Consider the following 57,671-nt stretch of genomic DNA (forward strand, 5'->3'; position numbering starts at 1 on the left):
GCTCACTTTTGAACAGCGCAAAAGTAAGCAAAACGCTCTTGCCCCACCACTCGGCACCTCGCTTGGGCTCGGTGTGCCCTCACTCCGGCTTTGGACCGTGGGCCGCCGCGATGGGCCATCCTTGGCCCAGCGCGGCTAACCCGGCGTCCTGCCGGGTTACCCACGCTCCAAAGCCTGCGTTCGGCCAGCGTGGTTTAACGGGGCGCCTAAGATCAAGATCAAAAGCAGATCAAGGGCACAGCGGCCTACCGGCCGGCTTGAGTGTGGTGAAGCAACAGCAACAGCAAAACCAGAAGCGGGCACGGTCCAAATGTGGGAGCGGGCTTGCTCGCGAAGGTCGTTAACGATGACGCTTGCATCCTGATTCAACGCGGCGCCCTCAGGTTTTTCGCGAGCAGGCCCGCTCCCACAGAAAAGCAGCTCTGCTTTCGCTCTGGATCTTGCCTCTGCTTCTAACACTCAAGCCGGCCTGTAGGCCGCTGTGCTCTTGCTTTTGATCTGCTTTTGATCTTGATCTGCGGGCCCCGTCAACCACGATGGCCGCAAGTAGGCGCGGTGGAGCGGGTAAATCGGCAGGGAAGCCGATTTAGCCGCGCCGGAGTGCGGGCATGCCGAGCCTAGGCGAGGCACCGAGTGGTGGGGCAAAGACCTTTTGGTTACTTTTGGCTGGGCCGGCATTCCGGGCGTTTGCCAAAAGTGACCCGCTGTAAGAGCCAGCCCTTTCAAGGTCTTTGGAAAAAGCCTAAAAACATGATCATTTTTTGACCAAAAGAGATGCTGACTGAACCAAATTCAACTCGTTTTTTTCTTAATTTCAGCCTGGAATAGGCGTAGGACGCGATTTAGGCAAAGACCTTGAAAGGGCTGGCTGTAAGAGCGGAACCCTAAGCCGCCGTTACCTAAATAACGGATATACACCCAAACCCCCAGCCATCTATCACCTTCATAGGTGGAGTCAAACCGCCCTACCCCCTAGAATCCCCCCACGATTAAAGGAGACGACTTCATGCTGACGGTGATTTCCCCCGCCAAAACCCTCGATTTCGAGTCAAAGCCGGTCACCCCGCGCTTCACCCAACCGCAATACCTAGACCACTCCCAGGAGCTGATCGAACAACTGCGCGAACTGAGCCCGGCGCAAATCAGCGAATTGATGCACGTCTCCGACAAAATCGGCGGCCTCAACGCCGCACGCTTCGGCAGCTGGACCCCAGCCTTCACCCCCGCCAACGCCAAGCAAGCCCTGCTGGCCTTCAAGGGCGACGTCTACACCGGCCTCAACGCCGAAACCTTCAAGGACGCCGACTTCACCTACGCCCAGGATCACCTGCGCATGCTCTCCGGCCTCTACGGCCTGCTGCGCCCACTGGACCTGATGATGCCGTACCGCCTCGAGATGGGCACCAAACTGCCCAACGCCCGTGGCAAGGACCTGTACGCGTTCTGGGGCACCCGCATCAGCGAGTGGCTCAACGAAGCCCTGGCCGAACAAGGTGATGACGTGTTGCTCAACCTGGCCTCCAACGAGTACTTCTCGGCAGTCAAACGCCCGGCACTGAACGCGCGGATCATCAACACCGAGTTCAAGGACCTGAAAAACGGCCAGTACAAGATCATCAGCTTTTACGCCAAAAAGGCCCGGGGCATGATGAGCCGTTTTGTGATTGAAGAACGCATCAACGACCCGGCCAAACTCAAGGAGTTTGACGTGCAGGGGTATCGCTTCAATGCGGAGCAGTCGAAGCCGGATAACCTGGTGTTTCTGCGGGATCACGCACCGGAATAACTCAGCCTTTCTGAAACCGGAAACCCGTGGCGAGGGAGCTTGCTCCCGCTGGGCTGCGCAGCGGCCCCAAAAAAGCCAGGGCCGCTTCGCGCCCCAGCGGGAGCAAGCTCCCTCGCCACAACAATTTCCTCGAATAAACCCCTCTTCAGCTCGAATAATCGTCATTTATTTGGCGTCAAAAATAATTCTTCAGAATCCCTAACATTTATTTCACTCGACATTCGTCAATTTTTTTCGTAGTGGCACCACTTTTTTCAAGGAGTAGTGGCACAAAACTATTTAACCCTCGCAACTCCCCGCAACTACTGGCCCAAATAGCAAGTGCTATCACAATAGTACTAGTGCCATCTTTTCTAATATTTCAAGAAATTTCCGGAAACAGGATGAGTGGACAGGAACTATGTCCTAAAGCACCGCTCATACCACCGGTAACGATTATCTCTGCAGATGTAAGAGATGACTTACGTGGCGACCAACGGAAGTAGCAAAGTTGTCATACAGCTTTGACTCAATGGTCAAATCATCAACTGATTAGTTGAAGGCGGACGAAAAGTTTTCACTACTTTCTCCGACAAGGCCAAGGCTGAGCTCACCTGTATGGGTCAGTGAGACAACCCAAGTTGTTGATATATAAGGGCTAAAAACCACTATCAACGCCTTGCGGCACTGGCGCCAGGCCCTTCCCCAGGAAGGCTGGCTGCATTTCAGGGCAAGCCCCAACAATAAGGCCACGTTGCGCACAACTTGAGTGCATTAGTTAGTCACTCGACTTTTAGTATGCCTGCACTGGATATACCGACGTTTACTCGTCGCACTTTCCAGTGCCTGAGTGACGCTTCAAAACATGAACTCCGGCCATCTAGTGGCACGATTAACAATGAGGTAAATGCGATGCGCATCAGCATATTTGGTTTGGGTTACGTCGGCGCGGTATGTGCCGGTTGCCTGTCTGCACGGGGCCATGAGGTCATTGGCGTAGACATCTCCAAGGACAAGATCGACCTGATCAACGCGGGCAAATCGCCCATCGTTGAACCGGGTCTGGGCGAACTGTTGAGCCAGGGTATCCAGACCGGCCGACTGCGCGGCACTACCAATTTCGCCGACGCTATCCGTGATACCGACCTGTCGATGATTTGCGTCGGCACGCCGAGCAAGAAAAACGGCGACCTGGAACTCAACTACATCGAATCGGTGTGCCGCGAAATCGGGTTTGTCCTGCGTGACAAGACCACCCGCCACACCATCGTGGTCCGCAGCACTGTGCTGCCAGGCACCGTGGCGAACGTGGTGATCCCGATTCTCGAAGACTGCTCCGGCAAGAAAGCCGGCGTCGACTTCGGCGTTGCGGTAAACCCTGAGTTCCTGCGTGAAAGCACTGCCATTGCCGACTACGATCTGCCGCCAATGACCGTCATCGGCGAATTCGACACCGCTTCCGGCGATGTCCTGCAGTCGCTGTACGAAGAACTCGACGCGCCGATCATCCGCAAGGACATCGCTGTCGCCGAGATGATCAAGTACACCTGCAACGTCTGGCATGCGACCAAAGTGACCTTCGCCAACGAGATCGGCAACATCGCCAAGGCGGTAGGTGTCGACGGTCGCGAAGTGATGGAAGTGGTCTGCCAGGACAAGACTCTCAACCTGTCCCAGTACTACATGCGCCCAGGCTTTGCCTTCGGCGGCTCCTGCCTGCCCAAGGACGTGCGCGCCCTGACGTACCGCGCCGGCTCCCTCGACGTGGATGCGCCGCTGCTCAACTCGCTGATGCGCAGCAACGAGTCCCAAGTGCAAAACGCCTTCGACATCGTCTCCAGCCATGACAAACGCAAAGTCGCCCTGCTGGGCCTGAGCTTCAAGGCCGGCACCGATGACCTGCGCGAAAGCCCGCTGGTGGAACTGGCAGAGATGCTGATCGGCAAGGGTTTCGACCTGAGCATCTACGACAGTAACGTCGAATACGCTCGCGTCCACGGCGCCAACAAGGACTACATCGAAGGCAAGATCCCTCACGTGTCGTCCCTGCTCAACTCGGACTTCGACGAAGTGATCAACAACTCCGACGTGATCATCCTGGGCAACCGCGATGAGAAGTTCCGTGCCCTGGCGCATAACGCACCCCACGGCAAGCAAGTGGTCGACCTGGTGGGCTTCATGTCCAAGGCCACCAGCGTAAGCGGTCGTACCGAAGGCATTTGCTGGTAACAGCAACGGCAAGTTTCCAGCGGCAAGCGTCCTGATCCCCGGCGCTTGTCGCTCGAAGCCTCCTTCACCTGCGGAATGACGCCTATGTCCAAGTTAAAACACGTACTCCTCCAATCCGCCGGCTGGCTGTTTTTCCTGAGCCTGCTGATGGGTCTCGCCCTGCTGTTGCCGGCGAGTACGTTCGACTCCGAGTCGAAGAATTTTATTTTCCTGATTGGTGCCGTCGGTATCTGGCGCTACTCGATGGGTGCTACGCATTTCTTTCGCGGCATGCTGTTCCTGTACGTGGTCTACCCGCACCTGCGGCGCAAAGTGCGCAAGCTGGGCAAAGCGGCAGACCCGTCCCACGTATTCCTGATGGTCACCAGCTTCAGAATCGATGCGCTGACCACTGCCCAGGTCTACAGCTCGGTGATTCGCGAGGCCATCGAATGTGGCTTCCCTACCACCGTGGTCTGCTCCCTGGTGGAAATGTCAGATGAGCTGCTGGTCAAGAGCCTGTGGGCCAAGATGAACCCGCCGGACCACGTCAAGCTGGACTTCGTGCGTATCGCCGGTACCGGCAAGCGTGACGGCCTGGCCTTCGGTTTTCGCGCCATCTCCCGCCACCTGCCGGACGACCGCGCCGTGGTGGCCGTGATCGATGGCGACACCGTGCTCGCCGAGGGCGTCGTGCGCAAGACCGTGCCGTGGTTCCAGCTGTTCGGCAATGTCGGCGGCCTGACCACCAACGAGTTCTGCGAAGTCCGCGGCGGCTACATCATGAGCGAGTGGCACAAGCTGCGCTTCGCCCAGCGCCACATCAACATGTGCTCCATGGCCCTGTCCAAACGCGTGCTGACCATGACCGGTCGCATGTCAGTGTTCCGCGCCAACGTCGTCACCGACCCTGGCTTTATCGCCGACGTGGAAAGCGACTCGCTGCAACACTGGCGCCTGGGCCGCTTCAAGTTTTTGACCGGTGACGACAAGTCCAGCTGGTTCAGCCTGATGCGCCTGGGCTACGACACCTTCTACGTGCCGGATGCCGCGATTCACACCGTGGAACACCCGCCGGAAAAGAGCTTCATCAAGGCCAGCCGCAAACTGATGTTCCGCTGGTACGGCAACAACCTGCGCCAGAACTCACGTGCCTTGGGCCTGGGGATGCGTCGCCTCGGCCTGTTCACCAGCATCGTGCTGTTCGATCAACGCGTGTCGATGTGGACCTCCCTGCTGGGGCTGACCGTGGCGATCATCGCCACCTTCAAGTACGGCGGCGCGTTCATCCTCGCCTACCTGCTGTGGATCGGCATCACCCGCCTGATTCTGACCCTGCTGCTTTCGTGCTCCGGTCACCGGATCGGCCCGGCTTACCCGGTGATTCTCTATTACAACCAGATCATGGGCGCGCTGGTGAAGATCTACGTGTTCTTCCGCCTTGATCAACAGTCCTGGACACGCCAGGACACCAAACTGACCCGCGATTTGGCCAGCTTTCAACGTTGGTTCAACACCTGGTCGTCTCGGACCATGACCTTCTCCGCCGGCAGCATTTTCGTCGCCGTGTTGCTGATGATGGTTTGACCCTGCCAAGCCTGAATTAACTAGGAACTAAACACCATGAATAGCCAAGTAAACGCCAACGTTGTCCACGAATCCGAAGCCCAGCGCCAGCACGCCCGGGTAAAAATCCCGGCCAAGCTGCGCTTCTTCGGCGCCGACCAAACGCCAATGGAAGTGCGGGTCATCGACCTCTCCGCTGGCGGCCTGGCGTTCAACGCCCCGCAGCAGCCGCTGAAAGTCGGCGATGTGCACAAGGGTCGCCTGCAGTTCGTGATCGATAACTTGGGCCTGGCGATGGACGTCGAGCTGCAGATTCGCTCCTACGACCGCCAGACCGGCCGCACCGGTTGCCAGTTCCAGAACCTCGATGCACAAGACATCTCCACCCTGCGCCACCTGATCACCTCGCACTTGTCCGGCGACATCGTGACCATGGGCGACGTGCTGGCGACCCTGCAACGCGACAACTTCACCAAGGCGCGCAAGGTCAAGGACAGCGGCAGCAACATGAGCGTCGGCGGCCGCCTGCGGGCCGTGACCTTCAGCCTCGGGATCTTCGTGGTGGGCCTGGCGGCATTCGGCTTCGTGGTCAAATCGGTGTACGGCATGTACTTCGTCAGCCACGCCACTTCCGGCCTGGTGAGCGTCCCGGGCATGAACGTGACCATGCCTCGCGACGGCACCGTGCAGAGCCTGATCAAAGGTGACGCGGTCGCTGCCAAGGGCGCGCCATTGGCGACGTTCAGCACCAGCATGCTCGATGTGCTCAAGGGCCATCTGGACGAAGACCAACTGCAACCGGCCAAGGTTGAAGAGCTGTTCGGCAAACAAATGACCGGCACCCTCACCTCCCCGTGCGACTGCGTCGTGGCCCAGCAATTGGTCGCCGACGGTCAGTACGCCAGCAAGGGCGATGTGATCTTCCAACTGGTACCGCGCGGCAGCCAGGCCAACGTTGATGCACGCTTCTCCTATCGCCAGTTTGCCGACGTTCGCCCGGGTACCCGCGTGAACTTCCAGGTGGCGGATGAAGAGCAGGTGCGTACCGGCACCATCGTCAGCAGCACCAGCCTCAACAGCAGCGAAATGTCTTCCGACATTCGCGTGCAGATCAAACCCGATGCCCCGCTGGACAGCACCTACGCCGGCCGCCCGGTTGAAGTGACCAGCGACCGCGGCCCATCCCTGAATTGGCTGATCGACAAAGCCATGGCCAACGGTCTGTAAGCAGAGGACATGCCTGTGATGACTCTCTCAAAAACACCGCAATCCCTGTGGGAGCGGGCTTGCTCGCGAAAGCAGTGTGTCAGCCAACACATGCATCAACTGACAGGGCCCCTTCGCGAGCAAGCCCGCTCCCACATGGGAACTGCGGCGTTGCTGGCTGTTGCGGTCAGCCTCGCCGGTTGCGCCGGCCTGCCCGACCAACGCCTGGCCAATGAAGCCCTCAAGCGTGGTGACACGGTCACCGCGCAGCAGAACTACCAGCAACTGGCAGACCTGGGCTACAGCGAGGCCCAGGTGGGCCTGGCGGATATCCAGGTCGGCACCCGCGACCCCGAGCAAATCAAGCAGGCCGAAGCGACCTACCGCGCGGCCGCCGATACCTCGCCCCGTGCCCAGGCACGCCTGGGTCGCCTGCTGGTGGCCAAGCCGGGCGCCACTGAAGCCGAGCACCACGAAGCCGAAGGCCTGTTAAAAAAAGCCTTTGCCAATGGCGAAGGCAACACCCTGATCCCGCTGGCAATGCTGTACCTGCAATACCCGCATGATTTCCCGAACATCAACGCCCAGCAGCAAATCAGCAAATGGCGCGCCTCGGGCTACCCGGAAGCTGGCCTGGCCCAGGTGCTGCTGTATCGCACCCAGGACACCTACGACCAGCATCTGGATGAAGTGGAAAGCATCTGCAAGGCCGCGCTGAACACCACCGATATCTGCTACGTCGAGTTGGCCACGGTCTACCAGGAAAAAGCCGAGCCGGAAAAACAGGCCGAACTGCTCAAGCAGATGGAAGCCGGCTACAGCCGTGGCGCCGTCACCGCCCAGCGGGTCGACAGCGTCGCTCGCGTGCTGGGTGATGCAAGCCTGGGCAAGACTGACGAAAAAACCGCCCAAGCGCTGCTGGAAAAAATCGCCCCTGCTTACCCGGCCTCCTGGGTCAGCCTGGCGCAACTGCTCTACGACTTCCCGGAACTGGGTGACGTCGACCAGATGATGAAGTACCTGGACAACGGCCGCGCCGCCGACCAGCCCCGCGCCGAACTGTTGCTGGGCAAGCTCTACTACGAAGGCAAGTGGGTCCCGGCTGACGCCAAGGCCGCCGAAGAACACTTCCAGAAAGCCGTCGGCCGCGAAGTGGCTGCCGATTACTACCTCGGCCAGATTTACCGCCGTGGCTACCTGGGCAAGGTCTACTCGCAAAAGGCCCTGGACCATCTGCTGACCGCTGCGCGCAACGGCCAGAACAGCGCCGACTTCGCGATTGCCCAACTGTTTTCCCAAGGCAAGGGCACCAAGCCCGACCCGCTTAACGCCTATGTCTTCAGCCAGTTGGCCAAGGCCCAGGACACGCCGGAAGCCAACGACCTGGCGACCCAGCTCGAAGCTCCGCTGACCCCGGAACAACGCGCCGAAGGCCAACGCCTGGTGCAACAGGAACTGGCCGTGCGCGGCACCCTGGCCCAAAGCACGCTGCAATTGCACGCCCTGCAAGAAGAAGACGGCGAGGAATCCCTATGAAGCTCAATCCATTCGTCAAGGCCGGCATCGGCCTGACCTTCGCCCTGCTGTGGTCGTGCCCGACCCTGGCCGCGCTGACCGAAGCCAAGAACTTCGGCCTGGAAGTCAAAGTCACCGGCCAGTCCGAAGATGACCGCGACCTGGGCACCCAGAAAGGCGGCGACGTCAACGGCATCGGCCTTGACCTGCGCCCCTGGATCTACGGTGAGAGCGGCAACTGGAGCGCCTACGCCATGGGCCAGGCCGTGACCTCCAGCGACATCATCGAGACCGACACCCTGCAACAGTCCTCGGATGACGCCACCCAACAGACCAGCAATGACGACCGCAAGAGCAAGAAGAATTACCTGGCGATGCGCGAGTTCTGGGTCGCCTACGGCGGCTTCACGCCCTACCCCGGCGAGATCCTCAAGCTCGGTCGCCAACGCCTGCGCAACGACGACGGCCAATGGCGCGACACCAATATCGAAGCGCTGAACTGGACCTTCGACACCACCTTGCTCAAGGCCAATGTCGGCGTCGCCGAGCGTTTCAGCGAATACCGCACCGACCTCAAGGAACTGTCGCCCAAGGACAAGGACCGTCAGCACCTTTACGCCGACGCCGCCTATCAGTGGACGCCAGGCCAGTGGATCGGCCTGCGCGCTCACCACACCCATGACGACGGCAAGCTCGACTTCCCGGAACCGGGCGTGGCCACCGATTCGCTGGACAAGCGCGAGAACGGCGACCTGACCTGGCTCGGCATCGAAGCCAACAGTGACGCCTACAACTGGCGCAACACCAACACCGTCAACTACTGGGCGAGCGTCACCGGCATGCAGGGCGACCGCGACACGGTCAACGCCTTGAACGCCGACGGCACCCGCCCCACCAATGCCAAGCGCAGCGATGACGTGAATGGCTGGGCCACCGATTTGGGTGTGCGCCTGCGCCTCGACCCGCAGTGGCAAGTGGGCGCCGCCTACTCCCGCGCCAGCGCCGAATACGAGCAGAACGGCCTGCAAAGCAACCGTTCGAACTGGACCGGTACCCAGTCCCGCGTCCACCGTTTCGGCGAAGCGTTTCGCGGCGAGATGAACAACATGCAGTCCATGAGCCTGTTCGGTTCGTGGCAGCTGCGCGAGGACTATGACGCCAGCCTGGTGTACCACAAGTTCTGGCGCGTCGACGGCAACAAGCCGGTGGGCAGCAACGGCATCGACGCCGTGCAGAACAACACCGATGACGTGACCGGCGCGATCCTGTCCAGCACGTCCCTGCCGCTTGAAGATGGCAAGAAAGACCTGGGCCAGGAGATGGACCTGGTGGTCACCAAGTACTTCAAGAAAGGCCTGCTGCCGGCCGGGCTCAGCCAGTCGATCGACGAACCGTCGGCTCTGGTGCGCTTCCGTGCAGGCGTGTTCAAACCGGGCGACGCCTACGGCAGCCAAGTCGACTCGTACATGCATCGCGCCTTTGTCGACGTGATCTGGAAGTTCTGATGGGAGCCTGCGCAATGAACCCTCAAGCCCTCAAAGGCTCGGTCAGCCTGCTGGTCGCAGCGATGCTGCTGGCCAGCACTTCGGCCTTCGCCGATGTCGCGCAGCAGGTCAAGGCGCCGACCATCGCCAAAGAGCTGCAACAGGCCAAGACCTACACCATCTCCAGCCCGCCGACCGCGCCGCTGGAGATGGCCAAGCCTGCGCTGCCGGACGTGTCCGGCTACACCGCGGCCAATATCGCCAAGAAAATTGTGCGCACCAAACCTGGCAAAGTCAGCATTCGCCGGATGATGCAGGAAGACGCCCTGAAGGACTTCATCGGCGGCGACAACAAGATGGCCGAATGGGTAGTGCGCCAGCACGGTATTCCCCAGGCGATCTTTGTCGACGACGGCTACATGAACCTCAAGGACCTGCTGAAGAAAGTGCCCAAGCAGTACTTGAGCGAAACCTCGCCGGGTGTGTTCCTGGCCAAGTTGCCGATCGTGGTGGGCCGTAAAGGCATCCTCGAAATCGACAAGCAGACTCAAGAGCTGCGCCTGTCCCAGGAAGCCGGTTCGTTCCTGATCAACGACGGCCAACTGTTCGTACGTGACACCAAAATCACCGGCTGGCGCGAGAAGACCAACGGCCCGGCGACTTTCCAGTCGCCCAAGGAATTTCGTCCATTCCTGCTGGCCTGGGGCGGCACCGAGACCTACATCGCCAACAGCAAGATGGCCAGCTTCGGCTACGCCAACAGTAAGTCGTATGGCGTGAGTATTTCCCAGTACACGCCGAACATGGCCAAGGTGCTCAAGCGTCCTGAACCGACGGGCTGGATCGTCGACTCCGAGTTCTCGGACATGTGGTACGGCTTCTACTGCTACGAAACCACCGGCTTTGTGCTCAAGGGCAATACCTACAAGGACAACATCGTCTACGGCATTGACCCCCACGACCGTTCACACGGCCTGATCATCACCGACAACACCGTCTACGGCACGAAGAAGAAGCACGGCATCATCATTTCCCGGGAAGTGAACGACAGCTTCATCTTCAACAACCGCAGCTTCGACAACAAGCTCTCGGGCCTGGTGATCGACCGTAACAGCGTCAACAACCTGATCGCCGACAACGAGATCTACCGCAACCACACCGACGGCATCACCCTCTATGAGAGCGGCGATAACCTGCTGTGGGGCAACAAGGTGATCAGCAACCGTCGCCACGGCATCCGCGTGCGTAACAGCGTGAACATTCGCCTGTACGAGAACATTGCCATGGCCAACGGGCTGACCGGCGTGTACGGCCACATCAAGGATTTGACCGACACCGACCGCGACATCGCCCTCGACCCGTTCGACACCAAGGTCTCGCTGATCGTGGTCGGCGGTGAACTGGCCGCCAACGGCAGCGGGCCGCTGTCCATCGACTCGCCGTTGAGCGTCGAGCTGTACCGCGTATCAATGCTTGCGCCGACCAAATCCAGTGGCATCAGCTTCTCGGGCGTTCTTGGCGATCGCCAGGAAGAGATCCTCGACTTGCTGGTACGCCAGAAGAAAGCCGTGCTGATCGACCCTGTCGAACGCCAGACCGAAATGCAGGACTGAGGATGACCTTTATGCACCCACACATGATCAAACTGCTCAGCCTTTCGGGTTTGACCCTCGGCCTGCTCGCGGCCAGCCAGGGCGTGCGCGCCGACGAAATCAAGGCGCCAACCTTCACCGCCGAACCGTGCTGCAGCCTGTGCCCGGCCGCCCACGACGCGAAGAACTACACCACGCGCTACCAGCAGAACTTCACCACCCTGGTGCAAGCCCAGGGCGATTGGCTGTTCCGGACCCAGGAAGACCTGCGCACCGAATTCGACACCAGCCCCGCCGGCTACAAACGCATGCAGCAGCTGCACGATGCGTTCAAGAGCAAGGGCGTGGAACTGGTGGTGGTCTACCAGCCGACCCGTGGCTTGGTGAACCGCAACAAGCTCAACCCTGAAGAGAAAGCCAGGTTCGATTTCGACAAGGCCCTGGGCAATTACAAGACCATGCTCGGGCGCTTCGCCAAGATGGGCTACGTCGTACCGGACCTGTCGCCGCTGACCAACGAGCAACTGCCGGATGAATTGCCGGCCCACGATTTCTACTTCCGCGGCGACCAACACTGGACGCCATACGGCGCCCAGCGCACCGCCAAAATCGTCGGCGCGAAAGTGCGGGCGATGCCTGAATTTGCCGGTATCCCGCAGCGCGAATTCGAGACCAAACGGTCCGGGCGCATGGGCAAGACCGGCACCCTGCACAACATGGCCGGGCAACTGTGCGGCACCAGCTACGCGATCCAGTACATGGACCAGTTCACCACCGAGCCCAAGGGCGAAGCGGCAGACGGCGACCTGTTCGGTGATTCCGGCAACCCGCAGATCACCCTCGTGGGTACCAGCCACAGTGGCAAGAACTACAATTTCGCCGGCTTCCTGGAACAGGAAATCGGTGCCGACATCCTTAACGTCGCCTTCCCCGGTGGTGGCCTGGAAGGCTCGATGATCCAGTACCTGGGCAGCGAAGAATTCCAGAAGACCCCGCCGAAGATCCTGATCTGGGAATTCTCGCCGCTGTATCGCCTGGACCAGGAGACCATCTACCGCCAGATGATGTCGCTGCTGGACAACGGCTGTGAAGGCAAGACCGCCCAGATGAGCGCCAGCACCACGCTGAAACCCGGCAAGAACGAATTGCTGGTGAACAGTTCGAACAAAGACCTGCGCAACAGCAGTCACCAGGTCGACATCCGCTTCGCCGACCCATCGGTGAAAACCCTGCAAGCCACCCTCTGGTACATGAACGGGCGCCACGAGGACATCAAGATCGAGAAACCCGAAACATCCGATACAGACGGGCGTTTCGCCTTTGAACTGCGCACCGATGAAGACTGGGCCACGCAAAACCTGCTGGCCGTGGAAGTGCAGGGCCCTGAAGCGGGCCAGGCCGCGCAGAAAGTCGAAGCGAAAATTTGCACACGCAACGTATTCCCCGCCGGTGGTCAACAGACTGCTTCAACGGGGCAATGAGGTTACTTATGCAGAAGTTATTGATTCCAACATTACTGGGCATGGCGATCTTCGCCGGATCAGTCAATGCCGCCGCGCCACTGCGTCCACCCCAGGGTTATTTCGCCCCGGTGGAAGCATTCAAGACCGGCGACTTCAAGAATGACTGCGACACCATGCCGGCGCCGTACACCGGTTCGCTGCAGTTTCGCAGCAAGTACGAAGGTTCGGACAAGGCTCGCTCCACGTTGAACGTGCAGTCCGAAAAAGCCTTTCGCGACAGCACCGCCGACATCACCAAGCTGGAAAAAGACACCAGCAAACGCGTGATGCAATTCATGCGCGACGGTCGCCCGGAGCAGCTGGAATGTACGCTGAACTGGCTGACGAGTTGGGCCAAGGCGGATGCGTTGATGTCCAAGGATTTCAACCACACCGGCAAGTCCATGCGCAAATGGGCGTTGGGCAGCATGGCCTCGGCCTATGTACGCCTGAAGTTCTCCGACTCCCACCCGCTGGCCAACCACCAGCAGGAGTCGCAGTTGATCGAGGCCTGGTTCAGCAAAATGGCCGACCAGGTGGTGAGCGACTGGGACAACCTGCCGCTGGATAAAACCAACAACCACTCCTACTGGGCCGCCTGGTCGGTGATGGCGACCTCCATCGCCACCAACCGTCGCGACCTGTTTGATTGGGCCGTGAAGGAATACAAGGTCGGCGCCAATCAGGTCGATGCGCAGGGCTTCCTGCCGAACGAATTGAAGCGTCAGCAACGGGCTTTGTCGTACCACAACTATGCCCTGCCGCCGCTGGCGATGATCGCCAGTTTTGCCCTGGTCAACGGTGTTGACCTGCGCCAGGAAAACAACGGCGCCTTGAAACGCCTGGGCGACAACGTGCTGGCCGGGGTGAAAGACCCGGAGATCTTCGAGAAGAAGAACGGCAAGGAACAAGACATGAAGGACCTCAAGGAAGACATGAAATTTGCCTGGCTTGAGCCCTTCTGCACCCTCTACACCTGCGCGCCGGATGTGATCGAGCGCAAGCACGGGATGCAGCCGTTCAAGACGTTCCGTCTCGGGGGTGACCTGACCAAGGTCTTCGACCCGGCGCACGAGAAAGGCAACAAAGGCTCCTGACGAAACGCAATTCAAATGTGGGAGCGGGCTTGCTCGCGAAGGCGGTGTAACAGTCGCCGTCTGTGTTGAATGACACACCGCATTCGCGAGCAAGCCCGCTCCCACATTTTGAGCCGGTTTCGTCAGTGGGAATGTAATACCGCCCCTCTCCGTTTTCGGTGGGGGGTTTGGGGGGGGCCGTTGGCCCTTGACTGTTGGTTAAACATGGAGAGATCGGGATGGTTTTCTCGTCCAATGTGTTCCTGTTTTTGTTCTTGCCGATCTTCCTCGGCTTGTACTATTTGAGCGGGCAACGCTATCGCAATCTGCTGCTGCTGGTTGCCAGCTATGTGTTCTACGCCTGGTGGCGAGTGGACTTCCTGGCGCTGTTCGCCGCCGTGACGCTGTGGAACTACTGGATCGGCCTCAAGGTCGGTGCGGCAGGCGTGCGCACCAAGCCGGCCCAGCGCTGGCTGCTGTTGGGCGTGGCGGTCGACCTGTGCATCCTCGGCTACTTCAAGTACGCCAACTTCGGCGTAGACAGCATCAACCTGATGATGAAGTCGGCGGGGCTTGAGCCTTTCATCCTGACCCACGTGCTGTTGCCGATCGGTATCTCGTTCTACATCTTTGAGTCCATCAGCTACATCATCGACGTGTACCGCGGCGACACCCCGGCCACCCGCAATCTGATCGACTTTGCGGCGTTCGTGGCGATCTTCCCGCACCTGATTGCCGGCCCCGTGTTGCGCTTTCGCGACCTGGCCGACCAGTTCAACAACCGCACCCACACCCTCGATAAATTCTCCGAGGGCTGCACGCGGTTCATGCAGGGTTTCATCAAGAAGGTGTTCATCGCCGACACCCTGGCGGTGGTCGCCGACCATTGCTTCGCCCTGCAAAACCCCACCACCGGCGACGCGTGGCTCGGCGCGCTGGCGTACACCGCGCAGCTGTACTTCGACTTCTCCGGCTACAGCGACATGGCCATCGGTTTGGGCTTGATGATGGGTTTCCGCTTCATGGAAAACTTCAAGCAACCGTACATCAGCCAGTCGATCACCGAGTTCTGGCGGCGCTGGCACATCAGCCTGTCCACCTGGCTGCGTGACTACCTCTACATCACCCTGGGCGGCAACCGTAAAGGCACGCTGACCACCTACCGCAACCTGTTCCTGACCATGCTGCTCGGTGGCCTGTGGCACGGTGCAAACATCACCTACATCGTGTGGGGCGCCTGGCACGGCATGTGGCTGGCGATTGAAAAAGCCATCGGCCTCAACACCGCACCGCGCAGTTTCAACGTCGTGCGCTGGGCCTTCACCTTCCTGCTGGTGGTAATGGGCTGGGTGATCTTCCGCTCGGAAAACCTGCACGTCGCCGGCCGTATGTACGGCGCGATGTTCAGCTTCGGCGAGTGGTCACTCTCGGAACTCAATCGCGCCAGCCTCACCGGCCTGCAAGTGGCAACCCTGGTGGTGGCATACGCAACCCTGGCGTTTTTCGGCCTGCGAGACTTCTACAACAACCGCCCACCGGAAAAAACCAAGCCTGCGGTCAACACCCAGGCCGATGGCCCGGCGACTGCACAACCTGGCTTGATCAAGGCCGTACCGGGCGACACCCCGGGCAGCATCCATGAGCCCGGCTACACCGTTGGCACCGAGGCCACCGTGCAACCGGCCTACTGGACCGCCACCTGGCCACGCTACGCCATGCGCGCCGCAGTACTGCTGCTGTTCGTGGCGTCGATTCTCAAACTTTCGGCGCAGAGCTTCTCGCCGTTCCTTTACTTCCAGTTCTGAGGGAGCCGACCATGACCCGTTCATTACGCGTCCTCTATATCGCCTTGTTCATGGCCGTGCTGCTGGCGTTGGGCGCCTGGTCGATGCGCAGTTTCTTCGGTTTCAGCACCAACGCCGACGCTACCGTGCTCAACGGTCGCTGGACCAAGGCCGTCGAGACCCATTACGACGACCAGTTCCCGATCAAGCGCCTGGGCACCAACCTCTGGGCAGCCCTGGACTACAAGCTGTTCAATGAAGGCCGCCCTGGCGTGGTGATTGGCCGCGATCACTGGCTCTACAGCGACGAGGAATTCAACCCCATCGTCAACGAAGACCAGAACCTGCAAGGCAACTACGCCCTGGTGGAAGGCGTGCGCCAGAAGCTCAAGGCCCAAGGCATCCAACTGGTGATGGCGATCGTGCCGGCCAAGGTGCGCCTGTACCCGGAACACCTGGGTGAAGTGCAGCCGGCGAGTATCCACGCAGGTCTGTACCAGGACTTCCATGCCCGCATGGCCGCCGACAAGATCGTCGCTCCCGACCTGATGGGCCCGCTGCAACAGGCCAAGCTGCACGGCCAGCAAGTGTTCCTGCGCACCGACACCCACTGGACACCGGACGGCGCTGAAGTGGCGGCCAAAGAACTGGCCAAGACAATTGCCAACAAAACGCCCCTGAGCGGCGAACCTCAACGCTTCGTCACCGAAGCCGAGAAGACCGAGCCACACAAGGGCGACCTGCGTCTGTTCCTGCCCCTGGACCCGCTGTTCGAAAACCTGATGCCACCCAAGGAGCCGCTGCAAAAACGCGTGACTCACCTGGCTGAAACCAAAGGCGACGACGCCCTGTTCACCGACAGCGAAACCCCGGTGGCCCTGGTGGGCACCAGCTACAGCGCCAACCCGAACTGGAACTTTGTCGGCGCACTGAAGCAAGCCCTGGGCAGCGACGTCATCAACTACTCCGAAGACGGCCACGGCCCGATCCTGCCGATGCTCAGCTACCTGAAAAGCGACGACTTCAAGAACAGCCCGCCACAGGTGCTGATCTGGGAGTTTCCTGAACGTTATCTGCCTGTGAACAACGAAATCGGCGATGCCGACCCGCAGTGGGTTGCGCAGCTCAAACAAGCCGGTGCGCGCCAACAGAACATGGCTATCAACACCCCCGCCGTTAAAAACATGAACTCCGAGACGCCCAACCGGGCGCAAAACTGAAAGAGAGGTAACTCACATGACTTTCACTACTACTCCGCGCCGTCTCGCAAAAACCTTTGCCTTCGTTGCAGGCATGAGCGTTATTTCGATGTCCGCATTTGCCGGTGGCGACGCCGCCCTCTACGGCCCCGTCGCGCCAAAAGGCTCGAGCTTTGTGCGGGTGTACAACGCCAGCAACCAGGAAGTCAGCGCCACCGTCGGCAGCACCAACCTCAACGAGGTTGCACCGCTGGCCAGCAGTGACTTCAGCTTCATGCCGGGCGGTGACTACAGCGCCAAGGTCGGCAGCCAGACCCTGCCGGTCAAGCTCGCCTCCGATCACTACTACACCTTGGTCAGCAGCGGCAGCGGCCAGCCACAACTGATCGAAGAACCGCCGTTCAAGAACAAGCAGAAATCCCTGGTGCGCGTGCAGAACCTCAGTGACAAGTCGCTGACCCTGAAAACCGCCGACGGCAAGACCGACGTGGTCCAGGCCGTGGCCGCCAAGGGCCGTGGCGAGCGCGAAATCAACCCGGTGAAGGTCAGCCTGGCCTTGTACGAAGGCGACAAGAAAGTCGGCGACGTGAAGCCGGTAGCCCTGGAGCGTGGTGAGGCCGCAGTGCTGTACGTCACCGGCAGCGGCGCCAACCTGTCGCCAGTGTGGGTCAAGCGCCCCGTGTCGACCCGCTAACTATTTACCGGACGGACCGCACCCCCTGTAGGAGCGAGCTTGCTCGCGAAGAACGCTAACGATGACGCAGCGCCCCCGGTTTATCCCGGCGCTCTCTGGTTTTTCGCGAGCAAGCTCGCTCCTACAGGATTAAGCGGCCAGCCCGGACCGAGACAAAAACAAGAGTGAAACGACAGAACGCAGTAGCTCTAACCCATATTGATTCAAGGAGAAACACATGATCCCAGTAATCCTTTCCGGTGGTAGCGGCTCACGTCTTTGGCCGCTTTCGCGTAAACAGTTTCCCAAGCAGTTCCTGGCCCTGACCGGCGAGCACACTTTGTTCCAGCAAACCCTGGAGCGCCTGGTGTTCGACGGCATGGATGCACCCATCGTGGTCTGCAACAAAGACCACCGCTTTATCGTCAACGAGCAACTGGCCGCCCGCAAACTGGAAACCCAGCGAATCCTGATGGAACCGTTCGGCCGCAACACCGCGCCGGCCGTGGCCCTGACGGCAATGATGCTGGTCAACGAAGGCCGTGACGAGCTGATGCTGGTGCTGCCGGCCGACCACGTGCTGGACGACCAGAAAGCCCTGCAACGTGCCCTGGCCCTGGCCACTGTGGCCGCTGAGCGTGGTGAAATGGTGCTGTTCGGCGTGCCGGCCACCCGTCCGGAAACCGGCTACGGCTACATCAAGTCGACCAACGATTCGCTGCTGCCCGAAGGCGTCAGCCGCGTGCAACAGTTCGTTGAAAAACCCGATGAAAAACGCGCCACCGAGTTCGTCAAAAGCGGTGGTTACTTCTGGAACAGCGGCATGTTCCTGTTCCGCGCCAGCCGCTTCCTGGAAGAGCTGAAAAAGCACGATCCGGACATCTACGACACCTGCCTGCTGACCCTGGAACGCAGCAACCACAGCGCCGACACCATCGACATCGACGAAGCCACTTTCGCCTGCTGCCCGGATAACTCCATCGACTACGCCGTGATGGAAAAAACCCAGCTGGCCTGCGTGGTGCCATTGACCGCTGGCTGGAGCGACGTGGGTTGCTGGGCATCGCTGTGGGACGTGAATGAAAAAGACGCCAACGGCAACGTCAGCAAAGGCGACGTGGTGATCCAGGACAGCAAGAACTGCATGATCCACGGCAACGGCAAGCTGGTGTCGGTTATCGGTCTGGAAAACATCGTGGTGGTAGAAACCAAGGACGCGATGATGATTGCCCACAAGGACAAGGTCCAGGGCGTCAAGCAGATGGTCAACACTCTCAACGAACAGGGCCGCAGCGAAACCCAGAACCACTGCGAGGTCTACCGTCCGTGGGGCTCGTATGACTCGGTGGACATGGGCGGCCGCTTCCAGGTCAAGCACATCTCGGTCAAGCCGGGCGCGTGCCTGTCGTTGCAGATGCACCACCACCGCGCCGAACACTGGATCGTGGTCAGCGGCACTGCCGAAGTCACCTGTGACGAGAACGTGTTCCTGCTCACCGAAAACCAGTCCACCTACATTCCGATCGCCTCGGTGCACCGCTTGCGCAACCCGGGCAAGATTCCATTGGAGATTATTGAGGTGCAGTCCGGCAGCTACCTGGGTGAAGACGATATCGAGCGTTTTGAAGATATCTACGGTCGGTCTACGCCGATCGAGCGTGGCGTGTCGGTGAAAACCATCGCGCAGTAAAAGAGCGGCACAAGAAGCCCCCGTCCTACCGACTGCGTCCCCTATCCGCAGCCGGTGGGTCGGGGGCTTTTTCAGATCAATGCCCCAGCGCTTTCAAACGCGCTCAACCGAAATAGTCGGGAAACTGATTCGGCCCCAAATACAGGAAGTTCGACTCAGTCAGCTTGATTTCTTTGTTCATCTTCAGCTCAACGAACGGGCTGCCCGCCGTGATGGAACCCAGATCCTGCGGAACCTGATCCGTGCTGAATATCACCATGTAGTCGCCCCTGCCCACATAGCGTTCGTTCCCCAGGAACAACAGGTTTTCGACGTTTTCACCATTAAATTGCTGGCCGGGGGGGTTAACGTACACGCCGCCCTTCGAACCCGCGCGCGTTTCACCGCGTGCCAGATCGTTAATACCTTGCCCTTGAGCAATCGCTTCGGCGCCTTCCTTGCTGGTGTAGTGGATATAAACGGGTTGCGCGTTGTGCGTGCCCGAATCCACTGCCGACTGCCAATCTGGATGATTGACCAATTGCTTATTCGTTGCAGAGAGTGGAGCAGAGCTGCCTGGCTGGCCCAGCAGCTTTTGCGCCTGAGGCTTGCCAGTCTTCTTTGGACCTAATCCTGATTTGACGCCACCCGGCAACCGGTTCAATCGCCATTCGCCGTCGCCCGCCGGCTGCAGGAATGCCACGGTCTTTTTGGTCTGCGGGTCAATGACCCGTACATATCCACCCTCGACCTTGTACACGGAGCTGATTTCGTACGGTTTGCTGACGCCGCTGCCATCGGTGTAACGCACATAAAACTGCTCGCCGACTTGATAAGTGCCATCGCCCCGCATCGTACGGCCGCTGAGCAGGCTGTCAGGCACGGAATGGGCGCTGATGTCTGGCAATGCGCGGACTGAGACGCCCCCTGCCGGTACCTGGTGTGCCGCCGGTGTGGTCGTCAGCGGCACGACGACTCTACTTGCCGGCGCCGGGTTAAGGACCGGGCGCATAATTGGGCTGGCCTTGCTACCCGCGGCCATGCCGCTGCCGTCGCCATACCGGGCATAGATCATGGCAAGGCGGTTGGGTTTGTTGAGTACGTTGACGATGGATTGTCCCGGTGCCCGGATGACACGCAGCCCCGCCTTGGTCAGGCGGGTCGCGGTCGAAACGCCCTTTCCGACAATGGGCAGCAGGTCCATGAACATCGTGGCGACCTCGATGCCAAACAGGGTCTTGTTGTATCTCGATTCTTTAGCTACTTCATCTGAGCTGACAGATCCGACGTCCGCCTTATCGATCAGTATTTCCGTCAGTTGTTTGTACAGAGTGTCCTGTAAATTGCCCTGGATAGGCGTGAGGTAGGCGTTGCTACCCAACTCATTCACCCGTCCCAGCCGCCCCACATTTTCAACAATGCTCCTCTGGACGATTGCACTCAAACCGTCCGGATTGAGCGGCGATGTTTTGCTACTTGCGTAGGTTCGCCATCCCGGTTCTTTGAAAAGCGCACTGAGCGCCGCCTGATTGGCGACTTCCCGAAAGGAGATCCCGTCGGGCGCATCCGGGCTATACAGCACAAGCGGCCCGTCCTGGCCGTTGCCAATGGCGACCACACCCTGAAGCTCCTGACCGTAGTGGCTGACGGTGTTTGCGACAACGGTCTTTCCATCCACTTGGGGCCGCGTGGCAGCGTCCGGAAAATCGAGCACGGCCCGGACCCATTCAGGTCCCGAGGAGCCTTGTGGATAAGCCTGCGGATTCAACTGCCCCAGAAACGCCTGCTTCTGCATGACATCCGACAGGTTGGCTTTCCATGCCGAGCGGAGTTTCCCCGGTGCTCCCGTCTGGGCGTCAGGCGCCATTCGTTCCTTGAGCAGGGTGATGTAGTTACCGCCCACATCCAGCTCATTCACCAGAGTCTTGAGTTCCTCGGTTCCCAACACCACAGGCTTTCCATCTGCCCCGAGCACCGGCTTGCCTGAAACATCGGTCAGCGTTGCGGCGAATTTCACCTCAACATGCTGGTGGCTTTCTGCGGCGGGCCATGCAGTAGGGTTTTTCAGGGCAAGCTCAATCAATGAGCTGTGCTGCCTGCTGACATTGCGCGCAACGTAAGCGCCTTGCCGACCGGTATGAGTTCTGGATTGTGTGGTGGTGGTGACCACGATCTTGTCCGGGTCGATATTTACCGTGGGGTATTTTTTCCTGAGCGCTGTCGCCAATTTGTCATGGGCAAAGCCCTGCAGTGAAGGAATCGCTTCCAGCAACGGCACCAGTGACTGGAGGGATTGCTGCTCGCTCGCCTCCAGAGACTTGTATTCGCCCTCGTTCATGCGCGACAGGTTTTTCAGCCACTGCGGCTGTTGTTTGTCTTCAAGCCTTTCTCCCCGGGCAAGTATTGCGTTGCTGCCGTCCAGTTGAGTAGACCAATTGGCGGCGTTGTTCATGGCCAAGGCGATTTGTGGGCCGTTCATGTCGCTGGTGTCTGAGTGAGTCAGTGCATTCAGTTCGGCTTTTTGTCGCTCCAGAAGCTGAGGAATCGCTTCAGCAATCACGTCCCCTGAGGTGGGAGCGAAACTGAGCATCAGGTCTTCGCCGCGTAAAGGCTTGCGCAGGTTTTCCGCCGACAAGGGCAAGCTCTGTGACAGCAGCTCTGCGCGAACGCCGCCTTTGTCAATTCGTTGCATCAGCGTCGACTGCAATTGGGCAGGGGTCGCGAACTCCTCAAAGCCCTCACCGGGGGTGTAGAGCACCACAGGTCCGTTGTCTTGGTTGGCAAGCATGTTTTTGTTGCCGTTGGGCCAGTGAGGCTGGGTTTGCAGGGAGCCATCGGAGGCGGTAATCATGAAGGCCCCGGCCAGGCGCGCGCCGTTCAGCGTCGTGTCATCAACCGTGAGCGGATATACACCGGGCCGCGCACCGTTGGGGAAAGCGCTTCCCCGGGACGCCAGGGTCGGATAACGGAACGTTTTGTCGATCAGCGCTTTGCTCGCCGGGCTCAGGGTACCGTCCTCCACGCGCAGGGCCGCTTGAGTGGAGAGCATTTGGCGGTGCAGGTTGATCAGTTGGTCTTGAGGCGGGCTGGGGTCTGTTTCGGTGGGGCGGGGAGACGTCCAGAATCGAGTGACGGCGTTGGCAAACAGCTCACCAATTTGCCCTACGGCGCCAGGCGTCTTGGCAACGTACTCCTGATACTCCTGCACAAATTGCTCATAGGTGGGCTGCTGGCTGATCAACCGGTTGATTTGAATGTTGAGTGAATTGTGCTGGCTGAAATAACCCTGTTGAGCAGAGGCGGGTCTACCAAAAGCATACTCGGCGACAGTGGCCGGACGAATGCTCCGAACGACCGGCATAGCAGGTGCACCAGGGAAGGCCTGGCCAGAAAATGACGCCGCGCTACTGAGCTGAGGCGTCTGGTTTTCAGCGGCTCGCTGGCCGTTTAAAGCTGAAGGAGGGGCAAGATCAGGCTGATACTCGGTATGACGTTTAACAATCATTGAATGGACCCTGTGCAAAAGGGAGTTAGTCCATTGTTACCCTTGTAAAAGAGATATCACTCCAGTGATGAATCAATCCGTGGTGTAAGAGCGCCAGCGGGTTCCGGTGGGTAAAGTGCAATGCATTACCGCAAGTGATTAGGCTTGGCCCCCGGGCTCAGCTACGATGAATGCTCATGGCAAGCGAGGGTTTTATCGTGTTCATCGGCGTTCTACTGATCATCACCTGGTTGATCCTCCTGCTGCGCTATCCGGCCAAGGCGTTGCCGGTTTCCCTTGCGGCCGCCATCGGCCTGGGTTTGGTCGCGGTAGGCGTAGTGTGGCTGGACAAGCGTGAGGCCCAACAATTGGCACGCCTGGAATTACGCACCGTCTACGCGCCTCAAGAATGCCCGGCAGACCGGCCACTCAAACTCACTCTGAACAACGGCAACGATGTGCCACTGACCGAACTGCGCTGGCGCGTCGCAGCTTATGCACCAGGCGACACCGTCAACCTGGCCGACAACGTCTACGCTGCCCCACGCTATCGCGGCCCGGCGAACTGCAAGCCGGCGCCACCTGGGAAGACTGCCTGCCGGTACCGCCACTGCGCCCCGGCTATCGCCCGCAAACCCTGGAATTTCGCGCCGAGCATTTGCAAGGCAGCTTCTCCGACTAACAACAAAGGACTGATCCATGCCCAACGTACTCATCACCGGGTGTTCCAGTGGTATTGGCCGTGCCCTGGCGGATGCCTTCAAGCAAGCCGGTTTTGACGTGTGGGCCAGCGCCCGGCGCACTGATGATGTGACGGCACTTCGCGCCGCCGGCTTCAACGCCGTGCAACTGGACGTCAACGACAGCGCCGCGCTCGCTCAATTGGCCGGCCAGATCGGCGAGCTGGATGTGCTGATCAACAACGCCGGCTACGGCGCCATGGGCCCGCTGCTCGACGGCGGCACTCAGGCGATGCAGCAGCAATTCGAGACGAACGTGTTTTCAGTGGTCGGGGTGACCCAGGCGCTGTTCCCGGCCCTGCGTCGTCGTAAAGGGTTAGTGGTGAATATCGGCAGCGTGTCCGGCGTGCTGGTCACACCGTTTGCCGGTGCGTATTGCGCCTCGAAAGCGGCAGTGCACGCCTTGAGTGATGCGTTGCGCATGGAACTCGCGCCCTTCGGCGTACGGGTGATGGAGGTACAGCCGGGCGCCATCGATACAAGTTTTGCGAAAAACGCCGGCACCCAGGCCGAGCTGTTGATCAATGAAAAATCGCCTTGGTGGCCGCTGCGCGAAAGCATCCGCGCCCGGGCCAAGGCCTCACAGGATCGGCCTACGCCCGCCCGCGATTTTGCCGCAGATGTATTGAAGGCCGTGCAACAGACAACACCGCCGCGCCTGTTACGCTCGGGAAATGGCTGCCGGGCATTGCCGTTGATGGCGGCGTTGCTGCCCAAGGGTTTGCTGGAGATCGTGTTGAAAAAACGCTTTGGCCTAAGCGGCCAGCTGTAAGAGCCCCCCGCCACACCCGTGGCGAGGGAGCTTGCTCCCGCTGGGCTGCGCAGCAGCCCCAAAACCATCCGCCCGAGTATTCCTGAAAGAATGCGCTGACCTTTTCAGGGGTGCTTCGCACCCCAGCGGGAGCAAGCTCCCTCGCCACACGGTTTCTCGACTGATCAGCCTTTCATGAAATCAATGAAGGCCCGCACTTTCAGCGGCAAATGCCGAGTATCCGGGTACAACGCATACACCCCCTGTGGCGCAAATCGATGACCCGGCAGCAGACGAACCAAACGCCCGGCCTCCAGGTCTTCCTGCACCAGCCACTGGGGCAGGATCGCCACACCATGCCCGCGCACGGCGAAGGCCTGGAGAATGGCGGCGCTGTCCGCAACCAATGAAGCCTTGCCAGGCCCCGGGCGATACAGGCGCTCGAGACCAGCCGGATCAACCACCGCCAACTCCGTCAGCCGCCCATGGCCCAGCTTGGGCAATTGCTCCAATTCATCCAGCGTGGCGACCCCGGCAAACTCCGGCGCGGCCACGGCAAAAATCTCGTAGCTCGACAGCTGCACCGCCCGGTGATTGGAGTCGAGCATCCGTCCCAATCGAATGGCCACATCAAACCGCTCGGAGATCAGGTCAGCGTGGCTGGAGGATGTGGATAACTGGACGTTCAATTCCGGGTGCAGGCCGCGAAAAGTTTCCAGTGCCGGCACCACCACGGCCAATCCGTATTCGACGGTGGTGGTGATACGCAATGTGCCTTTGAGCTGGCTGTGTTCCGAACGGGCTTCCTCGACCGCCAGGCGCGCCTCTTCCAGCATCCGCGTGCAGCGCAGGTAAAAGCGTTCACCGGCATCGGTCAGTGCCAGTTGCCGAGTACTGCGGGTCAGCAGGGTGACACCCAGTTCGGCCTCCAGGCGCTTGAGGTTGAAGCTCACCACCGCCCGCGTTTGCCCGAGGAAGTCAGCGGCTGCGGTCAATGAGCCAGCCTCGACAACGGCCTTGAAGGTGTCGAATCGATCCAGGCTGACCATTGGCCACGCCCTCCTTTGTCAAAATATTTTTGACAAACTAACAGTCAAACCGCTGTTTCCCAAGAGCCCGCACCCGCCTACCCTGCCGCCATCCACTGCAGGAACAGCGCAATGACCTACCGCTCGAAAGTCACCTGGATCTTTCTACTGGGCTTCGCCCTCGACCTGGTGAACATGTTTGTCGCCACCATCGCCTACCCGGATATCGCCCGGGAGTTGCACGCCTCGATCACGCAACTGGCGTGGATCGGCAACGCCTATATGCTCGGCCTGACCGTGGTGATTCCCCTGAGCGTGTGGCTGGCGGCCCTGTTGGGCGAACGACGCTTAATTGCCGTAAGCCTGCTGCTGTTCGGTGTGGCCTCCGTGCTGGTGGGCCAGGCCGCGTCGATTGAAGCGCTGATCGGCTGGCGCCTGCTGCAAGGCCTGGGCGGTGGCTTGTTGATTCCTGTGGGACAAGCCTTGGCGTATCGGCATTTTGCGCCGGCAGAACGCAGCCAACTGACGGCCAAAGTCATGCTGGTGGCGCTGCTGATACCGGCGCTGTCGCCGGCGTTGGGTGGCTTGGTGGTGGACAGTGTGTCGTGGCGCTGGATCTTTTTCGCCAACCTGCCGCTGGCGCTGATCACCATGATGTTGGCGTTGAGCTGGTTGGAGGCGGACACGCCCGCTGCCACCCGCCCAACTCTGGATCTCGGCGCGGTGCTCGCGCAGATTCGCCGGCCAATGCTACGGGTCGCGATGTTGGTCTACCTGTTCATTCCGGGCGTGTTTATCGGCACCAGCCTGGTGGCGATTCTTTATCTGCACGGCCTCAGGTTTAGCGCCAGCCACATCGGCGCGCTGATGCTGCCTTGGGCGCTGGCCTCGGGGCTGGCGATTGCCTTGAGCAAAAAACTGTTCAATCGCTGCGGGCCTCGGCCGTTGCTGTTGGCGGGCATGCTGCTGCAATCCATCGGCATCCTGTTGCTGATCGAGCCACACCCGATAGTCGTGGTGCTCGCCTACATCCTGATGGGCCTGGGCGGCAGCCTGTGCAGCAGCACCGCGCAAACCCTGGCCTTTCTCGACATTCCCGCCGAGCGCATGGGGCATGCCAGCGCCTTGTGGAATATCAATCGGCAATTGAGTTTTTGCCTCGGTGCCGCCGTGCTCAGCGGGGTGCTGGCTGCGCTGGACTCCTTCACCGCGACCTTCGCGATTGCCGCAGCGTTGACCCTCATCCCCTTATTTGCAGTACTGTGCCTGGATGCATCCAAAGTACGGACACTGCTTCACCCTGCCAGCGAGCCCACACAATGATTGATTACCGTGATTTTTTTGATGAAGTGATCCAGACCCATGTCGAGATCGAACAATGGTTCGCAGGCGTTGCGCCCGAGGGAACACTGAACACCTTGTTGGCGCGTTTCTCCCCCGACTTCAGCATGATTGCGCCGTCCACCGGGACTCGGATGAACGCGGCCGGGGTCAATTACCTGTTCACCCGCCTGGGTGGCCAGCGTCCGGGGCTGAAGATAACCTTGAGCGAACTGACTGGCATTGACCGTCATGCACGTGGCGCGACCGTGACGTATCGCGAGCATCAGATCGATGACAGCGGCACCCAGACCGACCGCCGCGCCACCGTGGTATTCGAAAAACTGGCCAGCGGCGCCCTGCTGTGGCGGCACTTGCACGAGACCTACTGCCAGGCCTGACTTCCCAACCAACAGAAATCAACTGTGGGGCTGCCTGCGATGCACCTCGATACACCTGAAAGCACTGAATCAAAATGTGGGAGCGGGCTTGCTCGTTCCCACATTGATCCGGTTCCTGCCAGGGAATTGAGGGTGTATCAAAGGTCGTCGTTAACGATCACGGTGCAGGTAATCCCCGCCGCCAACAGCACGCCCTCCGGCACTTCATCAATGTGGATCCGCACCGGCACACGCTGGGCCAGGCGCACCCAGTTGAAGGTCGGGTTCACATCGGCGATCAGCTCGCGGCTCTCCGGGTTGTCCCGGTCGTAGATCCCGCGCGAGATGCTTTCCACGTGGCCCTTGAGGGTCTCGCCGCTCATCAACTGCATGTCGGCTTTATCGCCGACTTTGACGTGGGGCAGCTTGGTTTCTTCGAAGAAGCCGTACACCCAGAACGAGTTCATATCCACCACCGCCATCTTCGCCTCGCCAATACGCGCGTAGTCGCCACGGTGCACGTTGAGGTTGGTGACGTAGCCGTCCACCGCCGCCACAACCTGGGTGCGCTTGAGGTTCAGTTCGGCTGCTTCGAGTTGCGCCAACGCGTGCTGGTAATCCGCCAGGGCCGAGTCGGCGATGTTGCTGGCGTCGTCGCGGTTTTCCTTGGAGATCACCAAGGCGTCGAGGTCGGCGCGACGGTGGGCGTTGACCTTGCGCATCTCCCAGGTGGCCTTGCGGGAAGCCACCAGCGATTGCGCCTGCTTGACGGCAATCTGGTAGTGCTCGGGGTCGATCTGCATCAGCAGGTCGCCCTTTTTCACCAACTGGTTGTCACGCACCGGGACATTGACCACCTCGCCCGTAACGTCGGCAGCGACGTTAATGATGTCGGCGCGCACGCGGCCATCGCGGGTCCACGGGGTTTCCATGTACTGCACCCACAGCGTACGGCCAATCCAGATCGCCAGGGCCAGTACCAGCAAGGTCGCGAGCAGGCTGAAAAATTTTTTCATCGGGGCATTCTCAACGGTAGACGGTCAGCGCCAGGGCGCCGAACAAGCAAGCGAACAGGCTCAGACGCAGCAGCGCCGGGTGCCAGAAAAAACGGTACAGGTCAAAGCCGGCCAGAAACCGGTCGAGGGCCCAGGCCACGCCCGCCGCGATAAAGAACATCAGGGTCATGGTGGGCATATAGACGCCGTGGAAGGCGATTTCACGAGGCATGAGTGGGTCCTTCGGACTTGAGTGCAGCCAGGGGTGATTGCGGGTCCAGCAATGAGGTGCGGATAAAGTGCAGGTAGCTTTTCACCCGGCGCAGGGCCGAGGTGTCGAAGTGCGGGGCGAAGGGTTCGTCGGTGGCCTGCACCCGGCTGATCGCATGGTCCACGGCGATCAGACTGCGCTCCAGGTTGCTGGCGCTGGGTTGCAGGAACAGCCGCACCAACGAGCGGCCCATCACCCGGATCGCCTGGCGCCACGGCTGGGATTCGGCATACGCCGGGTGTACCGGCAAGATCGCCTGTTCCTTGCGCAATTCGATGATCGCGTGGCCGACTTCCAGCACCACGAACATCCAGCGCAGCAGGTTGCGTTGCACCTGGGGTTGCCCGGCAGCGAAGCCGTAGGCCTGGTGCAGCAGGTCGCGGGTGCGGCTTTCGAAACCTGACGCCAGGCCCTTGAGCTTGCCGCTGATGGCGAACACCACTTGCTCGCGCAGGTCCTGCTCCAGCCGGCGCCACAACCAGCGGCTGTTGGGCGGTAGGATGATCGCGCCCGCCGCCGCACACACCAGCATGCCGATGACCATCGCGATGTAGTCGTTGATGAAGGTGTAGGGGTTATAGATCGTGAGGTTGTCCGGCACCGAGCCGGTACTGAAGAAAATCAGCAACCCCACGCCAACCCCGGCGTACTGCGGGCGTGAAGCCAGGAACGAACCGAAGATGATCACCGGGGCGAGCATCACGCACAGCAGCGGGAAACCGTCGATCCAGGGGAACACGAAGAACATTTCGACAAAGCCCACCAGCGCCCCGATCAAGGTGCCGCAGGCCATTTGAAACGCCATGCGCTTGGGATTGGGCGTGGCGGCCGACAAGCCCACCGTGGCCGCGGCGATCAGGGTCATGGTGGCGCCGCTGGGCCAGGCCGTGGCCACCCAGTAACTGCCGAGGACGATCAGGATAAATGAAGCGCGAATCCCCGAGGCGGCGCAGGCCAGCCAGTTGGTTTTCGGGGTATAGGGCTCGTCCCAGTGTTCGCGTTCATGGCTGTGATCCGCGAGGGACGCGTGGGTCTGGGCGTAGTTGTGCAAGTCGTCGACGAAACGGTACAGCAGCTCATAGGCAGTGTGGAAATCCAGCTGCTCGGCGTCACTGGGCTGACTTTCCTGGAAGCTCGTGCGCAGGCTGCGCACCTTGGCGGGCAGGCCTTCCTTATAGGTATTCAACTGATTGGCCAGGCGCGCCGCATCGGGGCTGGTGAGGGCGCGGCCGGAAAAACCGTCGAGCAATTCCGCGAGGTCTTGCAGGCCGGGCTTGATAGCGGCCACCACGTGATCGGCCTCTTGGCTGCGCAGGCGTTCGAGCAACTGGTGCAAGGCGTTGAAGCGAGTGGTGATGCTCATGAACTCACTGTTCAAGCGCGTCAGCCGGCCATTGCGCCGGCGCATGTGCGGGTCTTCGAACACGGTGATGCTACGCAGGCCTTCCAGGCCCACGGCTTCAGCGATGAAGCGCACGTTGCTGCGTTCAAACCCTTCACGCTCACTGCGACCGCGCAGGCCATCGGTGACGAACAACGCAAACACACCGAAGCGCTGGTACAAGGCGTTGCGCATGGCGGCGCTGGCGGTTTGCGGCAGGATCGCTGCGCTGACCAGCGTGGAGCAGACAATCCCCAGGGAAATTTCCAGGACCCGCCACACCGCCGCCATGAACGCGCCGTCGGGATGAGCCAAGGCTGGCAAGCCGACCATCGCGGCGGTGTAGCCGGCCAGCACAAAACCATAGGCGCGAAAGTTGCGATTGCGGGTAGCGCCAGCAGTGCAGATGCCGACCCAGATCGCCAACGAACCGAGGAACAGTTCAGTGTTCTGCGCGAACAACGCGATCAGAAACACCATCACCGCCGAGCCCGCCAGGGTGCCAAGGAAGCGGTAAAAACTCTTCGCGAATACCTGGCCGCTCTGCGGCTGCATCACGATAAATACCGTGATCATCGCGGTGCGCGGCTGCGGCAGTTCCAGGCGCATGGCCAGCCACAGCGTCAGGAACGCCGCGATCAGCACCTTGAAGATATAGACCCAGGTCACGCCGTCACTGCGTACCCAATCGAAAAAACCACGGCGCCACTCGAGGGAGTGCAACCAGCGCAGCGGTGCAGGCAAGGGAGTCATTGCATCCTACTCAGTGATCAAACACGGCGAGGGCCGCCGGGGTTTTGCTCGGAAGAGTCTTGCTGTCCAAGGGTACGTCGCTGCCGGCACCGAGGCCGCCGCCCAATGCGGTCACCAGTTCGGCATGGGCACTCAGGCGCGCGGCCTGCACCTGTTGCTGCACCTGCTGCTGGCGGAACAACAGGCTCTGGGCATTCAGTACGTTGAGGTAATCGGTGAGGCCGCGCTGGTAGGCGATCATCGCGATGTCGTAGGTCTTCTGCGCGGAAGCCACGGATTCGGCGGCGAAGGCCTGCTGCTTGTCCATCGACTCGCGGCGGATCAACTGGTCGCTGATGCCCTTGAGTGCATTGACCAGGGTCTGGTTGTAATGCGCGACGGCAATGTCGTAGCCGGCGCTGGCTTCACCCAACTGCGAGCGCAGGCGGCCGCCGTCGAAGATCGGCAGGCTGATGGCCGGGCCGGCGCTGTAGTTGAGCTTTTTACCCGTGAGGAAACTGAGCATCCCGCCGCCGGTGGCGACGTAGCCGAGGCTGCCCACCAGGTCGACGTTGGGGTAGAAACCGGCGTGAGCCACATCAATGCCACGGGCCTGGGCTGCCACTTGCCAGCGACTGGCAACCACGTCCGGGCGCTGGCCGAGCAGTTCGACGGGCAAGGTCGACGGCAATTTCAGCGGTGCACCAAGGGACAGCGTGGGCCGCTGCAACTGCGCGCCCTCCCCCGGCCCCTTGCCCGCCAACGCAGCCAGTTGATTACGGCTCAGGGCGATGGCCTCATCCAAAGCATCCAGTTGCCGATGGGTTTCCGGCAGTGGCGTCTCGGCCTGGCTGACTTCAAAGTGGGTGCCGATCCCGCCATTCAGGCGCTTTTGCGCCAGGTCGAGAATCTGTTGTTGCTGGGCCAGGGTGGCGGCCACGATATCGCGCTGGGCGAAGTGCAACGACAGCTGGATATACGCGCGCACCACGTTGTTCTGTAATTCGAGCTGAGCCTGGCGCGCTTCGGCGGCGCTCATGTGAGCCATGTCCACGGCACGCTCGGTGGCATTGCTTTCGCGGCCCCAAAGATCGAGGGCATAGCTCAAGCCCAGGGAAGCGTTGTTGTCCCAGGTGGTGGAATTGTCCAGCGCGCCCGGGCCGTAGAATTGGTCGCTCGGCCAGTTGTGGCGCTTGAGCGTGGCGTCACCATTGACCTGCAACGACTCGGCCGACTCGGCGATCCCGGCCATGGCCCGGGCTTCGCGCACACGAGCGGCGGCCATGGCCATGTTCGGGCTGCCTTGCACGGCGAGGTCGATCCAGTGGTTGAGTTGCGGGTCGCCGTAGGCTTGCCACCATTGCGCGGTGGGCCAGTGGGCGTCCTGGGCGGCGGTTTTGATCGCTTCGTCGGTGGCCAATGAATTGGCGACGAGTGACTGGCCTTGAGGGGCAATTCCTCCGGTTCCGATGCAGCCGCTGATTGCTAACGATAAGGCCCAAACACTGAGAGTCTTCAGCTCTCTGCTGATGCGACGCGGCACTGCTGCGAATTCCTGAGAGGGTGTTGCGGGGAAGGTGGCGCAATTCTAAGGGCCGGGCCGGATGGCGATAAGGTGGGATTCTTGTGAATCTTTGTTACCGTTCAGGCGATAATCCGTTCGTAGGTTCATTATTCGCTCTGCAAAAAAAAGAAACTTCGTGTCACAATTTGCCATCTCCCAGAGAGCACCCCATGGACACTTTGCAAAACATGCGCGCCTTCAGTTGTGTGGCCGAAGCCGGCAGCTTTACCGCCGCCGCCGTGCAACTGGACACCACCACGGCCAACGTCTCGCGCGCGGTCTCTAACCTTGAGGCCCATCTGCAAACCCGTTTGCTCAACCGCACCACCCGCCGCATCGCCCTGACCGAGGCCGGCAAGCGCTATTTGCTGCGTTGCGAGCAGATCCTGGCGTACGTCGAGGAAGCCGAGGCCGAAGCCAGCGACGCCCACGCCCGCCCGGCCGGGCAACTGAAAGTGCACACCATGACCGGCATCGGCCAGCACTTCGTGATCGATGCGATTGCCCGCTACCGCCGCACCCACCCGGACGTGACCTTTGACCTGACCATGGCCAACCGCGTGCCGGACCTGCTGGACGAGGGCTACGACGTGTCCATCGTGCTCGCCAGCGAACTGCCGGATTCGGGTTTTGTTTCGCAACGCCTGGGGATAACTTACAGCATCGCTTGTGCGTCGCCGGCTTACGTCAAGGCCAATGGCTGTGCACAACGGCCCAGCGACCTGCTTAACCACGCTTGCTTGCGCCTGGTCAGCCCGGTGATTCAGCTGGATAAATGGTCATTCAACGGCCCTGAAGGCCAGGAAAGTGTCGCCATCAACAGCTCACCGTTCCTGGTGAACTCCGCGGATGCGATGAAGACCGCCATCACCAGCGGCATGGGCGTTGGCCTGTTGCCGGTGTATGCGGCAATTGAAGGGTTGCGCAACGGCACCCTGGTGCGGGTGATGCCCAACTACCGCTCTCAGGAACTGAACCTGTACGCCATCTACCCGTCGCGCCAATACCTGGATGCGAAGATCAAGACGTGGGTGGAATACCTGCGCAGTTCCCTGCCGGAGATCATGGCCGCGCATCAGGCGGAATTGGCGGCCTATGAGCTAAGTGGCAGTCTGGGCGGGGTACGGCTGAGTAACTGAGGGTGATCAGCCGCTATACCGGCAGCGTAATGCCAAAGGTATTGGCGCCGCCCTCGCTGCGCACAAACACATCCCCGCCGTGCATCAGCGCGATCGCCTTGACGATCGCCAGCCCCAAGCCGTGATTCGCCCCGCTGTTGCTGCGGGACGCATCCACCCGATAGAACCGCTCGAACAACCGGGGCAGGTGCTCACTGGCAATCTCATCACCCGGGTTGGTCACCCCGATCGCCACGTGCTCCTCCAGCACTTCGATCTTCACCTCGATCACCTGCCCAGGCAGTGTGTGCTGCACCGCATTGCTCAACAGGTTGATCAACGCCCGGCGCAAATGCGCCTTCTCTATCTGCACCTGGGCATCGCCGCTCACGCGTACCTGCACCTGGGCGTCTTCGAGGATGAAGTCCAGGTAGTCCAGGGTGGTCGCCACTTCGTCCGCCAGTGAACTGCTGATCAACTTGGTGGCCTTGCTGCCCTGGTCGGCGCTGGCCAAAAACAGCATGTCATTGATGATCGAACGCAGCCGTTCCAGCTCTTCGAGGTTCGATTGCAGCACCTCGAAGTAATGCTCGGCCGAACGCCCACGGGTCAGTGCCACTTGGGTCTGGCCAATCAGGTTGGTCAACGGTGAGCGCAGTTCATGGGCCACATCGGCGTTGAACGACTCCAGGCGCGAATAGGCTTGCTCCACCCGGTCGAGGGTCGAGTTGAAGGAATTGACGAACTGCTTCAGCTCCGGCGGCAACGGCGACAGTTGCAGGCGCCCGGAGAGTTTCGGCGGCGCGAGTTTCTGCGCCTCATCCGACAGTTTGATCAGCGGCTTGAGGCCGATACGTGCGACCCAAAACCCCAGCAGCGACGCCAACACCACGCCGACAAACGCCAGGCTGATCAGCGCCACCAGCAGTTGATGCTGGGTGGCGCGGAAGTTCTCGGTGTCGACGGCGATCATGAAGCGCAACGGCGGACGCTGGTCCTTGGCCGGGAACTGGCTGACCAGCACTTTGAACGGATGATGATGGCCCGGCAGCTGCAAATCGCGCTTGCCGGTCGGGCCTTCGGCGAAGGCACGAATCTGCGCGTCCGGGTTGCCGTATTCGTAGGTCGGATCGCTGCTCACAACCCAGAAGCGGATGCGCTTGTCTTCCTCACCCAACAGCTTGAGCTTGGCGGTGATCTTCGCCCAGTGATCCGGCGTACCAAAGCGATTCACCGAAGACTCCAGCACGCTGTAACGCGCATCCAGCTCGGCACCGGGCAACAGGCCCAGGCCTTTGTCCACCTGCTGGTACAGCGCGCCGCCGATCAACAGGAAGATCAGCAGCGCCACCAAGGTGAACATGCCGCTCAGGCGCAGGGCGATGGAATTAGCCGACACTGCGGTTCTCCAGCACATAACCCATGCCGCGGATGGTGTGCAGCAGCTTCTGTTCGAACGGCCCGTCGAGCTTGGCCCGCAGACGTTTGATCGCCACTTCCACCACGTTGGCGTCGCTGTCGAAATTGATGTCCCAGACCATTTCCGCAATCGAGGTCTTGGACAGGATTTCACCCTGGCGCCGAGCCAATACGCTGAGCAGCGAGAACTCCTTGGCGGTCAGGTCCAGGCGAACGCCGTTGCGGCTGGCCTTGCGACTGATCAGGTCAATCCACAGGTCGGCGATGGTCACCTGCACCGGCTCATGCCCGCCGCTGCGACGGGTCAGGGCCTGCAGGCGCGCCACCAGCTCGAGGAACGAGAATGGCTTGCCGAGGTAATCGTCCGCCCCTTCGCGCAGGCCGCGAATGCGGTCTTCCACGCGCTCGCGGGCGGTCAGCATGATCACCGGCGTCTGCTTGCGCGCCCGCAGTGCACGCAACACGCCAAAGCCATCCAGGCCGGGCAGCATCACGTCGAGCACGATCACCGCGTAATCGTTCTCCAGGGCAAGGTGCAAACCCTCGACGCCTTCACGGGCGACGTCGACGGTATAGCCTTGCTCCGTCAGGCCGCGATGCAGGTAGTCGGCGGTTTTTTCTTCGTCTTCAATAATCAGTACACGCATGAGCCTTTTGTTCCAGGACGGGGCCTCAGCCTCAGAGTGTGGTTGCCAGCTGGGGAGCTGGTTTGGGTCGATGGAAAAACTTCTCAAGGTACAAGTATATGACCGGCGTGGTGAACAGCGTCAGCGCCTGGCTCACCAGCAACCCGCCCACCACCGCGATACCGAGTGGCTGGCGCATTTCTGCACCGGGGCCGGAGCCCAGCATCAACGGTACCGCACCCAGCAACGCGGCGAGGGTGGTCATGATGATCGGCCGGAACCGCGTGACACAGGCTTCATAAATCGCCTCTTCAGGCGGCAAGCCGCGTACACGCTGGGCATCCAGGGCAAAGTCGATCATCAGGATGCCGTTCTTCTTCACGATCCCGATCAGCAGCACCAGGCCGATCAGGGCCATGATCGAAAAGTCCTGGCCCATCAGGGACAGCATGATCAACGCGCCCAAACCCGCCGACGGCAAGGTGGAGATGATCGTCAGCGGGTGCACGAAGCTCTCGTACAGCACACCCAGGATAATGTAGACCGCCACCAGTGCCGCGAGGATCAGCCAGGGCTGGCTGGCCAACGAACTCTGGAACGCCTGGGCCGCGCCCTGGAAGTTACCGATGATGGTAGTCGGCATGCCGATTTCGTTCTTGGCCTGGTTGAGCATGATCACCGCATCCCCCAACGCGACGCCCGGCGCCAGGTTGAACGACAGGTTGGCCGCCGGGAACATGCCGTCATGGCTGATGGACAATGGCCCGACGGTGGGCGGGTCGACCTTGGCCACCGCCGACAGCGGCACCATCTCGTTGGTCAGCGGCGAGCGCAGGTAGAAGTAGTTCAGGCTTTCCGCCTTGCCGCGTTGCTGGGTGTCCAGCTCCAGCACCACCTGGTACTGGTTGATCTCGGTCTGGAACTCGTTGATCTGGCGCTGGCCGAAGGCGTCGTACAGCGCCTGGTCCACATCGGTGGCGGTGAGACCAAAACGCGCAGCGGCCTGACGGTCAATGCTGATGTGGGTGATGCTGCCACCCAGCTGCAAGTCGTTGGACAGGTCGCGGAACGCCGGGTTGGCCCGCAGTTTTTCGGTGAGACGCTGGGTCCAGGTATTCAGGGTCGGACCGTCATTGCTCTTGAGCACATACTGATACTGGGCGCGGCTGGGGCCGGAGCTTAAGTTGATGTCCTGGCCGGCACGCAGGTACAGCACGATGCCCGGCACTTTCGCCAGTTTCGGCCGGATCCGGTCGATAAACTGGCTGGCCGACACGTCGCGATCTCCGCGATCTTTTAAAGCGATCCAAAACCGGCCGTTGGCGATGGTCTGGTTGCTGCCGGTCACGCCCACCGAATGGGAAAACGCTTCCACCGCCGGGTCATCCTTGACGATCTCGGCGATCGCCTTGTGCTTGGCGACCATGTCCGGGAAGGACACGTCGGCCGCCGCTTCGCTGGTACCGAGGACGAAGCCGGTGTCTTGTACCGGGAAGAACCCCTTGGGGATAAACACGTAGCCGACCACGGCCAGGGCCAAGGTCACCATGAAGATTGCGGCCATGGTGCGTTGATGGGCCAACGCGCGGCGCAGATTGCGCGCATAGCCTGCAAGCAGGCGTTCGCTGAAGCCGGGTTTGTCGTGGGCGTGATGGGTCGGGGCGCGCATGAATAACGCGGCCAGGGTGGGCGCCAGCGTCAGTGAGACCACCACCGAAATCAGGATGGTGGAGGTGGCCGTCAGTGCAAACTCCTTGAACAACCGCCCGACCACACCGCCCATGAACAGCAGCGGAATAAACGCCGCCACCAGCGAGAAGCTGATGGACACCACGGTAAAGCCGATTTCCCCCGCGCCCTTGATCGCCGCTTCGCGCTTGTCGAGGCCCGCCTCCAGATGGCGGTGAATGTTTTCCACCACCACGATGGCATCGTCCACCACAAACCCCACGGAGATCACGATCGCCACCAGGGTCAGGTTGTTCAGGCTGAAGCCCATCAGGTACATCAGCGCAAAACTGGCGACCAGCGACACACCGAGCACGCTGGACACAATCAACGTGGCCGACAACTGGCGCAGGAACAGCGCCATCACCGCCACCACCAGCAGGATGGCGATCAGCAGGGTCACTTCCACTTCATGCAAGGACGCGCGGATGGTCTTGGTACGGTCGGTCAATACGCTGACCTGCACCGAGGCCGGCAACATGGCTTGCAGGCGTGGCAGCTCGGATTGAATGCGGTCCACGGTCTCGACGATATTCGCCCCGGGCTGGCGGGAGATCACCAGGTTGACCCCTGGCGTGTCGCCGGACCAGGCCTGCACGTAGGCGTTTTCCGAACCGTTGACGACTTTGGCGATATCCCGCAGTTGCACGGGCGCCCCGTCCTTGTAGGACACGATCAGTTGGGCGTAATCCTCGGGATGGAACAACTGGTCGTTGGTCGACAAGGTCGACACGCTGTTTTCGCCGTAGATCGCGCCCTTGGCCAGGTTCAGGCTCGATTGCTGGATCGCCAGGCGCACGTCCGCCAGGGTCAGGCCGATGGCCGCGAGTTTATCGGCTGACGCCTGCACCCGGATGGCCGGGCGTTGCTGGCCGGTGATGTTGATTTGGCCTACGCCGTCGATCTGGCTGATCTGACGGGCCAGCAGGGTTTCCACGTAGTCGCTCAGTTCGGTACTGGGCATGCTGTCGGAGCTGACGCTGAGAATCAGCACCGGGCTGTCCGCCGGGTTGACCTTCTTCCAGGTCGGCAGGCTTGGCATATCGCTGGGCAGTTTGCCGGACGCGGTGTTGATCGCCGCCTGCACTTCTTGCGCGGCGGTGTCGATGCTCTTGGTGAGGGTGAATTGCAGGGTCAGGAGGCTGGAGCCCAAGGCGCTGCTGGAGGTCATCTGGGTCATGCCGGGGATGGCGCTGAATTGCACTTCCAGCGGCGTGGCCACGGAGGACGCCATGGTGTCCGGGCTGGCGCCGGGCAGCGTGGCGCTGACCTGGATCGTCGGAAATTCCGCTTCCGGCAGTGGGGCGATGGCCAGTCGTGGGAAGGCAATCATCCCGAGTAACACCAGGGCGAAGGTCAGCAGCAAAGTGGCGACCGGATGGTCGACGCACCAGGCCGACGGCGAACGACTGCCACTCATGGCTGCACCTTGGCATCAACGGTCTGGATCACCTGCGGCGGCTCCTTGAGCACGTCGACCTGAGCGCCTGCCTTGAGCCGTGACTGGCCGTCGCTGACCAGCACGTCGCCGGCCTGCACGCCCTGGAGGATGTTCATGTCGCTGTTCTGATACAGCACCTGCACCGGCACCACCTCTACCTTGTCACCCTTGAGCCGGTACACGAAGTGCGAATCCAGCCCGCGTTGCACGACGGTGGGCGGTACCACCAGGGCGTTCTTGTGCAGGGCGGTCTGGATCCGGATTGTCACCAGTTGCCCCGGCCAGAGTTTTTGCGCGCCGTTGCTGAACTCGGCCTTGGCGCGGATGGTGCCGGTGGTGCCGCTGATCTGGTTGTCGATCAGGCTCAGGCGACCTTCGCCCAGCAGGTCGCCGGTCTGGCCGTCGGTGTCGGCGCCCATGTAGGCGTTGACGTCGGCGGGCAGTTGCGCGGCGATCAGGCGTTGCAGGGTCGGCAGCATTTGTTGCGGCAGGGAAAACTCGACGGCAATCGGGTCGATCTGGGTCACGGAGAACAAGCCCTGGGTGTCGCTCATGCGCAGGAAGTTGCCTTCATCCACCGTGCGAATCCCGACGCGACCGGTGACCGGAGAGCGAATCTGGGTGTAGGAAAGCTGCACCTGGGCCGAGTCAATGGCCGCCTGGTTGCCTTGGGCCGTGGCCTTGAGCTGGTTGACCAGGGCTTGTTGCTGGTCATAGGTCTGCTTGGACACGCCGTCGTCGATGCTCAGTTCCTTGTAGCGCTTTAGGTTGACCAGCGCGACTTGCAGTTGCGCCTGGCTTTCCCCGAGTTGCGCCTTGGCCTGGTCCAGGCTGGCGCGGATCGAGCGGTCATCAATGGTCGCCAGAAGGTCACCGGTCTTCACCAGTTGACCTTCCTTGACCAGCAATTTGGTGAGGATGCCGTCGATTTGCGGGCGGATCACCACGCTGTGCAACGACAGCACCGAACCAATGCCGCTGACAAAACCCGGAATGTCTTGCTGTTTGACGCTGATCACACGCACCGGAATCGCTGCCGACGCGGTCAGTTTGGTCTTGGCCGGGCGGGTCACCACCCAGGCAACCACGGCCAGTACCACAAGGACGCCCACGATCAAGGCCGTTTTTCGTTGAATGTGCATGGGGTGAGGCGCCAGGGCAAAGGATCGGAAGAATGAAGGTTCTTTATAGCCCGCCAACCCGGTCAGCAAAGTGACTGCTAACTGACAGCGCCGTCAGTAAAGTCCGACCATTCGTACGAGCAGTGGTTAAAGATCCGAGGCACGCAGGTATACTGCCCGACGGTGTGGCCTGCAAGTCAGGCCCGCGTCATTTTCAGTACTCCCCGGAGCTTCCATGAATTCCCCGACACAACCCGCTGTTGAAGCGGTCGACATCGACCAACAGGCCAATCCTGACAGCGTCGAAGGCGAAACCAAGGCCGAGATCCCGGCATTCAAGTTTCCGTTCAAGCCGGGCGAACTGGCCGGGGCAAAAAACGCCAGCCAGCCGTGGTACAAAAACGGCGCGAAGAACGGCCACACCAAGAGCCCGGGCATGGCACCGCCCGGCACCCGTCGCTCGATGGGCAAGCGCTGACCGGTAATAAATCCTTCGCAATGGAGATTTATGCCTACAAGAGTTACTGACGTTTCGCCTTGTAGGCCTGCGGCCAATTCTTGAAAGCTTGCACGCACCCGCCAGCCCCGACTTTTTCGCTCTGGGCTGGACGTGGTGCAGCTGGTTTTCCGGAATAGGACGTCCCTGTGGTTCTTATACGCACCTGTGTTGTGCTGGGCTTGTCGCTGATAGACGGTGTCGTCTCCATCGCTGCGGCCGGTGATCAACCACGCAGCGAAATTCGTTTTGCCGTGGCCGCGCAGTTCCCGCCCTTTCAAAGCCGCAATCAACAAGGCCAACTTGTAGGTCTGAACATCGAATTGGGTAACGCCCTGTGCATACAGCTCAATATGCGATGTACCTGGGTCGATCAGATCCTGGTGGAAAATTTCACCGCCCTTGAAGCCAGGCAATTCGACGCAATCATGGGCATCGCCCCTACGTCGAAACGGCACCGGCGAGTGAATTTCACCGATGACCTCTATCCGATGACCACGCGCCTGGTGGCCCGCAAGACATCAGGCCTGATGCCGACCCCTCGCTCGCTGAAGGGCAAGCGCGTGGGCGTGCTGGTGGGCAGCAACCGCGAGGCGTTTGCCCTGGCGAAGTGGGCGCCGAAGGGCGTGATCGTCAAGGGTTTCTGGCGCAATGACGAATTGGTCCGCAGCCTGTTGGCCGGCGACATCGATGCGACGCTGCAAGGCACGGTGGAAATCCGTGAGGCGCTGCTCGACACCGCCGACGGCCAGATTTTCGACTTCCTCGGCCCCGCTGTCTCCACCGATCTGCTGGGTAACGGCGTGGCAATTGCCCTGCGCAAACCCGACACCGCGTTGCGCAATGACCTTAACTGCGCCCTCGAGCAACTGATGCAGAGTGGCGAATACCAGCGCATCGTCCAGCCCTACCGTCTTGATGCACCGCCCGCCAGGCCGTAATGGCCAATTAATTGCACCGATCATGAGCTGGATCAGTATTTACCAAACCCGTGCGCTTAGAGTCGACGCCCTGCCGACTCCCCCAACAATCACGAGCGCGCGTTTTCATGAAGATCAATCTGCCGGTCACCGGTCGAAATGTGGATTTTGCCCCCGACGCCAATATCCTCTCGACCACCGACCTGACCAGCGCAATTACCTACGCCAACCAGGACTTCATCGATATCAGCGGCTACACCCGCGAGGAGTTGTTGGGTACCCCGCACAACCTGCTGCGTCACCCGGACATGCCGCCCGCTGCGTTTGCGCACATGTGGCAGGTGTTGAAAAGCGGCCGTTCGTGGATGGGCATGGTGAAAAATCGTTGCAAGAACGGCGATCATTACTGGGTCAGCGCCTACGCCACGCCGGTCACACGGAACGGCGTGACGGTGGAGTATCAGTCGGTGCGCACCAAGCCCGATGCGCGGCGGGTGCAACTGGCCGAGCGGGCCTATGCCCGCTTGCGTGCCGGTACCCGGCGGGCGCCGCCGGTAGTGGGAGTGACCCTCAAGTTGTCGGCGTGGGTGCTGGGGGCTTGCGCCGTAACGTGGGCCTTGGGCCTTGGACTGGCGACCTATCCCGTGGTCTGGCAACTGCTGGCGCTGACGGCGACATGTGCCGTGGGGGTAGCGGGCGTGCACGCTGTGTTACGGCCGCTGGCGCAGTTGAACCAGCGGGCGCGGCTGATTGCTGACAACCCGCTGAGCCAGACGATCTACACCGGACGCGGGGATGAGTTCGGGCGTATCGAGTTTGCCATGCAGATGCTGGAGGCCCAGGTGGGTGCGGTGGTCGGCCGGATTGGTGACGCCTCGCAACGTCTATCCGGGCATGCAGCGGCGCTGGTAGAGCAGCTGGACAGCAGCCACTGCAGCAGCCTCGGCCAACAGACCCAGACCGATCAGGTTGCCGCCGCGATCAATCAAATGGCCGCCAGCGTGGCGCAAGTCGCCGAGCACGCGTTGCAGGCTTCCAAGGCCGCTGACCAGGCCGGCAGCGAGACCCGGGAAGGCCACCAGCGGGTGGATGAAAGCCGCGATGCGGTGCTGCGTTTGTCCCAGGAACTAGCACGGGCCACCGAAGTGATCCATCAACTGGAAAGCCACAGCGGCGATATTTCCGGGGTGCTGGAAGTGATCCGGGCGATTGCCGAACAGACCAACTTGCTGGCGCTCAATGCCGCCATCGAAGCGGCGCGAGCCGGGGAACAGGGACGCGGCTTCACCGTGGTGGCCGATGAAGTGCGGGGGCTGGCCCAGCGTACGCAGGATTCGACCAATGAAATCCAGCGCATGATCAGCACCCTGCAAGGCGGCGCCCGGGATGCGGTGCAAGCCATGGCGCAAAGCAGCCAGCATGTGGAGGCCAGTGTCGACCAGGCCCAGCGCGCCGCAGCGGCACTGGATGGCATCAGCCAGCGGGTGACCCAGATTACTGCCATGAGCCAGCAGATCGCGGCGGCGGTGGAAGAGCAAAGCGCGGTCAGCGAGGACATCAACCGCAACATCATCGGCATTCGCAATGCCGCAGAGGTGACAGTCAGCGCCGGCCAGCAGAGCCAGCTCAGCTCAGGGGATGTGGCGGGGCTGGCGGAGGATTTGCGGCGGTTGGCGGAGGAGTTCTGGAGTAAGCGGCGCTAGTAGCGGCATGAGCTGTCTTTGTGGCGAGGGGGCTTGTCCCCCGTTGGGCTGCGAAGCAGACCCAGCAAGGTCAGTGCGGTGTTTCAGACAGAACGGCGTCGCTGATTTTGGGGCCGCTTCGCAGCCCAACGGGGGACAAGCCCCCTCGCCACAGGCTTACATTCACTCAAGCCGCGCGCAACGAAATGAACGCATAGTTCGCCGGCACCTCGGTGGCAATCCGGGCGCCGGCGTCCAGCAACTGCTCGGCAATGTCCATCCCGGACACATGGAACACCCACTCATTGGCCTGCACGTCCTCTTGCGTCGCCAACTCGATCGCCTGGGCAAACAGGCTCATATCCGGCAGGTACGCGGTAAACCCATCGCCCTTGAGCGCCGTGGTATGGATGCCCAGCAAACCACACACGGCTTCCTTGGCCTGGATGTCGTCGCGGTCAGCCTGGCGTGAGCGGCGGATCAACTCGGCCAGCTCCTTGTCCATCAACTCGCCGCCCACGATCAGCGCCGGCCCCTGCTCCCAGGATTCCGGCGGGCAATCCTTGGCGCCCGGGTTCAACGGGATGTGCGGGTTGATCTCCATCGGGTAGATACGGCACACCAACGGCCGCCGCTCGTAAATGCGGCAACGGTCGTCTTCGTCAAGATTCCGGCAGCGCCCGGCGTTATAGGCGGCAAAGGTGATTGCCACATACGCCTCGGTGTTGCCGCTGGGCACGATGGCGGAACGCCGTTGTGCGTGTTCGCGCTGCAACTCGGGCAGCCCAAGCCCAGTGCCCAGGAAACCCTCCACCAGCACGATGACATTGCCGCCGTCAGCCGCCCAGCTGCGGGCTTCTTCGAGGGTCAGGGGCACATGGTGGTCGGTGCAGCATTTACCGCAACCGACGCAGGAAAAGTGGGTATTCATGGAGGATCTGTCACCAGGCAAGGTCTGAAGGCGCTCATGAACGGCGGCGGGTTTTTGCCTCTGTTTACCGTTCTGCCTCTGTGCAAAGCAAGTTATGCGCCAGTGCTTCTATTCCTCGGGCACCAGGTCCCGAAGTACAAACACCATGCCGGCACTTTCATACAGGTGCCGGGCCCGCCGATTGGACTCCAGCACCTTGAGGTCGACAAACGCCTCGCCGCGTTGTTTGAACACGTGGAACGTGTGCAGCAATAACGCCCGGCCCAGCCCCATGCCTTGGGCACACGGATGAATGGCCAGGTTCTTGATGTAGGCGCTGGTCCAGCATTGGGACACGCCGAGGATGCCACTGGCATTACTGGCCACCAGGCACAGCTTCGGGTCGAACTCGGCGTCGGTGATGAACTGCTGGCGCCAGTGTTCAAGGGGGCCGACGCGTCCGCCGCCTTGTTCCTGGGCCAGGCTCAATACCGCGTGGATCGCCGGAGCCATTGCTTCGTGGTAATGATCCAGCTGGATATCTGCCGGCCATTGCGGCGCGGGCAGGCTGCCGATGAGGTCACGGCGCAGCAGCTGGAAGTATTCACCCACCGATCACAGGCCTTGTTGCGCCACGGTCTGGGCCGCCACCACCAGGCACTTGGTCAGTTCGGGGGAGGAGAACTTGGTGAGCACCGCATTGGCACCGGCCAGGCGGGCTTTTTCGCTGTTCATCGCACTGTCCAGGGAGGTGTGCAGCAGCACGTAGAGGTCTTGGAAGTCCGGGGTTTCCCGCAGGGTGCGGGTGAAGGCGTAGCCATCCATTTCGGACATTTCGATGTCCGAGACCACCACGTTGATTTGCTCGACAGTGCCTTGCAGCTCCAGCAAACGGTCGATCGCTTCCTTGGCGCTGCGGGCGGTGTGGCAGGTCAGGCCGAGGTTGCGCAGGGTGTGCACCGATTGCTGCAGGGCCACCTGGCTGTCGTCCACCACCAGGATTCGGGCGTTGCCCAGCACTTCGGCTTCTTCCATGGTCAGGTCGGTGGGCGCCGCTTCGATCTGCGCCGGGGCAATGCCGTGGATGACTTTTTCGATGTCCAGTACCTGCACCAAGGCGCCTTCGACCTGGGTCACACCGGTGATAAACGAACGCGTGCCACCGGAGCCAAACGGTGGTGGGCGAATATCGGTGGTCAGGCAGTGCACGATCTTGCTCACCGCCTGCACATGCAGGCCCTGCTTGGAACGGCTTACATCGGTGACGATCAGGCAGCCACCATCCGGGTCTTGCAGGGGCATTTCCCCCAGCGCCCGGCTCAGGTCGATCACCGACAAGGCGGCGCCGCGCAAGGTGGCGATGCCTTTAACGTGCGGGTGCGACTCCGGCAGCTTGGTCAGCGGCGGGCAGGGAATGATTTCACTGACTTTCAACAGGTTGATCGCCATCAGCTTGCCGCTGCGCAAGGTAAAGAGCAGAAGCGAGAGTGAGTCTGCGCGGGCTTTGGTGGTGGACATAAAAACCTTCTGTGGATCAGGGATGACGATCTATAGACCGTTATCGACTTGCACGCTGAAAACTGTAGGAGCGGGCTTGCCCGCGAAAAACGTCAACGATAACGCGGGCAACCTGAATAAATACATCGCCTTCAAGTTCTTCGCGAGCAAGCTCGCTCCTACACACAACAAGCCGTGATCAGCCCTTCCACACCTGCGGGTTCACCAGGTCCTGCGGACGCTGGCCCAGCAGCGCACTGCGCAGGTTTTCCAGGGCACGGTTGGCCATGGCTTCGCGGGTCTCGTTAGTGGCCGAGCCGATGTGCGGCAGGGTCACGGCGTTGCTCAGTTGGAACAGTGGCGACTCCGACAACGGCTCCTGCTCATACACATCCAGGCCGGCACCACGGATGGTCTGGTTTTGCAGGGCCTCGATCAGCGCCGGTTCATCCACCACCGGGCCACGGGAGATGTTCACCAGGATCGCACTGGACTTCATCAACCCCAGCTCGCGATGACTGATCAGGTGGCGGGTTTTCTCGCTCAACGGCACCACCAGGCAGACGAAATCCGCTTCGGCCAGCAACTGGTCGAGGCTGCGCAATTGCGCGCCGAGTTCCTGTTCCAGTTCGGTCTTGCGGCTGTTGCCGCTGTACAGGATCGGCATGTTGAAACCCAGGCGACCACGACGGGCAATAGCCGCGCCGATGTTGCCCATGCCGACGATGCCCAGGGTCTTGCCGTGTACATCACAGCCAAACAACGGCGCGCCGACACTGGCTTTCCACTGGCCAGCCTTGGTCCAGGCATCCAGTTCGGCGACCCGGCGGGCGCTGCTCATCAGCAGGGCGAAGGCCAGGTCGGCGGTGCTTTCGGTGAGCACATCGGGAGTGTTGGTGAGCATGATCCCGCGCTCATTGAAGTACGCCAGGTCGTAGTTGTCGTAGCCCACCGACACACTGGAGACCACTTCCAGCTTGCTCGCGCCTTCCAGTTGCGCGCGGCCCAATTTGCGGCCTACGCCGATCAGCCCGTGGGCGTGCGGCAAAGCCTCATTGAACTGGGCATTGATGTCGCCCAGCTTTGGGTTAGGCGCAATAACGTCGAAATCCTGTTGCAGGCGTTCGATCATTTCCGGGGTGACGCGGCTGAAGGCGAGGACAGTCTTTTTCATGGAAGGCGGGCTCATCGACTACGTGGGAATGGCAAGCACGCTAACATTCTTGCGTGGGGTTGTCAGGACGCCCCGCGTCCACACCACCAGACTGTTGCGATTTGGGCAACAGTCATTATCTTGTTACACTCTGTATCGCACCGCTCACCTGCGCTAATTTGTCGCATCGATGAGCGCAGCGGTTAAGACCGACCCGCTCTCCCCCGATTTCCCTCGACTTATTTCCAGGGCTCTACACTGGGAATCTGTCTTAAAGCCGCTGAGTTCAGCGGCTTTTTTTTGCGCTGAAAAAAGGCCAGGAACCCCACAACACTGGCCGGTTTCGATTGACCCAAAGGAGCTCCACCGGTGAAAACCTCGCTGACGTTCACCCCGTTATTCCTCGCGATTGCTGCAACGATCGTTCCCCTTGCCCACGCGGCAGACACCCCGACCGCCGACGGTTTCGTCGAAGGTTCCAGCTTCAAGATCAACACTCGCAACTACTACATGAACCGCGACCGTCGCGACATTCACACCGATGACAGCAAGGAATGGGGCCAGGGCATCATCGGCATTTTCGAATCAGGCTACACCCCAGGCACCGTCGGCTTCGGCCTGGACGCCAACGCCATGCTCGGCCTCAAGCTCGACGGCGGTGGCGGCACCGACGGTTCCAGCATCCTGCCGGTGAGCTCCGGCAATGGTAAAGCGCCTGGCTCGTTCTCCACCGCCGGCGCGACCCTGAAAATGCGTGCCTTCGACACCGAACTGAAAGCCGGCGACCTGTTCCTCAACAACCCGGTAATTGCCGGCGGCATGACCCGCATGCTGCCGCAGACCTTCCGCGGTGTGAGCCTGACCAACCACAGCCTGGACGGCTGGATGTTCGAAGGCGGCCAGGCCAGCTTCACCAAGCTCTACAACCAGAGCGGCCACCGGCGGATCGGCACCAGCTACGGCGCCTTGCCCAACGGTGAAGACAGCCAGCACATGGACTGGGCCGGCGTGTCCTTCAGCGGCCTGCCGGGACTGACCAGCAACCTGTACGCGTCCGAACTCAAGGACATCTGGAACCAGTACTACTACGACCTGGACTACACTTGGCAACTGAACGAACTGGTCAGCCTCAACCCGGGCCTGCACTACTACCACACCCAGGACACCGGCAAAGCCCTGCTGGGTAATATCGACAACAACACCTACAGCCTGCATTTCACAGTCGGCGTCGGCAATCACACCGTGACCGCCGCCTACCAGCGGGTCAACGGCAACACCCCGTTCGACTACATCAGCCAGGGCGACAGCGTTTACCTGGACAACTCCCAGCAATACTCAGACTTCAACGGCCCCAACGAACGCTCGTGGAAGCTCAAGTACGCCTATGACTTCGTCGGGCTGGGCCTGCCAGGCCTGACCTCGGCGGTGTCGTACATCAGCGGCAAGACCGACCTGACCACCGTCGACCCGGACAGCCGTGGTTACTCATCCTGGTACAGCGCCGACGGCAAGAACGCCAAGCACTGGGAACGGGACATCGACCTCAAGTACGTGGTGCAAGGCGGCAAGGCCAAGGACCTGGCTGTACGCCTGCAGTGGGCAACCAATCGCGGCGGCAATGGCTACGCGGCAGTGGACCGGGACGTGGATGAATACCGCGTGATCGTCGACTACCCGATTGACGTTTTTTAACCTTCAAGTTTTCTTTTAGCGGCGACGACTTATTTTTCACAGCATGGAACTAAACTGCCAGCATCTTGAGTGCCGAAGCCAGTCCCATGAGTGAACGCCGCGCCTTTACCCAGCCTGCACGCCCGGAGCTTTTGCTGATTCTGGGCAGTGGCCTTACCGTCATCCTGATCGTGATCATCGTTGCCGTACTGCTGACTCGCGAACACGCCAGCGCCCTGCAGGCGGCCAAGCGCTCCACCAGCAACATCACCCAACTGATCAACGCCGACGTATTGCGTAACGTCGAGCTCTACGACCTGGCCCTGAACGGCCTGATCACCGCAACCACCCGCCATGACTTGCCGCAGGTTTCCGCCGAAGTGCTGCATATGGTGCAGTTCGACCAGTCCACTGCTGCGCCTTTCAAAGGTGAAGTCCTGCTGCTGGACAAGGCCGGCGCGGTCACCGCCGACTCCTCGACGCTGACCCCCACGTCGCGCAACTTCGCCAACCGCGACTATTTCCAGGTCCACCAGCAGAACCCCGATGCGGGTCTGTTCATCAGCCGGCCCTTCAAGATCCATTGCGACTGCGATCAAGTCTGGCGCATCGCATTCAGCCGCCGGGTGCCCGGGCCCAACGGCGAATTTGCCGGTGTGGCGGTGGCGACCATGCGCCTGGCGTATTTCGACCAGTTGTTCAATAGCCTCACCATCGGCAGCGGCAGCAGCATCAACCTGGTGAACAACGACGGCATTCTGCTTGCCCAGCAACCCCTGCTCGAAAGCGACATGATCAACAAGGACCTGAGCGCGCGGCCTAACTTCAAAAGAATGCTGCGTGAAGGCAGCGGCAGTTTCAGCGCCATCTCCACCGTCAGTGGCACGCAACGGCTGTACACCTTCACCAGCGTCGGCGCGCTGCCGCTGATTGTGGTGGTGGCGCTGTCCAGCGATGACGTGTTTGCCGCCTGGAGGCGTGCCGCCGTACTGATCAGTGGCGCCACCGGTGTGCTGTGTATAGGCCTGCTGTGGCTGACCTGGATGCTGCGCCGGGAACTGCGCCGCCGCTATCGCGCCGAGAAGGTGTTGTCGGAACTGGCGGCCACCGACGCCCTCACCGGCTTGGCCAACCGCCGCACCCTCGACCAGCGCCTGCGCCTGGAATGGGAGCGCGCGCAACGCTCGGGCGAACCACTGGCATTGCTGATGATCGACGTCGACCACTTCAAGACCTTCAACGACCGCCATGGCCATCAAGGCGGTGACGAGGCATTGCGCAACGTAGCCCGGGTCATCGGCAGCAATATTCGTCGCCCCGCCGACCTTGCGGCCCGTTACGGCGGCGAAGAGTTCGCGGTGATCCTGCCGGATACCGACGACGAAGGCGCGAGCATCATCGCCGAGCATATCCGCAGCGCGGTGGAGCACTTGCCACCGGCAGACGGGGACGCGCTGTCAGTCACCGTCAGCGTCGGCCTCAGTACCTGGGACAAACGCAGCCGTGGCTCACTCGAAGAGCTGATGCTGAGCGCCGACCGGGCGCTGTATGACGCCAAGCACTCCGGGCGCAACCGCACCGTTCACAGCCAGACCACATGAGCCGTTATCAGCAACTACGCTAAAGGCATCCTCGAAGCAGAAGTACGCCCGATGAGCCCAAGCACCACCCGTCCGCCCCGTCCTACCCACCGCCCGGAGCTGCTGCTGATCATCGGCAGTTGTGTCACGGTGCTGCTGATCCTGCTGGTGGTCGCCGTGTTGCTGACCCGCGAACACGCCAACAGCTTGCAGGCGGCCCAGCGCAGCGCCAATAACATCACCCAACTGATCGACGCCGACGTACTGCGCAACGTCGAGCTGTACGACTTATCGATCAAGGGCCTGATCGCAGCGACCGAACGCAGTGATTTGGCAGGTGTATCGGCGAGCATCCGCCACTTGGTGCTGTTCGACCGTTCGGAAGCAGCGCCGTACAAGGGCGACATCCTGCTGCTGGACAAGGCCGGCGAGGTGATTGCCGATTCCTCGTTGCTGACGCCTAAAGCCGCCAACTTCGCCGACCGTGATTACTTTCAGGCTCACCGACAGAACCCCGACCTGGGCCTGTTTATCAGCCGGCCCTTCATGGCGCGCTGCGTGTGTGAGGACCAATGGCGCGTCGCATTCAGCCGTCGGGTTTCCGGGCCTGACGGGCGATTCCTCGGGGTTGCCGTGGCGTCCATGCGCCTGTCGTATTTCCAGCAACTGTTCCGCAGCCTGAATATTGGAAACGACAGCACCATCAACCTGATCAACCAGCAGGGCATCCTGCTGGCCCAAGAGCCGTTGCTGGAACGGGACATGATCGACAAGGACCTCAGTCAGCGCCCCAACGTCGCTCGCATCCTGCAAGAGCGCGACGGCAACTTTCGTGGTACCTCAAGTGTGGATGAGGAAAAACGCCTCTACACCTTCTCGACTGTGGGGGATTTACCGCTGGTCGTCGTCGTAGGCTTGTCGACAGAGGAAATATTCGCGCCCTGGAAGCGTGCAGCGCTGCTGATCAGCGGCGCTACCGGGGTTTTGTGCATTGGCCTGTTATGGCTGACCTGGATGCTCTGCATGGAGCTGCGCAGGCGCCATCGCGCCGAGCAGGTACTGTCAGAACTGGCAGCCACCGATGCGCTCACCGGCCTGGCCAACCGCCGCACGCTGGACCAGCGCCTGCGCCTGGAATGGGACCGCGCCCAGCGTTCAGGCGAGCCATTGACGGTGCTGATGATCGATGTGGACCACTTCAAGGCCTTCAACGACCGACATGGCCATCAAGGTGGCGACGAGGCATTGCGCACGGTGGCGCAGGTAATCGACGGCAATATCCGCCGCCCTGCTGACCTCGCGGCTCGCTATGGTGGCGAAGAATTTGCGGTGGTGCTGCCGCATACCGACAGCCAGGGCGCGTTGTTGATTGCTGAACATATCCGCAGCAGCGTTGAGCACCTGCCGCGGGTGGGCGGGGATACTGTGCCGATTACCGTCAGCATTGGCCTGAGTACCTGGACCAAAAATAGCCGTATCACACTGGAGGAGTTACTGCTGAGCGCCGACCAGGCGCTGTATGAAGCCAAGCACACCGGGCGCAATCGCGTTGTTGATGCTGCCACGCTGTGATGGTGGCAAGCGTGTCAATAAAGCGAGACGCGGAGCGTCTCTGGCAGCATTCCCACGCATAGCGTGGGAATGATCAAAACGCGCCATGCCTGGCGCACATAAAAAAAGGCCACCCGAAGGCAGCCTTTAAAAACAAAAGGAAAGAGAGTTGTTACTTACACCGCCGCGACGGGACGCATGTAAGAGATCGGTGCGGTGCTGGCATCTTCGAAGGTCACGACTTCCCAAGCATCTGTCTGCTCAATCAACTTGCGCAGCAGCTGGTTGTTAAGGGCGTGGCCCGACTTGAAGCCTTTGAACTCGCCTATCAGGCTATTGCCCAGCAGGTAGAGGTCACCGATTGCATCGAGGATCTTGTGCTTCACGAATTCGTCTTCATAGCGAAGGCCGTCTTCGTTCAGTACACCATCCGCGTCGACCACAATGGCGTTTTCAACGCTGCCGCCGAGTGCGAGGTTATGCTTGCGCAGGTACTCGATGTCACTCATGAAACCAAAGGTACGGGCGCGGCTGACTTCTTTTACGAACGAAGTGCTGGAAAAATCCACGCTTGCACTTTGTGTGCGGTCACGGAATACCGGGTGATCGAAATCGATCTCAAAGCTCACTTTAAAGCCTTCGAACGGGACGAAGGTGGCGCGCTTGTCGCCGTCTTCTACTGTCACTTCCCGCAGAATGCGAATGAACTTCTTGGCTGCGTCCTGTTCTTCCAGGCCGGCAGATTGAATCAAGAATACGAAGGGTCCGGCGCTGCCATCCATGATTGGGACTTCGGACGCGGAGAGCTCGACGTAGGCGTTATCGATGCCCAGACCGGCCATGGCCGAGAGCAAGTGCTCCACCGTGTCCACTTTGACGTCACCGTTGACCAACGTGGTCGACATCGTGGTTTCGCCAACATTTTCCGCGCGAGCAGGAATCTGCACCACAGGGTCCAGGTCGGCACGAACAAACACGATGCCGGTGTCGACAGGTGCGGGCTTGAGGGTCAGGTATACCTTCTCCCCGGAGTGCAGACCTACACCTGTGGCACGGATAATATTCTTCAGGGTGCGTTGTTTAATCATGGCTTGGACCGCTTCAGCGCAAATTGCGAACTGGTATCAACAAAGGCTGGCGATAATAGCAGACCAGACCTTTGCTGAACACCAATCACCTTCATAGCCCTGATACATTCCATTAATCGGCCTGACGACGCAGGAAAGCCGGGATGTCCAGGTAGTCCAGGTCATCTTGCGGATTCGGGCTACGGGACGCAGCAGCACCGGCCTGAGCCTGGTTGCGCATCACGGTCGGACGATCCAGGTCACGATAGTTCACAGACGGCAGTTCCTGGCGCGAAGGCGCTGGAGCGGCAGCTTGCTGGCTGGCGTGGCTGGTATGGACGGTATTGTCGATCACCTTTACAGGCTTCTCGATTTTTGCACCCAGGCCGGTAGCAACAACGGTCACGTGCAGTTCGTCGCGCATGTCCGGATCGATAACAGTACCGACCTTGACCATGGCGTGCTCGGAAGCGAAGGCTTCGATGATGCTACCCACGTCGGAGTACTCACCCAGGGACAGGTCAGGACCGGCGGTGATATTCACCAGGATGCCGCGTGCACCTTGCAGGTTCACGTCTTCCAGCAACGGGTTGCGGATGGCCGCTTCAGTGGCTTCACGTGCACGGTTCGGACCGCTGGCGCAGCCAGTGCCCATCATCGCCATGCCCATTTCGCTCATCACGGTACGTACGTCGGCAAAGTCGACGTTGATCATGCCCGGACGCTTGATGATGTCGGAGATACCGCGAACGGCACCGGCCAGTACATCGTCAGCCTTGGCGAAAGCCGACAGCAGGCTTGCGTCCTTACCGAGGATGGTCAGCAGCTTCTCGTTGGGAATGGTGATCAACGAGTCGACGCTTTCGGACAGCAGACGGATGCCTTCATCGGCGATCTGCATGCGCTTGCGACCTTCGAACGGGAAAGGACGAGTCACGACGGCAACCGTCAGGATCCCCATTTCCTTGGCCACTTCGGCAATGATCGGCGCAGCACCGGTACCGGTACCACCGCCCATGCCCGTGGTGATGAACACCATGTTGGTGCCTTGCAGCACTTCAGCAATGCGCTCGCGGTCTTCCAGAGCGGCTTGACGGCCGACTTCCGGATTCGCGCCGGCACCCAGGCCCTTGGTCACGGCTGTGCCCAATTGCAGGATGGTGCGTGCACCGATGCTTTTGAGGGCCTGGGCGTCAGTGTTGGCGCAGATGAATTCAACGCCTTCAATGTTGCTCTTGACCATATGGTTGACAGCGTTGCCGCCGCCACCGCCGACGCCGATCACTTTGATGACCGGGCTTGCGGGGATGTTGTCTACGAGTTCGAACATTTTCCCTCTCCTTTCATTTCTCTAGTTTTTTCGCCTACTACTTGAAACGGTGTTGCGGTAAATCTTTAGAAATTGCCTTTCACCCAAGCCTGCAACCGCTCGAACAACGGCGCTTTCGCTTCGTCGTCGCTTCTGTAGCTGTCGCGGTTGCTCGGGCCCGACAGGGAAATGCCGTCGGTCTGCTTTTGCAGCCCGTACAACAGCAAGCCCACACCGGTGGAATAAATCGGGTTGCGCACTACGTCGCCCAGGCCCTTGACGCCATGGGGCACGCCCAGGCGGACAGGCATGTGGAAGATTTCCTCAGCCAACTCGACCGCGCCTTCCATCTTCGAGGTGCCACCGGTCAGCACGATGCCGGCCGGGATCAAATCTTCGTAGCCGCTGCGGCGCAGTTCAGCCTGGATCAGGGTGAACAGTTCGTCGTAGCGCGGTTCGACCACTTCGGCCAACGCCTGGCGCGACAGTTCGCGCGGTGGACGGTCGCCCACGCTCGGCACCTTGATGGTTTCACCGGCACCGGCCAGCTTGGCCAGGGCGCAGGCGTAACGGATCTTGATTTCTTCGGCGTACTGGGTCGGTGTGCGCAACGCCATGGCGATGTCGTTGGTCACTTGGTCACCGGCAATCGGGATCACGGCGGTGTGACGGATCGCACCCTCGGTGAAGATCGCGATGTCTGTGGTGCCGCCGCCGATGTCCACCAGGCACACGCCCAGTTCTTTTTCGTCGTCGGTCAGTACCGAATACGCGGAGGCAAGCTGCTCGAGAATGATGTCGTCGATTTCCAGGCCGCAGCGGCGCACGCATTTTTCAATGTTCTGTGCCGCGTTGACGGCGCAGGTCACTACGTGAACCTTGGCTTCCAGACGAACGCCCGACATGCCCAGGGGCTCGCGAACGCCTTCCTGGTTGTCGATCACGTAGTCCTGCGGCAGCGTGTGCAGCACGCGCTGGTCAGCCGGGATCGCCACGGCTTGCGCTGCGTCGAGTACCCGCTCCAGGTCAGCCGAGCTGACTTCACGGTCGCGAATCGCCACGATGCCGTGGGAATTCAGGCTGCGGATGTGGTTGCCGGCAACACCGACAAATGCCGAGTGAATCCGGCAACCGGCCATCAGCTGCGCTTCTTCGATGGCGCGCTGGATCGATTGCACGGTGGATTCAATATTCACCACCACGCCCTTCTTCAGGCCCCGGGACGGATGCGTGCCGATTCCGACGATTTCCAGCGTGCCGTCGTCCGCGACCTCGCCTACCAGCGCCACCACCTTGGAGGTGCCGATATCCAGACCGACGATCATTTTGCCGCTTTGCACGTTTGCCATGGGTCCTGCCTCTTCTTAATTCTTCGCGACAGCAGGTTGCGCTGCCGTGGGCGCCGCAGGGGCCCGCCAGCCGACGGCAAGGCCGTTGGCGTAACGCAGGTCGATGCTCGCAATGTTCGTAATCTGTTCTTTCAAGGTCTTTTCATAGATGGCGATAAAACGGCGCATCTTTTCCACCAGGTTGCCGCGTCCCAGCAACAACTCGATGCCCGGGCCGGAACTGCCTGCGCCCGTGGTCAAAAACCAGCTGCCCCGCTCGCGCAATTCCAGTCGCGCAATCGAGAAACCCAACGGCCGCAGCATCTGGCTCAACGCCTGGTACTGCTGCATCACTTGCTGTTGCGCCCGCTGCGGCCCGAACAACTGCGGCAGGTGCTCGTAATTCGCCACTTCGCGAGGCGCAAATGCCTGGCCCTGGTTGTTCAACAACTGTCCATCGCCCCAACGGGCCACGGGCAGTTGTTCTTCCAGGCGGATCGTTACCTGATCCGGCCACACGCGACGAACTTCGGCGTGGGCAATCCATGGCATCTGTTCCAGCTCGGAACGCATGCCTGCCAGGTCGATGGTGAAGAAGCTCGACGCCACAAACGGGGCGATTCGCTGCTGCACGGCTTGCTGGCTGATGTAACTCAAGTCGCCCTGCACGCTGATCTTGGTGATCGGCCGGTCGGCATACGGCAGCAGACGCTGGGCGCCTTCGTACGTACCAAACCCCAACGCCACCAGAATCACCGGCCAGAACAGCGCCTTCAGAAAACCAAAATTGGCTTTCGGCATGCGCGCCGACATCGGCTCTTTAGCCACCATTCGGCTGGCACCACGCGGTACCGGCTTGCGGCCGGGAGCGGGTTGCTGATGACGAAGCGATGCGCCGTTCATGGTCTTAGCCTCGGGGCTCAATGCTTGCGGCCAAGATCGCCAGCACCAACTGCTGGAAATCCAAACCGGCTGCACGAGCGGCCATAGGTACCAGGCTGTGATCGGTCATCCCGGGTGCGGTGTTGACTTCAAGGAACCAGAAATTCCCTTGGTCATCCTGCATCACGTCTGCCCGCGCCCAACCGGCGATACCCAGCGCCTCACAGGCTTTCGCCGTGAGGTCCATCAATTCCTGTTCCTTGGTTGCGTCGAGGCCACACGGGATCCGGTACTGAGTATCGGAAGCCACGTACTTGGCGTCGTAGTCATAAAAGGTGTGGGGCGTGCCCAATGCGATAGGCGGCAATACCTGGCCACGCAGAGTAGCGATGGTGAACTCGGGACCTTGAATCCACTGTTCCACCAACACTTGCGAATCGTAGGTACTGGCCGCTTTCCATGCGTCAATCAATTCGGCGGCTGAGTTCACTTTAGCCATGCCGATACTGGAGCCTTCATGGGCTGGTTTGACGATCAAAGGCAGGCCCAGTTCCTTGGCTGCAGAAATACAATCGTCTTCGCTGCACAGCACGCTGTGACGCGGGGTCGGAATCCCCAGGCTGTGCCACACCTGTTTGGTGCGCAACTTGTCCATGGCCAGCGCCGAAGCGAGGATGCCGCTGCCGGTGTACGGAATGCCAAGGCATTCCAGCAGGCCTTGCATGCTGCCGTCTTCACCGCCACGGCCGTGAAGAATGACGAAGGCCCGGTCGATTTTCTCGGCCTGCAGGCGCGACAGGAAGTCATCACCCACGTCGATGCCGAACGCATTCACACCGGCACTTTGCAGCGCTTCCAGTACGGCGTTGCCGGACTTCAGCGACACTTCACGCTCAGCACTTTTGCCGCCGAACAGCACCGCGACGCGGCCGAAGTCGGCAGGTTGGATGGTGGAGAACAGCGAGCCGTAGTCAGTGGTCATTTCGACTTCCCCTGCGCGGCGGCAAACAGCGGGCTTGCCAGCAATTTAGGGGCGAGGCCGCCGATGTCACCGGCACCCTGGCACAGCAGGATGTCGCCGGCGCGCAGCAGCGGCTTGACGATTGGCGCGAGGTCCACACCGCGCTCGATGTAGATCGGATCCAGCTGGCCGCGTTGACGGATGCTGTTGCACAGCTTGCGGCTGTCGGCGCCCGGGATCGGCTCTTCACCGGCCGGGTAGACTTCCATCAGCAGCAACACGTTGGCATCCGCCAGTACATTGACGAAATCGTCGTACAGGTCACGGGTACGGCTGTAGCGGTGCGGCTGGTACACCATCACCAGGCGGCGTTCCGGCCAGCCACCGCGTACGGCCTTGATCACCGCCGCGACTTCGGTCGGGTGGTGACCGTAGTCGTCCACGAGCATCACGTTGCCGCCGTCCACCGGCAGTTCGCCGTAGACCTGGAAGCGACGACCTACGCCGGCAAAACCCGACAGGCCTTCGACGATGGCTTCATCGCTGACGCCTTCGTCGGAGGCGATGCAGATGGTCGCCAGGGAGTTGAGTACGTTGTGGTTGCCCGGCATGTTCACCGAGACATCCAGCGGCTCGCGGTCAGGACGCAGCACGGTGAAGAAGGTCTGCATGCCCTGCTGGCGCACATTGATTGCGCGCACGTCGCAGTCTTCGCTGAAGCCGTAGGTCACGGTCGGACGCTTCACCAGCGGCAGGATTTCACGCACCACCGGATCGTCCAGACACACCACGGCCAGACCGTAGAACGGCAGGTTGTGCAGGAACTCGACAAAGGTTTTCTTCAGTTTGTTGAAGTCACCGTCGTAGGTCGCCATATGGTCGGCGTCGATGTTGGTCACCACGGCCACCAGCGGTTGCAGGTGCAGGAAGCTGGCGTCGCTTTCATCGGCTTCGGCGATCAGGTAGCGGCTGGTACCGAGTTGTGCATTGGTGCCGGCTGCATTCAGGCGGCCACCGATCACGAACGTCGGGTCCAGGCCACCGGCAGCGAACACCGAGGCGATCAGGCTGGTGGTGGTGGTCTTGCCGTGGGTACCGGCGACGGCAATGCCGTGGCGGTAGCGCATCAGCTCGGCCAGCATCTCGGCGCGCGGCACCACGGGAATGCGACGTTCAAGGGCAGTCGCCACTTCCGGGTTGGAGGTGTTCACAGCGCTGGAGACCACCAGCACATCGGCTTCGGCAGCGTTCTCGGCGCGGTGGCCGATAAAGATTTTCGCGCCAAACGATTCCAGGCGCTCGGTGACCGGCGACATTTTCAGGTCG

The 57,671-nt window shown here is 60.9% G+C and carries 42 protein-coding genes and 3 pseudogenes (1 of these 45 running past the window's edge); 25 read left to right on the plus strand and 20 right to left on the minus strand.

Annotation, left to right across the window (positions count from 1 at the left end; genetic code table 11):
• Positions 1-1,006 precede the first annotated feature (1,006 nt).
• From yaaA to AU074_RS08555, 13 genes are all read left to right on the plus strand, one after another.
• The gene (gene yaaA, locus AU074_RS08485; protein ID WP_076014351.1) at positions 1,007-1,786 is read left to right on the plus strand and encodes a peroxide stress protein YaaA; all 780 of its coding nucleotides are present in this window, start codon (positions 1,007-1,009) and stop codon (positions 1,784-1,786) included.
• A gap of 891 nt (positions 1,787-2,677) precedes the next feature.
• Entirely contained in the window at positions 2,678-3,994 is a 1,317-nt protein-coding gene (locus tag AU074_RS08495) for a nucleotide sugar dehydrogenase (RefSeq protein WP_076014352.1), read from the plus strand.
• Between the two features lie 84 nt (positions 3,995-4,078).
• Positions 4,079-5,560 carry a mannuronan synthase gene (gene alg8 / locus AU074_RS08500; RefSeq protein ID WP_167662863.1) on the plus strand — a complete coding sequence of 494 codons (1,482 nt, stop codon included), beginning with the start codon at positions 4,079-4,081 and terminating at the stop codon, positions 5,558-5,560.
• 36 nt (positions 5,561-5,596) lie between these two features.
• On the plus strand, positions 5,597-6,766 hold the full coding sequence (locus AU074_RS08510; RefSeq protein ID WP_076014354.1) for an alginate biosynthesis protein Alg44: 1,170 nt from the start codon (positions 5,597-5,599) through the stop codon (positions 6,764-6,766).
• A 90-nt stretch (positions 6,767-6,856) separates the two neighbouring features.
• Positions 6,857-8,281, plus strand: coding sequence for an alginate biosynthesis TPR repeat lipoprotein AlgK (gene algK, locus AU074_RS08515; protein WP_371916614.1), 1,425 nt, complete (start codon positions 6,857-6,859; stop codon positions 8,279-8,281).
• Complete coding sequence (locus AU074_RS08520) at positions 8,278-9,765, plus strand: alginate export family protein (RefSeq protein ID WP_076014356.1); 1,488 nt, start codon at positions 8,278-8,280, stop codon at positions 9,763-9,765. Before algK ends, AU074_RS08520 begins: the two co-directional genes overlap by 4 nt.
• Positions 9,765-11,357: a mannuronan 5-epimerase AlgG gene (gene algG, locus AU074_RS08525; RefSeq protein WP_076014357.1), complete on the plus strand. Its 1,593-nt coding sequence runs from the start codon at positions 9,765-9,767 to the stop codon at positions 11,355-11,357. The genes AU074_RS08520 and algG overlap by 1 nt, the downstream gene beginning before the upstream one ends.
• Positions 11,358-11,368: 11 nt before the next feature.
• Positions 11,369-12,817 carry an alginate O-acetyltransferase gene (locus tag AU074_RS08530; protein WP_076014451.1) on the plus strand — a complete coding sequence of 483 codons (1,449 nt, stop codon included), beginning with the start codon at positions 11,369-11,371 and terminating at the stop codon, positions 12,815-12,817.
• Positions 12,818-12,825: 8 nt separating this feature from the next.
• A complete protein-coding gene (locus tag AU074_RS08535) occupies positions 12,826-13,935 on the plus strand; it encodes a mannuronate-specific alginate lyase (protein ID WP_143503550.1) in 1,110 nt (369 codons plus the stop codon).
• Between the two features lie 218 nt (positions 13,936-14,153).
• Positions 14,154-15,719 (plus strand): MBOAT family protein, encoded by a 1,566-nt coding sequence (locus AU074_RS08540; RefSeq protein WP_076014359.1) that lies wholly within the window; start codon positions 14,154-14,156, stop codon positions 15,717-15,719.
• Positions 15,720-15,730: 11 nt separating this feature from the next.
• Positions 15,731-16,918 carry an alginate O-acetyltransferase gene (locus tag AU074_RS08545; protein WP_076014360.1) on the plus strand — a complete coding sequence of 396 codons (1,188 nt, stop codon included), beginning with the start codon at positions 15,731-15,733 and terminating at the stop codon, positions 16,916-16,918.
• Between the two features lie 16 nt (positions 16,919-16,934).
• Complete coding sequence (locus tag AU074_RS08550) at positions 16,935-17,591, plus strand: alginate O-acetyltransferase AlgF (RefSeq protein ID WP_076014361.1); 657 nt, start codon at positions 16,935-16,937, stop codon at positions 17,589-17,591.
• A 217-nt stretch (positions 17,592-17,808) separates the two neighbouring features.
• Positions 17,809-19,260, plus strand: a complete 1,452-nt coding sequence (locus tag AU074_RS08555) for a mannose-1-phosphate guanylyltransferase/mannose-6-phosphate isomerase (RefSeq protein ID WP_076014362.1) — start codon at positions 17,809-17,811, stop codon at positions 19,258-19,260.
• Positions 19,261-19,363: 103 nt separating this feature from the next.
• Here AU074_RS08555 and AU074_RS08560 read toward each other — a convergent pair whose 3' ends face one another.
• Positions 19,364-22,744, minus strand: a complete 3,381-nt coding sequence (locus tag AU074_RS08560; protein ID WP_143503551.1) for a dermonecrotic toxin domain-containing protein — start codon at positions 22,742-22,744, stop codon at positions 19,364-19,366.
• A 197-nt stretch (positions 22,745-22,941) separates the two neighbouring features.
• On the opposite strand from AU074_RS08560, the pseudogene AU074_RS08565 reads away from it, so the two are divergent.
• Both AU074_RS08565 and AU074_RS08570 read left to right on the plus strand, forming a co-directional pair.
• Positions 22,942-23,405 (plus strand): annotated as a pseudogene (locus AU074_RS08565) (multidrug transporter).
• A gap of 17 nt (positions 23,406-23,422) precedes the next feature.
• Complete coding sequence (locus AU074_RS08570; RefSeq protein ID WP_076014364.1) at positions 23,423-24,235, plus strand: SDR family oxidoreductase; 813 nt, start codon at positions 23,423-23,425, stop codon at positions 24,233-24,235.
• Positions 24,236-24,399: 164 nt separating this feature from the next.
• Here AU074_RS08570 and AU074_RS08575 read toward each other — a convergent pair whose 3' ends face one another.
• Positions 24,400-25,263, minus strand: coding sequence for a LysR family transcriptional regulator (locus AU074_RS08575; protein WP_076014365.1), 864 nt, complete (start codon positions 25,261-25,263; stop codon positions 24,400-24,402).
• A gap of 111 nt (positions 25,264-25,374) precedes the next feature.
• On the opposite strand from AU074_RS08575, the gene AU074_RS08580 reads away from it, so the two are divergent.
• On the plus strand, positions 25,375-26,565 hold the full coding sequence (locus tag AU074_RS08580; protein ID WP_076014366.1) for an MFS transporter: 1,191 nt from the start codon (positions 25,375-25,377) through the stop codon (positions 26,563-26,565).
• Positions 26,562-26,963, plus strand: a complete 402-nt coding sequence (locus AU074_RS08585) for a DUF4440 domain-containing protein (protein WP_076014367.1) — start codon at positions 26,562-26,564, stop codon at positions 26,961-26,963. The genes AU074_RS08580 and AU074_RS08585 overlap by 4 nt, the downstream gene beginning before the upstream one ends.
• 137 nt (positions 26,964-27,100) lie before the next feature.
• Here AU074_RS08585 and AU074_RS08590 read toward each other — a convergent pair whose 3' ends face one another.
• The 4 genes from AU074_RS08590 to AU074_RS08605 are packed head-to-tail and all read right to left on the minus strand — an operon-like array spanning position 27,101 to position 31,864.
• On the minus strand, positions 27,101-27,958 hold the full coding sequence (locus AU074_RS08590) for an HlyD family secretion protein (protein WP_076014368.1): 858 nt from the start codon (positions 27,956-27,958) through the stop codon (positions 27,101-27,103).
• Between the two features lie 10 nt (positions 27,959-27,968).
• On the minus strand, positions 27,969-28,169 hold the full coding sequence (locus AU074_RS08595) for a DUF1656 domain-containing protein (RefSeq protein ID WP_076014369.1): 201 nt from the start codon (positions 28,167-28,169) through the stop codon (positions 27,969-27,971).
• Positions 28,159-30,342, minus strand: coding sequence for an FUSC family protein (locus AU074_RS08600; RefSeq protein WP_076014370.1), 2,184 nt, complete (start codon positions 30,340-30,342; stop codon positions 28,159-28,161). The genes AU074_RS08595 and AU074_RS08600 overlap by 11 nt, the downstream gene beginning before the upstream one ends.
• A 10-nt stretch (positions 30,343-30,352) precedes the next feature.
• The gene (locus AU074_RS08605; protein WP_076014371.1) at positions 30,353-31,864 is read right to left on the minus strand and encodes an efflux transporter outer membrane subunit; all 1,512 of its coding nucleotides are present in this window, start codon (positions 31,862-31,864) and stop codon (positions 30,353-30,355) included.
• A 191-nt stretch (positions 31,865-32,055) separates the two neighbouring features.
• Here AU074_RS08605 and AU074_RS08610 point away from each other — a divergent pair, with 191 nt between their 5' ends.
• Positions 32,056-33,024, plus strand: coding sequence for a LysR family transcriptional regulator (locus AU074_RS08610; protein WP_003216257.1), 969 nt, complete (start codon positions 32,056-32,058; stop codon positions 33,022-33,024).
• Between the two features lie 13 nt (positions 33,025-33,037).
• Here AU074_RS08610 and AU074_RS08615 read toward each other — a convergent pair whose 3' ends face one another.
• Genes AU074_RS08615 through AU074_RS08630 form a run of 4 tightly spaced genes read right to left on the minus strand, consistent with a single transcriptional unit; the run spans position 33,038 to position 39,359 of the window.
• The gene (locus AU074_RS08615; protein WP_076014372.1) at positions 33,038-34,402 is read right to left on the minus strand and encodes a heavy metal sensor histidine kinase; all 1,365 of its coding nucleotides are present in this window, start codon (positions 34,400-34,402) and stop codon (positions 33,038-33,040) included.
• Positions 34,392-35,069 carry a heavy metal response regulator transcription factor gene (locus AU074_RS08620; protein ID WP_003216255.1) on the minus strand — a complete coding sequence of 226 codons (678 nt, stop codon included), beginning with the start codon at positions 35,067-35,069 and terminating at the stop codon, positions 34,392-34,394. The genes AU074_RS08615 and AU074_RS08620 overlap by 11 nt, the downstream gene beginning before the upstream one ends.
• Before the next feature lie 31 nt (positions 35,070-35,100).
• Positions 35,101-38,196 carry a multidrug efflux RND transporter permease subunit gene (locus AU074_RS08625; protein ID WP_076014373.1) on the minus strand — a complete coding sequence of 1,032 codons (3,096 nt, stop codon included), beginning with the start codon at positions 38,194-38,196 and terminating at the stop codon, positions 35,101-35,103.
• Complete coding sequence (locus tag AU074_RS08630) at positions 38,193-39,359, minus strand: efflux RND transporter periplasmic adaptor subunit (RefSeq protein WP_076014374.1); 1,167 nt, start codon at positions 39,357-39,359, stop codon at positions 38,193-38,195. The genes AU074_RS08625 and AU074_RS08630 overlap by 4 nt, the downstream gene beginning before the upstream one ends.
• A gap of 214 nt (positions 39,360-39,573) precedes the next feature.
• Between AU074_RS08630 and AU074_RS08635 the strand changes: the two genes are divergently transcribed.
• From AU074_RS08635 to AU074_RS34805, 4 genes and pseudogenes are all read left to right on the plus strand, one after another.
• Positions 39,574-39,816: a hypothetical protein gene (locus tag AU074_RS08635; RefSeq protein ID WP_003216247.1), complete on the plus strand. Its 243-nt coding sequence runs from the start codon at positions 39,574-39,576 to the stop codon at positions 39,814-39,816.
• Positions 39,817-39,983: 167 nt separating this feature from the next.
• Positions 39,984-40,775 (plus strand): transporter substrate-binding domain-containing protein, encoded by a 792-nt coding sequence (locus AU074_RS08640; protein WP_076014375.1) that lies wholly within the window; start codon positions 39,984-39,986, stop codon positions 40,773-40,775.
• A gap of 107 nt (positions 40,776-40,882) precedes the next feature.
• A pseudogene (locus tag AU074_RS34800) lies at positions 40,883-41,566 on the plus strand (PAS domain-containing protein); the annotation flags it as partial.
• Between the two features lie 285 nt (positions 41,567-41,851).
• A pseudogene (locus tag AU074_RS34805) lies at positions 41,852-42,457 on the plus strand (methyl-accepting chemotaxis protein); the annotation flags it as partial.
• Positions 42,458-42,623: 166 nt separating this feature from the next.
• On the opposite strand, the gene AU074_RS08650 reads toward AU074_RS34805, so the two are convergent.
• The 4 genes from AU074_RS08650 to AU074_RS08665 all read right to left on the minus strand — a co-directional run bounded on the left by AU074_RS08650 (position 42,624) and on the right by AU074_RS08665 (position 46,017).
• Positions 42,624-43,367: a YkgJ family cysteine cluster protein gene (locus AU074_RS08650; RefSeq protein ID WP_076014377.1), complete on the minus strand. Its 744-nt coding sequence runs from the start codon at positions 43,365-43,367 to the stop codon at positions 42,624-42,626.
• 108 nt (positions 43,368-43,475) lie between these two features.
• Positions 43,476-43,958 (minus strand): N-acetyltransferase, encoded by a 483-nt coding sequence (locus AU074_RS08655; RefSeq protein WP_076014378.1) that lies wholly within the window; start codon positions 43,956-43,958, stop codon positions 43,476-43,478.
• Positions 43,959-43,961: 3 nt separating this feature from the next.
• Positions 43,962-44,864: a chemotaxis protein CheV gene (locus tag AU074_RS08660; RefSeq protein WP_063027220.1), complete on the minus strand. Its 903-nt coding sequence runs from the start codon at positions 44,862-44,864 to the stop codon at positions 43,962-43,964.
• 178 nt (positions 44,865-45,042) lie between these two features.
• On the minus strand, positions 45,043-46,017 hold the full coding sequence (locus AU074_RS08665; protein ID WP_076014379.1) for a D-glycerate dehydrogenase: 975 nt from the start codon (positions 46,015-46,017) through the stop codon (positions 45,043-45,045).
• 348 nt (positions 46,018-46,365) lie between these two features.
• On the opposite strand from AU074_RS08665, the gene AU074_RS08670 reads away from it, so the two are divergent.
• The 3 genes from AU074_RS08670 (at position 46,366) to AU074_RS08680 (ending at position 50,819) form a co-directional block, all read left to right on the plus strand.
• Entirely contained in the window at positions 46,366-47,688 is a 1,323-nt protein-coding gene (locus AU074_RS08670) for an OprD family porin (RefSeq protein WP_076014380.1), read from the plus strand.
• 86 nt (positions 47,689-47,774) lie between these two features.
• Positions 47,775-49,268: a sensor domain-containing diguanylate cyclase gene (locus AU074_RS08675; protein ID WP_076014381.1), complete on the plus strand. Its 1,494-nt coding sequence runs from the start codon at positions 47,775-47,777 to the stop codon at positions 49,266-49,268.
• A gap of 51 nt (positions 49,269-49,319) precedes the next feature.
• Positions 49,320-50,819 carry a diguanylate cyclase gene (locus AU074_RS08680; protein ID WP_076014382.1) on the plus strand — a complete coding sequence of 500 codons (1,500 nt, stop codon included), beginning with the start codon at positions 49,320-49,322 and terminating at the stop codon, positions 50,817-50,819.
• Positions 50,820-50,974: 155 nt separating this feature from the next.
• Here the strand turns inward: AU074_RS08680 and lpxC are convergent, their stop codons facing one another.
• The 6 genes from lpxC to murC all read right to left on the minus strand — a co-directional run.
• Positions 50,975-51,886, minus strand: a complete 912-nt coding sequence (gene lpxC, locus AU074_RS08685; protein ID WP_003171886.1) for a UDP-3-O-acyl-N-acetylglucosamine deacetylase — start codon at positions 51,884-51,886, stop codon at positions 50,975-50,977.
• Positions 51,887-51,998: 112 nt separating this feature from the next.
• Positions 51,999-53,195, minus strand: a complete 1,197-nt coding sequence (gene ftsZ / locus AU074_RS08690; RefSeq protein WP_003216225.1) for a cell division protein FtsZ — start codon at positions 53,193-53,195, stop codon at positions 51,999-52,001.
• 65 nt (positions 53,196-53,260) lie between these two features.
• On the minus strand, positions 53,261-54,523 hold the full coding sequence (ftsA, locus tag AU074_RS08695) for a cell division protein FtsA (protein ID WP_003216224.1): 1,263 nt from the start codon (positions 54,521-54,523) through the stop codon (positions 53,261-53,263).
• A gap of 15 nt (positions 54,524-54,538) precedes the next feature.
• Complete coding sequence (locus tag AU074_RS08700) at positions 54,539-55,405, minus strand: cell division protein FtsQ/DivIB (RefSeq protein ID WP_029615882.1); 867 nt, start codon at positions 55,403-55,405, stop codon at positions 54,539-54,541.
• 4 nt (positions 55,406-55,409) lie between these two features.
• Positions 55,410-56,366, minus strand: coding sequence for a D-alanine--D-alanine ligase (locus tag AU074_RS08705; protein ID WP_076014383.1), 957 nt, complete (start codon positions 56,364-56,366; stop codon positions 55,410-55,412).
• On the minus strand, positions 56,363-57,671 hold the 3' portion of the coding sequence (gene murC, locus AU074_RS08710; protein WP_003216219.1) for a UDP-N-acetylmuramate--L-alanine ligase. Its footprint extends 137 nt past the window's final position; 1,309 of the gene's 1,446 nt are visible here — the last part of the coding sequence; its start codon lies off the right edge, out of view — the gene reads right to left on this strand; it ends in the stop codon at positions 56,363-56,365. The genes AU074_RS08705 and murC overlap by 4 nt, the downstream gene beginning before the upstream one ends.

Origin of the sequence: Pseudomonas sp. ATCC PTA-122608 (genome assembly GCF_001952855.1) — a bacterium.
Classification (GTDB): domain Bacteria; phylum Pseudomonadota; class Gammaproteobacteria; order Pseudomonadales; family Pseudomonadaceae; genus Aquipseudomonas.

Bases quoted from the DNA above. Each gene is read 5' to 3' on its own strand.
- AU074_RS08660 (WP_063027220.1), bottom strand. From the start codon at position 44,864: ATGTCCACCACCAAAGCCCGCGCAGACTCACTCTCGCTTCTGCTCTTT.
- AU074_RS08510 (WP_076014354.1), top strand. From the start codon at position 5,597: ATGAATAGCCAAGTAAACGCCAACGTTGTCCACGAATCCGAAGCCCAG.
- ftsZ (WP_003216225.1), bottom strand. From the start codon at position 53,195: ATGTTCGAACTCGTAGACAACATCCCCGCAAGCCCGGTCATCAAAGTG.
- AU074_RS08530 (WP_076014451.1), top strand. From the start codon at position 11,369: ATGCACCCACACATGATCAAACTGCTCAGCCTTTCGGGTTTGACCCTC.
- AU074_RS08700 (WP_029615882.1), bottom strand. From the start codon at position 55,405: ATGAACGGCGCATCGCTTCGTCATCAGCAACCCGCTCCCGGCCGCAAG.
- alg8 (WP_167662863.1), top strand. From the start codon at position 4,079: ATGTCCAAGTTAAAACACGTACTCCTCCAATCCGCCGGCTGGCTGTTT.
- lpxC (WP_003171886.1), bottom strand. From the start codon at position 51,886: ATGATTAAACAACGCACCCTGAAGAATATTATCCGTGCCACAGGTGTA.
- AU074_RS08535 (WP_143503550.1), top strand. From the start codon at position 12,826: ATGCAGAAGTTATTGATTCCAACATTACTGGGCATGGCGATCTTCGCC.
- AU074_RS08680 (WP_076014382.1), top strand. From the start codon at position 49,320: ATGAGCCCAAGCACCACCCGTCCGCCCCGTCCTACCCACCGCCCGGAG.
- AU074_RS08495 (WP_076014352.1), top strand. From the start codon at position 2,678: ATGCGCATCAGCATATTTGGTTTGGGTTACGTCGGCGCGGTATGTGCC.
- AU074_RS08665 (WP_076014379.1), bottom strand. From the start codon at position 46,017: ATGAAAAAGACTGTCCTCGCCTTCAGCCGCGTCACCCCGGAAATGATC.
- AU074_RS08520 (WP_076014356.1), top strand. From the start codon at position 8,278: ATGAAGCTCAATCCATTCGTCAAGGCCGGCATCGGCCTGACCTTCGCC.
- ftsA (WP_003216224.1), bottom strand. From the start codon at position 54,523: ATGGCAAACGTGCAAAGCGGCAAAATGATCGTCGGTCTGGATATCGGC.
- AU074_RS08555 (WP_076014362.1), top strand. From the start codon at position 17,809: ATGATCCCAGTAATCCTTTCCGGTGGTAGCGGCTCACGTCTTTGGCCG.
- AU074_RS08590 (WP_076014368.1), bottom strand. From the start codon at position 27,958: ATGAAAAAATTTTTCAGCCTGCTCGCGACCTTGCTGGTACTGGCCCTG.
- AU074_RS08570 (WP_076014364.1), top strand. From the start codon at position 23,423: ATGCCCAACGTACTCATCACCGGGTGTTCCAGTGGTATTGGCCGTGCC.
- AU074_RS08540 (WP_076014359.1), top strand. From the start codon at position 14,154: ATGGTTTTCTCGTCCAATGTGTTCCTGTTTTTGTTCTTGCCGATCTTC.
- AU074_RS08610 (WP_003216257.1), top strand. From the start codon at position 32,056: ATGGACACTTTGCAAAACATGCGCGCCTTCAGTTGTGTGGCCGAAGCC.
- AU074_RS08630 (WP_076014374.1), bottom strand. From the start codon at position 39,359: ATGCACATTCAACGAAAAACGGCCTTGATCGTGGGCGTCCTTGTGGTA.
- AU074_RS08675 (WP_076014381.1), top strand. From the start codon at position 47,775: ATGAGTGAACGCCGCGCCTTTACCCAGCCTGCACGCCCGGAGCTTTTG.
- AU074_RS08545 (WP_076014360.1), top strand. From the start codon at position 15,731: ATGACCCGTTCATTACGCGTCCTCTATATCGCCTTGTTCATGGCCGTG.
- AU074_RS08560 (WP_143503551.1), bottom strand. From the start codon at position 22,744: ATGATTGTTAAACGTCATACCGAGTATCAGCCTGATCTTGCCCCTCCT.
- algK (WP_371916614.1), top strand. From the start codon at position 6,857: ATGCATCAACTGACAGGGCCCCTTCGCGAGCAAGCCCGCTCCCACATG.
- AU074_RS08580 (WP_076014366.1), top strand. From the start codon at position 25,375: ATGACCTACCGCTCGAAAGTCACCTGGATCTTTCTACTGGGCTTCGCC.
- AU074_RS08625 (WP_076014373.1), bottom strand. From the start codon at position 38,196: ATGAGTGGCAGTCGTTCGCCGTCGGCCTGGTGCGTCGACCATCCGGTC.
- AU074_RS08550 (WP_076014361.1), top strand. From the start codon at position 16,935: ATGACTTTCACTACTACTCCGCGCCGTCTCGCAAAAACCTTTGCCTTC.
- AU074_RS08595 (WP_076014369.1), bottom strand. From the start codon at position 28,169: ATGCCTCGTGAAATCGCCTTCCACGGCGTCTATATGCCCACCATGACC.
- AU074_RS08650 (WP_076014377.1), bottom strand. From the start codon at position 43,367: ATGAATACCCACTTTTCCTGCGTCGGTTGCGGTAAATGCTGCACCGAC.
- yaaA (WP_076014351.1), top strand. From the start codon at position 1,007: ATGCTGACGGTGATTTCCCCCGCCAAAACCCTCGATTTCGAGTCAAAG.
- AU074_RS08705 (WP_076014383.1), bottom strand. From the start codon at position 56,366: ATGACCACTGACTACGGCTCGCTGTTCTCCACCATCCAACCTGCCGAC.
- AU074_RS08575 (WP_076014365.1), bottom strand. From the start codon at position 25,263: ATGGTCAGCCTGGATCGATTCGACACCTTCAAGGCCGTTGTCGAGGCT.
- AU074_RS08585 (WP_076014367.1), top strand. From the start codon at position 26,562: ATGATTGATTACCGTGATTTTTTTGATGAAGTGATCCAGACCCATGTC.
- AU074_RS08600 (WP_076014370.1), bottom strand. From the start codon at position 30,342: ATGACTCCCTTGCCTGCACCGCTGCGCTGGTTGCACTCCCTCGAGTGG.
- AU074_RS08635 (WP_003216247.1), top strand. From the start codon at position 39,574: ATGAATTCCCCGACACAACCCGCTGTTGAAGCGGTCGACATCGACCAA.
- algG (WP_076014357.1), top strand. From the start codon at position 9,765: ATGGGAGCCTGCGCAATGAACCCTCAAGCCCTCAAAGGCTCGGTCAGC.
- AU074_RS08620 (WP_003216255.1), bottom strand. From the start codon at position 35,069: ATGCGTGTACTGATTATTGAAGACGAAGAAAAAACCGCCGACTACCTG.